The sequence below is a fragment of the Streptomyces thermospinosisporus genome (assembly GCF_039526425.1).
Lineage (GTDB): Bacteria > Actinomycetota > Actinomycetes > Streptomycetales > Streptomycetaceae > Streptomyces > Streptomyces thermocarboxydovorans.
In genome coordinates this window covers 1-55714 of record NZ_BAAAIZ010000003.1, presented here as the reverse complement: position 1 = coordinate 55714, position 55714 = coordinate 1, and the positions used below count along the sequence as shown (strand labels likewise).

At 72.0% G+C, this 55714-nt stretch carries 57 protein-coding genes; 20 read left to right on the top strand and 37 right to left on the bottom strand.

The window, feature by feature from the left end; all coding sequences use genetic code 11:
• Positions 1-54: 54 nt before the first annotated feature.
• Complete coding sequence (locus ABD207_RS01445; protein WP_344009336.1) at positions 55-831, bottom strand: ECF subfamily RNA polymerase sigma factor, BldN family; 777 nt, start codon at positions 829-831, stop codon at positions 55-57.
• Positions 832-1194: 363 nt separating this feature from the next.
• Between ABD207_RS01445 and ABD207_RS01440 the strand changes: the two genes are divergently transcribed.
• Positions 1195-1938, top strand: a complete 744-nt coding sequence (locus ABD207_RS01440) for a hypothetical protein (RefSeq protein WP_344009334.1) — start codon at positions 1195-1197, stop codon at positions 1936-1938.
• An 87-nt stretch (positions 1939-2025) separates the two neighbouring features.
• Here the strand turns inward: ABD207_RS01440 and ABD207_RS01435 are convergent, their stop codons facing one another.
• The 5 genes from ABD207_RS01435 to ABD207_RS01415 form a co-directional block, all read right to left on the bottom strand.
• The gene (locus tag ABD207_RS01435) at positions 2026-3735 is read right to left on the bottom strand and encodes a bifunctional uroporphyrinogen-III C-methyltransferase/uroporphyrinogen-III synthase (protein ID WP_344009332.1); all 1710 of its coding nucleotides are present in this window, start codon (positions 3733-3735) and stop codon (positions 2026-2028) included.
• Entirely contained in the window at positions 3732-4691 is a 960-nt protein-coding gene (gene hemC, locus ABD207_RS01430; protein ID WP_344009330.1) for a hydroxymethylbilane synthase, read from the bottom strand. Before hemC ends, ABD207_RS01435 begins: the two co-directional genes overlap by 4 nt.
• Positions 4688-6442, bottom strand: coding sequence for a glutamyl-tRNA reductase (locus ABD207_RS01425; protein ID WP_344009328.1), 1755 nt, complete (start codon positions 6440-6442; stop codon positions 4688-4690). Before ABD207_RS01425 ends, hemC begins: the two co-directional genes overlap by 4 nt.
• Positions 6439-7230: a redox-sensing transcriptional repressor Rex gene (locus tag ABD207_RS01420; protein ID WP_344009326.1), complete on the bottom strand. Its 792-nt coding sequence runs from the start codon at positions 7228-7230 to the stop codon at positions 6439-6441. The genes ABD207_RS01425 and ABD207_RS01420 overlap by 4 nt, the downstream gene beginning before the upstream one ends.
• Before the next feature lie 322 nt (positions 7231-7552).
• A complete protein-coding gene (locus ABD207_RS01415; protein ID WP_344009324.1) occupies positions 7553-7831 on the bottom strand; it encodes a glutaredoxin family protein in 279 nt (92 codons plus the stop codon).
• Positions 7832-7929: 98 nt separating this feature from the next.
• On the opposite strand from ABD207_RS01415, the gene ABD207_RS01410 reads away from it, so the two are divergent.
• The 3 genes from ABD207_RS01410 (at position 7930) to ABD207_RS01400 (ending at position 11418) form a co-directional block, all read left to right on the top strand.
• Positions 7930-8856, top strand: a complete 927-nt coding sequence (locus tag ABD207_RS01410; protein WP_344009322.1) for an HAD family hydrolase — start codon at positions 7930-7932, stop codon at positions 8854-8856.
• Between the two features lie 264 nt (positions 8857-9120).
• Positions 9121-10116: a porphobilinogen synthase gene (hemB, locus tag ABD207_RS01405; protein ID WP_344009320.1), complete on the top strand. Its 996-nt coding sequence runs from the start codon at positions 9121-9123 to the stop codon at positions 10114-10116.
• 105 nt (positions 10117-10221) lie between these two features.
• Positions 10222-11418: an aminotransferase-like domain-containing protein gene (locus tag ABD207_RS01400; protein WP_344009318.1), complete on the top strand. Its 1197-nt coding sequence runs from the start codon at positions 10222-10224 to the stop codon at positions 11416-11418.
• 8 nt (positions 11419-11426) lie between these two features.
• Here the strand turns inward: ABD207_RS01400 and ABD207_RS01395 are convergent, their stop codons facing one another.
• Together ABD207_RS01395 and ABD207_RS01390 are read right to left on the bottom strand one after the other, a co-directional pair.
• Positions 11427-12368 carry a helix-turn-helix domain-containing protein gene (locus ABD207_RS01395; RefSeq protein ID WP_344009316.1) on the bottom strand — a complete coding sequence of 314 codons (942 nt, stop codon included), beginning with the start codon at positions 12366-12368 and terminating at the stop codon, positions 11427-11429.
• Complete coding sequence (locus ABD207_RS01390) at positions 12365-13333, bottom strand: peptidoglycan-binding protein (protein WP_344009314.1); 969 nt, start codon at positions 13331-13333, stop codon at positions 12365-12367. The genes ABD207_RS01395 and ABD207_RS01390 overlap by 4 nt, the downstream gene beginning before the upstream one ends.
• Before the next feature lie 284 nt (positions 13334-13617).
• Between ABD207_RS01390 and ABD207_RS01385 the strand changes: the two genes are divergently transcribed.
• The gene (locus ABD207_RS01385; protein ID WP_344009312.1) at positions 13618-14079 is read left to right on the top strand and encodes a peptidoglycan-binding domain-containing protein; all 462 of its coding nucleotides are present in this window, start codon (positions 13618-13620) and stop codon (positions 14077-14079) included.
• A 170-nt stretch (positions 14080-14249) separates the two neighbouring features.
• Here the strand turns inward: ABD207_RS01385 and argS are convergent, their stop codons facing one another.
• A complete protein-coding gene (gene argS, locus ABD207_RS01380; protein WP_344009310.1) occupies positions 14250-16013 on the bottom strand; it encodes an arginine--tRNA ligase in 1764 nt (587 codons plus the stop codon).
• A 171-nt stretch (positions 16014-16184) separates the two neighbouring features.
• Here argS and lysS point away from each other — a divergent pair, with 171 nt between their 5' ends.
• The gene (gene lysS, locus ABD207_RS01375; protein ID WP_344009309.1) at positions 16185-17924 is read left to right on the top strand and encodes a lysine--tRNA ligase; all 1740 of its coding nucleotides are present in this window, start codon (positions 16185-16187) and stop codon (positions 17922-17924) included.
• Between the two features lie 182 nt (positions 17925-18106).
• Here lysS and ABD207_RS01370 read toward each other — a convergent pair whose 3' ends face one another.
• The 3 genes from ABD207_RS01370 to ABD207_RS01360 all read right to left on the bottom strand — a co-directional run bounded on the left by ABD207_RS01370 (position 18107) and on the right by ABD207_RS01360 (position 21427).
• Positions 18107-19423 (bottom strand): DUF2637 domain-containing protein, encoded by a 1317-nt coding sequence (locus tag ABD207_RS01370; RefSeq protein WP_344009307.1) that lies wholly within the window; start codon positions 19421-19423, stop codon positions 18107-18109.
• Positions 19424-19514: 91 nt separating this feature from the next.
• Positions 19515-20462, bottom strand: a complete 948-nt coding sequence (locus ABD207_RS01365; protein WP_344009305.1) for a DUF3558 family protein — start codon at positions 20460-20462, stop codon at positions 19515-19517.
• 119 nt (positions 20463-20581) lie between these two features.
• The gene (locus tag ABD207_RS01360) at positions 20582-21427 is read right to left on the bottom strand and encodes a DUF3558 domain-containing protein (RefSeq protein ID WP_344009303.1); all 846 of its coding nucleotides are present in this window, start codon (positions 21425-21427) and stop codon (positions 20582-20584) included.
• Positions 21428-21643: 216 nt separating this feature from the next.
• On the opposite strand from ABD207_RS01360, the gene ABD207_RS01355 reads away from it, so the two are divergent.
• Positions 21644-22837, top strand: a complete 1194-nt coding sequence (locus ABD207_RS01355; protein WP_344009301.1) for an RtcB family protein — start codon at positions 21644-21646, stop codon at positions 22835-22837.
• Positions 22838-22985: 148 nt separating this feature from the next.
• On the opposite strand, the gene ABD207_RS01350 is transcribed toward ABD207_RS01355, so the two are convergent.
• From ABD207_RS01350 to ABD207_RS01340, 3 genes are all read right to left on the bottom strand, one after another.
• Positions 22986-23126: a hypothetical protein gene (locus tag ABD207_RS01350; protein WP_167990872.1), complete on the bottom strand. Its 141-nt coding sequence runs from the start codon at positions 23124-23126 to the stop codon at positions 22986-22988.
• Positions 23123-23902 (bottom strand): SDR family NAD(P)-dependent oxidoreductase, encoded by a 780-nt coding sequence (locus tag ABD207_RS01345; protein ID WP_344009299.1) that lies wholly within the window; start codon positions 23900-23902, stop codon positions 23123-23125. Before ABD207_RS01345 ends, ABD207_RS01350 begins: the two co-directional genes overlap by 4 nt.
• A gap of 96 nt (positions 23903-23998) precedes the next feature.
• A complete protein-coding gene (locus ABD207_RS01340) occupies positions 23999-24334 on the bottom strand; it encodes a YnfA family protein (RefSeq protein ID WP_344009297.1) in 336 nt (111 codons plus the stop codon).
• A 145-nt stretch (positions 24335-24479) separates the two neighbouring features.
• Here ABD207_RS01340 and ABD207_RS01335 point away from each other — a divergent pair, with 145 nt between their 5' ends.
• Positions 24480-24956, top strand: a complete 477-nt coding sequence (locus ABD207_RS01335; RefSeq protein ID WP_344009295.1) for a MarR family winged helix-turn-helix transcriptional regulator — start codon at positions 24480-24482, stop codon at positions 24954-24956.
• A gap of 40 nt (positions 24957-24996) precedes the next feature.
• On the opposite strand, the gene ABD207_RS01330 is transcribed toward ABD207_RS01335, so the two are convergent.
• A complete protein-coding gene (locus ABD207_RS01330) occupies positions 24997-25398 on the bottom strand; it encodes a winged helix-turn-helix transcriptional regulator (RefSeq protein WP_344009293.1) in 402 nt (133 codons plus the stop codon).
• Between the two features lie 155 nt (positions 25399-25553).
• Here ABD207_RS01330 and ABD207_RS01325 point away from each other — a divergent pair, with 155 nt between their 5' ends.
• Complete coding sequence (locus ABD207_RS01325; protein ID WP_344009356.1) at positions 25554-26489, top strand: zinc-binding dehydrogenase; 936 nt, start codon at positions 25554-25556, stop codon at positions 26487-26489.
• Between the two features lie 84 nt (positions 26490-26573).
• Here the strand turns inward: ABD207_RS01325 and ABD207_RS01320 are convergent, their stop codons facing one another.
• From ABD207_RS01320 to ABD207_RS01305, 4 genes are read right to left on the bottom strand one after another with little or no spacing between them, the layout of a single operon-like run.
• Positions 26574-26954, bottom strand: coding sequence for a Pepco domain-containing protein (locus ABD207_RS01320; RefSeq protein ID WP_344009291.1), 381 nt, complete (start codon positions 26952-26954; stop codon positions 26574-26576).
• Complete coding sequence (locus ABD207_RS01315) at positions 26926-28170, bottom strand: CHAT domain-containing protein (RefSeq protein ID WP_344009289.1); 1245 nt, start codon at positions 28168-28170, stop codon at positions 26926-26928. The genes ABD207_RS01320 and ABD207_RS01315 overlap by 29 nt, the downstream gene beginning before the upstream one ends.
• 35 nt (positions 28171-28205) lie before the next feature.
• Positions 28206-28358, bottom strand: coding sequence for a hypothetical protein (locus ABD207_RS01310; RefSeq protein WP_344009287.1), 153 nt, complete (start codon positions 28356-28358; stop codon positions 28206-28208).
• Positions 28325-29614, bottom strand: a complete 1290-nt coding sequence (locus ABD207_RS01305; RefSeq protein ID WP_344009285.1) for a hypothetical protein — start codon at positions 29612-29614, stop codon at positions 28325-28327. Before ABD207_RS01305 ends, ABD207_RS01310 begins: the two co-directional genes overlap by 34 nt.
• A gap of 149 nt (positions 29615-29763) precedes the next feature.
• Between ABD207_RS01305 and ABD207_RS01300 the strand changes: the two genes are divergently transcribed.
• The 7 genes from ABD207_RS01300 (at position 29764) to ABD207_RS01270 (ending at position 37109) form a co-directional block, all read left to right on the top strand.
• Complete coding sequence (locus tag ABD207_RS01300) at positions 29764-29889, top strand: hypothetical protein (protein WP_344009283.1); 126 nt, start codon at positions 29764-29766, stop codon at positions 29887-29889.
• Positions 29890-30045: 156 nt separating this feature from the next.
• A complete protein-coding gene (locus ABD207_RS01295; RefSeq protein WP_344009281.1) occupies positions 30046-30783 on the top strand; it encodes a response regulator transcription factor in 738 nt (245 codons plus the stop codon).
• Position 30784: 1 nt separating this feature from the next.
• Positions 30785-32224, top strand: a complete 1440-nt coding sequence (locus tag ABD207_RS01290; protein WP_344009280.1) for a HAMP domain-containing sensor histidine kinase — start codon at positions 30785-30787, stop codon at positions 32222-32224.
• A 347-nt stretch (positions 32225-32571) separates the two neighbouring features.
• Positions 32572-33015 (top strand): SRPBCC family protein, encoded by a 444-nt coding sequence (locus ABD207_RS01285; protein ID WP_344009279.1) that lies wholly within the window; start codon positions 32572-32574, stop codon positions 33013-33015.
• A 261-nt stretch (positions 33016-33276) separates the two neighbouring features.
• Entirely contained in the window at positions 33277-35193 is a 1917-nt protein-coding gene (locus ABD207_RS01280; RefSeq protein ID WP_344009278.1) for a sigma-70 family RNA polymerase sigma factor, read from the top strand.
• A 57-nt stretch (positions 35194-35250) separates the two neighbouring features.
• Positions 35251-36066, top strand: a complete 816-nt coding sequence (locus ABD207_RS01275) for a hypothetical protein (RefSeq protein ID WP_344009276.1) — start codon at positions 35251-35253, stop codon at positions 36064-36066.
• 317 nt (positions 36067-36383) lie between these two features.
• Positions 36384-37109 carry a sigma-70 family RNA polymerase sigma factor gene (locus tag ABD207_RS01270; RefSeq protein WP_344009274.1) on the top strand — a complete coding sequence of 242 codons (726 nt, stop codon included), beginning with the start codon at positions 36384-36386 and terminating at the stop codon, positions 37107-37109.
• 459 nt (positions 37110-37568) lie between these two features.
• Here ABD207_RS01270 and ABD207_RS01265 read toward each other — a convergent pair whose 3' ends face one another.
• The 6 genes from ABD207_RS01265 to ABD207_RS01240 all read right to left on the bottom strand — a co-directional run bounded on the left by ABD207_RS01265 (position 37569) and on the right by ABD207_RS01240 (position 43433).
• Positions 37569-38351 carry a DUF305 domain-containing protein gene (locus ABD207_RS01265; RefSeq protein WP_344009272.1) on the bottom strand — a complete coding sequence of 261 codons (783 nt, stop codon included), beginning with the start codon at positions 38349-38351 and terminating at the stop codon, positions 37569-37571.
• A 117-nt stretch (positions 38352-38468) separates the two neighbouring features.
• Positions 38469-38876 carry a DUF6153 family protein gene (locus ABD207_RS01260; RefSeq protein WP_344009270.1) on the bottom strand — a complete coding sequence of 136 codons (408 nt, stop codon included), beginning with the start codon at positions 38874-38876 and terminating at the stop codon, positions 38469-38471.
• 90 nt (positions 38877-38966) lie between these two features.
• Entirely contained in the window at positions 38967-40370 is a 1404-nt protein-coding gene (locus ABD207_RS01255; RefSeq protein ID WP_344009268.1) for a hypothetical protein, read from the bottom strand.
• A gap of 73 nt (positions 40371-40443) precedes the next feature.
• Positions 40444-41052 carry an HdeD family acid-resistance protein gene (locus ABD207_RS01250; protein ID WP_344009266.1) on the bottom strand — a complete coding sequence of 203 codons (609 nt, stop codon included), beginning with the start codon at positions 41050-41052 and terminating at the stop codon, positions 40444-40446.
• A gap of 176 nt (positions 41053-41228) precedes the next feature.
• On the bottom strand, positions 41229-41780 hold the full coding sequence (locus ABD207_RS01245) for a hypothetical protein (RefSeq protein WP_344009264.1): 552 nt from the start codon (positions 41778-41780) through the stop codon (positions 41229-41231).
• An 18-nt stretch (positions 41781-41798) separates the two neighbouring features.
• Positions 41799-43433, bottom strand: coding sequence for an MFS transporter (locus tag ABD207_RS01240; RefSeq protein ID WP_344009262.1), 1635 nt, complete (start codon positions 43431-43433; stop codon positions 41799-41801).
• A 258-nt stretch (positions 43434-43691) separates the two neighbouring features.
• Here ABD207_RS01240 and ABD207_RS01235 point away from each other — a divergent pair, with 258 nt between their 5' ends.
• From ABD207_RS01235 to ABD207_RS01220, 4 genes are all read left to right on the top strand, one after another.
• Positions 43692-44621 carry an ABC transporter ATP-binding protein gene (locus ABD207_RS01235; protein ID WP_344009260.1) on the top strand — a complete coding sequence of 310 codons (930 nt, stop codon included), beginning with the start codon at positions 43692-43694 and terminating at the stop codon, positions 44619-44621.
• Between the two features lie 44 nt (positions 44622-44665).
• Positions 44666-45535, top strand: a complete 870-nt coding sequence (locus ABD207_RS01230) for an ABC transporter permease (RefSeq protein WP_344009258.1) — start codon at positions 44666-44668, stop codon at positions 45533-45535.
• Between the two features lie 25 nt (positions 45536-45560).
• Positions 45561-46820, top strand: a complete 1260-nt coding sequence (locus tag ABD207_RS01225; RefSeq protein WP_344009256.1) for a sensor histidine kinase — start codon at positions 45561-45563, stop codon at positions 46818-46820.
• 85 nt (positions 46821-46905) lie between these two features.
• Positions 46906-47589: a response regulator gene (locus ABD207_RS01220; RefSeq protein WP_344009354.1), complete on the top strand. Its 684-nt coding sequence runs from the start codon at positions 46906-46908 to the stop codon at positions 47587-47589.
• Here ABD207_RS01220 and ABD207_RS01215 read toward each other — a convergent pair.
• From ABD207_RS01215 to ABD207_RS01165, 11 genes are all read right to left on the bottom strand, one after another.
• Positions 47492-48802 carry a phage portal protein gene (locus ABD207_RS01215; RefSeq protein ID WP_344009254.1) on the bottom strand — a complete coding sequence of 437 codons (1311 nt, stop codon included), beginning with the start codon at positions 48800-48802 and terminating at the stop codon, positions 47492-47494. The genes ABD207_RS01220 and ABD207_RS01215 overlap by 98 nt on opposite strands.
• Positions 48802-49155, bottom strand: coding sequence for a hypothetical protein (locus ABD207_RS01210; RefSeq protein WP_344009252.1), 354 nt, complete (start codon positions 49153-49155; stop codon positions 48802-48804). Before ABD207_RS01210 ends, ABD207_RS01215 begins: the two co-directional genes overlap by 1 nt.
• A gap of 41 nt (positions 49156-49196) precedes the next feature.
• Complete coding sequence (locus ABD207_RS01205; RefSeq protein WP_344009250.1) at positions 49197-49712, bottom strand: hypothetical protein; 516 nt, start codon at positions 49710-49712, stop codon at positions 49197-49199.
• 102 nt (positions 49713-49814) lie between these two features.
• Positions 49815-50246 (bottom strand): NUDIX hydrolase, encoded by a 432-nt coding sequence (locus tag ABD207_RS01200; RefSeq protein WP_344009248.1) that lies wholly within the window; start codon positions 50244-50246, stop codon positions 49815-49817.
• 53 nt (positions 50247-50299) lie between these two features.
• Complete coding sequence (locus ABD207_RS01195; protein ID WP_344009246.1) at positions 50300-50911, bottom strand: AAA family ATPase; 612 nt, start codon at positions 50909-50911, stop codon at positions 50300-50302.
• Positions 50833-51693 carry a hypothetical protein gene (locus ABD207_RS01190; RefSeq protein WP_344009244.1) on the bottom strand — a complete coding sequence of 287 codons (861 nt, stop codon included), beginning with the start codon at positions 51691-51693 and terminating at the stop codon, positions 50833-50835. Before ABD207_RS01190 ends, ABD207_RS01195 begins: the two co-directional genes overlap by 79 nt.
• An 89-nt stretch (positions 51694-51782) precedes the next feature.
• Positions 51783-52577 carry a hypothetical protein gene (locus ABD207_RS01185; protein ID WP_344009242.1) on the bottom strand — a complete coding sequence of 265 codons (795 nt, stop codon included), beginning with the start codon at positions 52575-52577 and terminating at the stop codon, positions 51783-51785.
• Between the two features lies 1 nt (position 52578).
• Complete coding sequence (locus tag ABD207_RS01180) at positions 52579-53556, bottom strand: radical SAM protein (RefSeq protein ID WP_344009240.1); 978 nt, start codon at positions 53554-53556, stop codon at positions 52579-52581.
• Between the two features lie 194 nt (positions 53557-53750).
• Positions 53751-54455, bottom strand: coding sequence for a hypothetical protein (locus ABD207_RS01175; RefSeq protein ID WP_344009238.1), 705 nt, complete (start codon positions 54453-54455; stop codon positions 53751-53753).
• Positions 54452-54877, bottom strand: coding sequence for a DUF6415 family natural product biosynthesis protein (locus ABD207_RS01170; protein ID WP_344009236.1), 426 nt, complete (start codon positions 54875-54877; stop codon positions 54452-54454). The genes ABD207_RS01175 and ABD207_RS01170 overlap by 4 nt, the downstream gene beginning before the upstream one ends.
• Positions 54874-55221, bottom strand: a complete 348-nt coding sequence (locus tag ABD207_RS01165; RefSeq protein ID WP_344009234.1) for an ATP-binding protein — start codon at positions 55219-55221, stop codon at positions 54874-54876. The genes ABD207_RS01170 and ABD207_RS01165 overlap by 4 nt, the downstream gene beginning before the upstream one ends.
• Positions 55222-55714: the final 493 nt, after the last annotated feature.

Below are 55714 nucleotides of genomic sequence, written 5' to 3'. Positions count from 1 at the left end.
GAAGTCAACGCGGCCTCACGGAACGTGAGTTGCGGGTCGCCGAGCGTGCCCGGATCAGCGGGCGTCGTCCGGCAGGAGCCGGGCGAGGGTGCGCACCGCCCGGTACTGGAGCGTCTTGATCGCGCCCTCGTTCTTGCCCATCACCCGGGCGGTCTCGGCCACCGACAGACCCTGCAGGAAGCGCAGCGTGACGCACTCCTGCTGCTGGGGGTTGAGGCGGCGCACGGCGTCCAGCAGGGCGGCGTTGGACAGGGACTCGAGGACCGAGTCCTCCGGGGAGCGCTCGACCTCGTTGGCGTCGAGCATCTCGCCGGTGGTGACCTCCAGGCGGAAGCGGCTGGACTTGAAGTGGTCGGCGACCAGGTTGCGGGCGATGGTGACGAGCCAGGCGCCGAAGTCGCGCCCCTGCCAGGTGAAGGTGCCGATCCTGCGCAGGGCCCGCAGAAAGGTCTCGCTGGTGAGGTCCTCGGCGGTCGCCTTGCCTCCCACGCGGTAGTAGATGTACCGGTACACGGTGTCGCTGTACTGGTCGTAGAGGCGCCCGAAGGCGTCGGCCTCGCCGGCCTGGGCGCGCTCGACCAGGTCCATCATCCGGGCGCTGTCGCTGTCCGCGGCGGGCCGGCGTGCGGTGGCCGCGCCCGAGGAGCGCCCGCGTCTGCCGACCGCGGCACTGCCTTCGGCGAGGGCGTAGCAGGGGCCGACGGGTGCGGTGGCGAAGGCGGGGACGGCGTACGCGGTGGGGACGAAGCCGCGCAACATCTCTCGGGCCGTTGCGACCGTCGCGCGCAGCGTAGCCAGGCCCGAGGCGTCAACCCCGACGTGTGGGTACACGGGACTCCCAGAGGCAGAGCTTCCATCACATGCACTTCGGAACCTTTCACCCGTCGTAGCGACGGAGAGGTGCCGGTTTGCGTCTGAGGAGAATAACGCTTCGTACAGGCGCTGCTACACCGAGTTGCTCAAATCATCGATTACGTCGCTTCTGTAGTCGGTTGACGCCCTGCCAGGTGCCGGAGAGTGACCATTTATTGACCGGATTGCTTCGTTTTCCGGGTTCATGTAGGGCGAGTTGTGGCCGTGTGCAGCCAACAGGGCTGAACAGGCGGGTTGCGGGGTAAGACGCAGGGATTGGTCGCGTGGCGTACTGGACGACCTGCTCCGGTCGACCGGTCGGGCCGGTGGTGCAATGACGGCATGGGGCCGGGGCTTGGCGGGACGGAGGGAGTCGGGCGCGCCCTTCTGGCTGCCCTCACGGACGAGGTGGACCGGCGTCAGGCGGCCGGGCGGCTCTCCCCGTTGCGAGCCGCGCAGCTCTCCCCGTTGCGAGCCGCGCAGCTCCCGCACACCGCCGTCGCCGAAACCTCCAGACAGCGCAGCAGGCCGCACGGCAGGCCGTCCGTGCCGGTGCATGTGTTCATCGCGGAGCTGCTCTCCGGCACGGCGAGGCCGCACCCCGTCAACCCGTCCCTGCCTCCGCTCGACCCCGCGCTGCCCGAACCCCGGCGCGGTCCGGAGAAGGTGCGGCGGCGCAAGGCGGCGGAGCGCGCCCGGGCGCGGGAGAAGGCGTGGGCGAAGGAGCAGGAGCGGGCGGCGCTGCGGGAGCGGGAACAGGCGCGGGCGCGGGAGGAGTCGTACCAGCGGCTGCCGGCCCGGGCCGCCGAGGACGGACGGCGCCGGGAGCGGGCCGGGCAGCGGGCGCCCGAGCTGGTGGCGCGTGCGGGGCTGGATCCGGAGGCGAACACGGTCGAGATCGGCAGGCGGGTGCTGATGCGTGAGCGGGAGGTGACGCCGGAGCAGCTGCGGCGGGCGGTCCGGGTCTTCGAGGAGACGTACGAAGCGCGCGTCCGCGCCTTCAGTGACTCGGGCGGGCTGATGCCCTGGCCGAATCCGCGGACCCTGATCCCGGTGCTCTTCGGGCCACGCCCGGGCGACGAGTAGAGGCGGGATCGTCCGCCTGGCGGGAGCGACGAAGGCGGGGCGCCCCCGGAGTAGGGGCGCCCCGCCTTGTCGCCGGGCTCGGGCCGGTCAGGTCGTGGAGCGGCGGCGGCGGGAGCCCGGGCGGCGTTCGCTCGGGCGGGTCACCGGGTCGCCGGCCTCCAGGGCGGCCAGGCGGCGCCGGGCGCCGAAGTCGGCCAGCGCCTCCGCCAGCTTGTGGACGGACGGCTCGGGGGCCATCACGTCCACCCGCAGGCCGTGCTCCTCGGCCGTCTTCGCGGTGGCCGGGCCGATGCAGGCGATCACCGTCACGTTGTGCGGCTTGCCCGCGATGCCGACCAGGTTGCGGACCGTGGAGGAGGAGGTGAACAGGACCGCGTCGAAGCCGCCGCCCTTGATCGCCTCGCGGGTCTCCGCCGGGGGCGGCGAGGCGCGGACCGTGCGGTAGGCGGTGACGTCGTCGACCTCCCAGCCCAGCTCGATCAGGCCGGCCACCAGCGTCTCGGTGGCGATGTCGGCGCGGGGCAGGAAGACACGGTCGATCGGGTCGAACACCGGGTCGTAGGGCGGCCAGTCCTCCAGGAGGCCCGCGGCCGACTGCTCGCCGCTCGGCACCAGGTCCGGCTTGACGCCGAAGGCGACCAGCGCGGCCGCCGTCTGCTCGCCGACCGCGGCCACCTTGATGCCGGCGAAGGCGCGGGCGTCGAGGCCGTACTCCTCGAACTTCTCCCGGACCGCCTTGACCGCGTTGACCGAGGTGAAGGCGATCCACTCGTAGCGGCCCGTCACCAGGCCCTTGACCGCTCGCTCCATCTGCTGGGGCGTGCGCGGCGGCTCGACCGCGATGGTCGGGACCTCGTGCGGCACGGCACCGTAGGACCGCAGCTGGTCGGAGAGCGACGCCGCCTGCTCCTTGGTGCGCGGCACGAGCACCTTCCAGCCGAACAGCGGCTTGGACTCGAACCACGCCAGCTGGTCGCGCTGGGCGGCGGCAGAGCGCTCACCGACCACGGCTATCACGGGCCGCCCGCCCTCCGGCGACGGCAGCACCTTCGCCTGCTTCAGGGTCTGCGCGATCGTGCCGAGGGTGGCGGTCCAGGTGCGCTGCCGGGTCGTGGTGCCCGCCACGGTGACCGTCATGGGTGTGTCGGGCTTGCGACCGGCGGACACCAGTTCGCCCGCGGTGGCGGCCACGGTGTCCAGCGTGGCCGAGACGACCACCGTGCCGTCCGAGGCGCCGATCTCCGTCCAGCAGCGGTCCGAGGCCGTGCGCGCGTCCACGAACCGGACGTCCGTGCCGTGCGCGTCGCGCAGCGGCACACCGGCGTACGCGGGCACACCGACGGCGGCCGCGATGCCGGGGACCACCTCGAAGGGCACCCCGGCGGCGGCGCACGCCAGCATCTCCTCGGCGGCGGCGGAGTCCAGGCCGACATCGCCGGACACCGCACGCACGACCCGCCTGCCGCCCCGCGCGGCCTCCATGACAAGATGTGCGGCATCCCGCACAGCGGGGTCGCCGGCGGTTGTTGACGCGCCGTCAACAACCGTCAGCTGAGGCGTGCCTGTGCCCGTGGCGGAAGCAGCGGAGGAGTCCGCCGCGTCCGTCTGCACCTCGGCGACGCCCTGCCTGGCATGCCGGCGCACGACGTCGAGCACCTCGTGCTCGGCGACGAGGACGTCCGCGTTCGCCAGCGCCTCCACGGCGCGCAGGGTCAGCAGTCCCGGATCCCCGGGTCCGGCACCGAGGAAGGTGACGTGCCCTTGTTCCGGAGGGGCGGGAAGGGTGGTGGGGCTCAATGTGCTCGCTCCCCCATCAGACCGGCCGCGCCCTGCGCGAGCATCTCGGTGGCGAGTTCGCGACCGAGTGCCGTCGCCGCCTCGTGCGTATCGGGCACGGGACCGGTGGTGGACAGCTGCACCAGCGTGGCACCGTCGGTCGTGCCGACGACACCCCGCAGGCGCATTTCCTTGACAATCTGCCCGTCGGCCAGGAGGTCGGCCAAGGCCCCCACGGGGGCGCTGCAACCGGCCTCCAGGGCGGCGAGCAGTGACCGCTCGGCCGTCACGGCGGCCCGGGTGAACGGGTCGTCGAGCTCGGCGAGCGCGGCGATCAGGCCCGCGTCGTCCGCGGCGCACTCGACCGCCAGTGCCCCCTGGCCGGGAGCGGGCAGTACGGCGTCGACCGAGAGGAAGTCGGTCACCTCGTCGCCGCGACCGATCCGGTTCAGGCCGGCGGCGGCCAGGACGACGGCGTCCAGCTCCCCCTTGTGCACGTATCCGATCCGGGTGTCGACGTTCCCGCGGATCGGCACGGTCTCGAACTCCAGACCGTGGGCGCGGGCGTACGCGTTGAGCTGGGCCATGCGGCGCGGCGAACCGGTGCCGATGCGGGCCCCGCGCGGCAGGTCGGTCAGCTTCAGCGCGTCCCGGGCGACCATCACGTCCCGCGGGTCCTCGCGCGCCGGGATGGCGGCGAGCGCCAGCTCCTCGGGCTGTGCGGTCGGCAGGTCCTTCAGCGAGTGCACGGCGAAGTCGACCTCGCCGCGCATCAGCGCCTCCCGCAGCGCGGCGACGAACACGCCGGTGCCGCCTATCTGCGCCAGGTGCTCGCGGGAGACGTCGCCGTACGTGGTGATCTCCACCAGTTCCACGGGCCGTCCGGTGACCTGGCTGACCGCCTTCGCCACCTGCCCGGACTGGGCCATGGCGAGCTTGCTGCGCCGCGTCCCCAGCCGTAGTGCCTTGTCACTCATGCCGGCCCTCGGTCCTTCTCGGTGGTGCTGTCCCCGGCCCGCGAGACGGACGCGACCGTCTCCGGGTCGAGGTCGAACAGGGTCCGCAGCGCGTCCGCGTATCCGGCGCCGCCGGGCTCCGCGGCCAGCTGCTTGACCCGTACGGTCGGCGCGTGGAGCAGCTTGTCGACCACGCGCCGCACGGTCTGGGTGATCTCCGCGCGGTGCTTGTCGTCGAGGCCGGGCAGCCGCCCCTCCAGGCGGGCGATCTCGCCCGCCACCACGTCGGCGGCCATGGCGCGCAGCGCGACCACGGTCGGCGTGATGTGCGCGGCCCGCTGCGCCGCACCGAACGCGGCGACCTCGTCGGAGACGATACGCCGGACCTGGTCCACATCGGCAGCCATCGGAGCGTCCGCGGACGCCTCGGCGAGCGACTCGATGTCCACAAGCCGCACCCTGGCGAGGCGGTGCACGGCGGCGTCGATGTCCCGCGGCATGGCAAGGTCCAGCAGGAACAGCACCGGCTCCGGGCGCGGCGGCTCGGCCACCGGCGCGGGGCGGCGCCGCTCGGGGATGCGGCCCGCCTTCGCCGCGGTCGCGGCCAGCGCGCCGATCAGCTCGGCGTCGGCCTCCGGGCCGCTCCGGCGGGTGTCCTGCGCGGCGGCGCCTCCGGCGACCCAGGCGGCGTGCTGCTCCAGGGTGGCGGCGTCCATGCCGGCCACGGCCGCCTCGCCCGCCACGGAGAAGCCGGGCTGCACGGCGGACAGGTCCAGCGGGCAGTTCTCCTCGGTGCCGACGGAGGTCGGCGGCAGCGGGGCCTGCACGGTGGGGGCGGACGCGGGTGCGGCGGGCGCCGCGGTGTCCTCGCCCGCGCCCGCGCCCGCGCCCTCGTACTCGTCCTCGCCGAGGCCGGCCGGCTGCTCGCCGGTGCGGCCGGCGACGCCCGCGGCGACCTCGTCGGCGGTCAGCACCAGGCCGGTGGCGCCGGTGCAGGAGACGACGACGTCGGCACGTGTCAGCTCGAACGGCACCGAGTCCATCGGGACCGCACGGGCCAGGACGTCCGTGCCGTCGCCCTCGGTGAGGATCTCCGCCAGGCGCTCGGCGCGGTCCTGGGTGCGGTTGGCGATCACGATCTCCGCGACGCCCGCCCGCGCCAGGGTGGCCGCGGCCAGCGAGGACATCGAACCGGCGCCGACGACCAGGGCCTTCTTGCCTCGCGCCCAGCCGTCCACCGGGGCGCCCGCGGCCAGCTGCTCCAGGCCGAAGGTGACCAGGGACTGCCCGGCGCGGTCGATGGCGGTCTCCGAGTGGGCGCGCTTGCCGACCCTCAGCGCCTGCTGGAACAGGTCGTTCAGCAGGCGCCCGGCGGTGTGCAGCTCCTGCGCGCGGGCCAGGGAGTCCTTGATCTGGCCGAGGATCTGGCCCTCGCCGACCACCATCGAGTCCAGGCCGCAGGCCACCGAGAACAGGTGGTGCACGGCCCGGTCCTCGTAGTGCACATAGAGGTAAGGAGTGAGCTCCTCCAGGCCGACCCCGCTGTGCTGGGCGAGCAGCGTGGACAGCTCGGCGACACCGGCGTGGAACTTGTCCACGTCGGCGTAGAGCTCGATGCGGTTGCAGGTGGCCAGCACGGCGGCCTCGGCGGCCGGTTCGGCGGCGACGGTGTCCTGCAGCAGCTTGATCTGGGCGTCCCCGCTCAGCGAGGCCCGCTCCAGCACGCTGACCGGGGCGCTGCGGTGGCTCAGTCCGACGACGAGGAGACTCATGCCGGCATCACGGCGGGTACGTCCCCGTCGGGCCCCTGGTCGGTGGCGGAGGTCCGCTCGGCGCCGTCGGTGGCGTTGGTGGCGGCGGGGGCCGGCACGCCGGCGGCCGTCCTGGCGGCGGCCTCCTCGCCGGCCTTGCGCTGCTCGTGGAAGGCGAGGATCTGCAGCTCGATGGAGAGGTCGACCTTGCGCACGTCGACGCCGTCCGGGACGGACAGCACGGTCGGCGCGAAGTTGAGGATGGAGGTGACCCCGGCGGCCACCAGCCGGTCGCAGACCTCCTGGGCGGCGCCCGCGGGGGTCGCGATCACGCCGATGTGGACGCCGTTCTCCCGGATGATCGACTCCAGCTCGTCGGAGTGCTGCACGGGGATCCCGGCGACCGGCTTCCCGGCCATGGAGGGGTCGGCGTCGATCAGTGCGGCGACCCGGAAACCGCGGGAGGCGAAGCCGCCGTAGTTGGCGAGGGCGGCGCCGAGGTTACCGATTCCTACGATCACAACCGGCCAGTCCTGGGTCAGGCCGAGTTCGCGGGAGATCTGGTACACGAGATACTCGACGTCGTACCCGACGCCCCTGGTGCCGTAGGAACCCAGGTAGGAGAAGTCCTTGCGCAGCTTCGCGGAGTTGACCCCCGCGGCCGCCGCCAGCTCCTCCGAGGAGACCGTGGGCACGGAACGCTCCGAGAGCGCGGTCAGGGCGCGGAGGTACAGCGGAAGCCTGGCGACGGTGGCCTCGGGAATCCCTCGGCTACGGGTCGCCGGTCGGTGAGTTCGGCCAGTTGCCACGGTGCTCCTGCGGGTAGAGCGGGGCTTCAGGCGGTCATACGTCCCCGGACCGCCCCGTCGACAGCAGGCTATGTCTTTGTGAACGCGTGCACAAAGATGGTGTCCGATTTGCCCGGCCAACGTGACCCGAGTCACGCGGGCCTGCCGCCTCGGCGGGGAACCGGCGCGGCGCGCACACCGTTCCTTTTCTTCTGGGGGCAAAACAGCACACTCTCCTCTGTGAATCCCGCCCCCGAGACCAAGCCGCCATCGATCCTAAGCGACAATCCGGCCACTTTGTACTGGCCGGTCAGTCGTCGCAGGTCGGCCGATGCGAGCCGGCTCAGCCGGTGAGGGCCTTGCGGAGGCGGTCCTCGTTCACGCGCCAGAACGTGTGCTGGCGGCCGTCGACGAGCACCACGGGGATCTGCTCCCAGTACTGCGCGTGCAGATCCGGGTCCTGGGTGATGTCCTTCTGCTCCCAGCGCACGCCGAGGTCGCCGCACACCTTCTCGATCACGGCCTGCGCGTCGTCGCAGAGATGACATCCCGGTTTGCGGATGAGGGTCACGAGGTGGTCCCGCTGAGTCCTGGACCGGAAGAAGGGGCTCATGCCGGCCATTGTCGCGCGCCCGCCTTAACGACCCGGACGCGTAGAGTTCACGACGTTCAAACCTCTCGACTCGGGAAACACCGAACAGACTGGCTATGCTCACGGACATGGCCGCTCTCGGATGGCTCACTCCCCGTAGGCGCTCCGCCACGGCGCGGAGCGTGTTGGCAGGCGAGGCCTCGGCGGAGGCAGCACGCAAGTCCACCACCGACGTACTCGACCGCGAAGGTGCCGGACGCGAACCGGAGTTCCCGGTCCACGGCGACGAGCGGGCCGCGGCCTTCTTCGACCTGGACAACACGGTGATGCAGGGCGCGGCCCTGTTCCACTTCGGGCGCGGGCTGTACAAGCGCAAGTTCTTCGACACCCGTGAGCTGCTGCGGTTCGCCTGGCAGCAGACCTGGTTCCGGCTGGCCGGGGTCGAGGACCCCGAGCACATGCAGGAGGCGCGCGACTCCGCGCTGTCCATCGTCCAGGGGCACAAGGTCGCCGAACTGCAGGCCATCGGCGAGGAGATCTACGACGAGTACATGGCCGGGCGCATCTGGCCCGGCACCCGCGCCCTCGCCCAGGCCCACCTCGACGCCGGCCAGAAGGTGTGGCTGGTCACCGCCGCGCCGGTGGAGATCGCCCAGGTCATCGCGCGGCGCCTGGGCCTGACCGGGGCGCTCGGTACGGTTGCCGAGTCCATCGACGGCGTCTACACCGGCAAGCTCGTCGGCGAGCCCCTGCACGGCCCGGCCAAGGCCGAGGCGGTGCGCGCCCTGGCGGCCGCCGAGGGCCTGGACCTCGCGCGCTGCGCCGCCTACAGCGACTCCCACAACGACATCCCGATGCTGTCCCTGGTCGGCCACCCCTACGCGATCAACCCCGACAGCAAGCTCCGCAAACACGCCCGCGCCATGGACTGGCGCCTGCGCGACTACCGCACCGGCCGCAAGGCAGCGAAGGTCGGCATCCCCGCCGCCGCGGGCGTCGGCGCGGTCGCCGGCGGCACGGCCGCGGTCATCGCGGTGCACCGCCGCCGCCGCTGAACGGCGGGCTCCGCCGTCGCTGGGTGGCGGGCCGCGTTCTGCGCATCGCTGTCGTGGAGCGGCAGCCCTCGATCTGTGCGCCGCCACCGGTGGGCAGCTGGCATCGATCTGTGCGCCGCTGCCGCTGGGCAGGCGGCGTTGAGCAGTGCACCCCCGTTCTGTTCGGGCCCCCGGCGGCCAGGGCTGCGGGGGCGGGTCCGCGTCGGCTTCGCGCCGACTCCGCGTCGGCAAATGCGGGGTGCGGGCGGGCGTAGCGTAGGCGGTATGACGACGTACGGATCCTTTCCCGGCACGCGGCCGCGGCGGCTGCGGACCACCCCCGCGATGCGTCGGATGGTCGCCGAGACCCGGCTGCACCCCGCCGACCTCATCCTGCCCGCCTTCGTCCGTGAGGGCGTGAGCGAACCGGTGCCGATCGCCTCCATGCCCGGGGTGGTGCAGCACACGCGGGACAGCCTGAAGAAGGCCGCGGCCGAGGCCGTGGCGGCCGGGGTCTCCGGGATCATGCTGTTCGGGGTGCCCGAGGAGTCGAAGAAGGACGCCGTCGGCACGCCGGGCACCGACCCGGACGGCATCCTGCAGGTGGCCCTGCGGGACGTGCGCGCCGAGGTCGGCGACGACCTGCTCGTGATGTCCGACCTGTGCCTGGACGAGACGACCGACCACGGCCACTGCGGCGTCCTCGACGAGCAGGGCCGCGTCGACAACGACGCCACCCTCGAGCGGTACGCCGAGATGGCCCGGGTGCAGGCCGAGGCGGGCGCCCATGTGGTCGGGCCCAGCGGCATGATGGACGGCCAGATCGGCGTCATCCGCGAGGCCCTCGACCGGGCCGGCCACCAGGACGTGGCGATCCTCGCCTACACCGCCAAGTACGCCTCCGCCTTCTACGGCCCCTTCCGGGAGGCCGTCGCCTCCTCGCTCAAGGGCGACCGCAAGACCTACCAGCAGGACCCGGCCAACACCCGCGAGTCCCTGCGCGAGCTGGCGCTGGACCTCGAGGAGGGCGCCGACATGGTGATGGTCAAGCCGGCCGGCCCCTACCTCGACATCCTGGCCCGCGTCGCGGACGCGGTGGACGTGCCGGTCGCCGCGTACCAGATCTCCGGCGAGTACGCGATGATCGAGGCCGCCGCGGAGAAGGGCTGGATCGAGCGCGACCGGGCGATCATGGAGGCCCTCACCGGCATCAAGCGCGCCGGCGCCCGGAACATCCTCACCTACTGGGCGACGGAGGTCGCGCAGAAGCTGCGCGACTGACCGCCGGGGGTACGGGCGTCCGCATCGCGGAAATGAGTGCTTGTAGGGCGCAGGTATTCCTTAGGGTGCGGGGACTCACGTCGCCGCAGCCCCGGGAGCCTCGCCATGACCGTCACCGAGCCCGCGTCCGTCCCCCTCCTCGCCGCACGAGCCCGGAACACCGGCGGTTCGCCCGTGCGGGACATCCTGGCGGTGACCGCACGCCCCGAGGTGATCAACTTCGCGGGCGGGCTGCCCGCGCCCGAGCTGTTCGACACCGACGGGATCGCGGCGGCGTACCGGGCCGTGCTCGACGAGAGACCCGCGCAGGCGCTGCAGTACTCGACCACTGAGGGCGAGCCCGCGCTGCGGGCCGCCCTCGCCGCACGCACCGGGGCCCGCGGCCTGCCCACCACCGCCGACGACCTCCTCGTCACCACCGGCTCCCAGCAGGCCCTGTCCCTGCTCGCCACCGCACTGCTCGAACCCGGCGACACCGTGCTCGTCGAGAGCCCCTGCTACCTCGCCGCACTCCAGTCCTTCCGGCTCGCCGGGGCCCGTGTGCTGACCGTCCCCGGGGACGAGCACGGCCTCGGCCCCGAGGCACTGGACGCCCTCGTGGCCCGCGAGCAGCCCAAGCTGCTCTACCTGGTGCCGACCTTCCAGAACCCCACCGGCCGCACCCTGCCCCTGGACCGCCGGGCCGCCATCGCCGAGGTGGCCGCGCGGCGCGGACTGTGGATCGTCGAGGACGACCCCTACGGCGAGCTGCGCTACGAGGGCGAGCGCGTGCCCTGGATCGCCTCGCTGCCCGGCGCCGAGGACCGCAGCGTGCTGCTCGGCAGCTTCTCCAAGGTCATGGCGCCCGGCCTGCGCCTGGGCTGGCTGCGCGCCCCCGCCGTGCTGCGCCGCGCCTGCACGGTCGTCAAGCAGGCCGCCGATCTGCACACCCCCACCGTCAACCAGCTCGCCGCCGCCCGCTACCTCGCCGACCACGACCTGGACGCCCACGTCCGCCGCGTCGCCGGCGTGTACGGCGCCCGCCGGGACGCCATGCTCGCCGGGCTGCCCGCCGCCCTGCCCGAGGGCTCGGTGTGGACCCGGCCCGAGGGCGGCATGTTCCTGTGGGTGCGGCTGCCCGCCCCGTACGACACCACCGCGCTGCTTCCGCAGGTGGTCCGCCACGACGTCGCCTACGTCCCCGGCGCACCCTTCTACGCCGCCGACCCCGACCGCTCCACCCTGCGGCTCTGCTTCGTCACCCAGACCCCGGACGAGATCGCGGAGGGGCTGCGCAGGCTCCGGGCCGGTCTCACGACGTAGATCATCCATCATCCGGACGACGCGGTCCCGGGCGGGCGGACCGTGGCCTCGAAGCACTCGCGGGGTACCTTCGCAGCCGGCCGGAAGCAGGCGCGGACGAGCGTGCCCGGGGTCGTCGCCGTCATCGGTGTGTAGAGGTAGTTCCGTGCGTCGAGGGCGTCCACCACCTCGGTGGAGTGCGTGGGGCCCGCCCCGGTGACCTCCAGACGGTCGCCCACCTCGGTGGACCACATCCGGGCCCAGCTCGCCCCGCAGCGCGGACTGTGCCGCAGCTCCAGACGGGCACCGGTGGCGGTGCGGTGGGTGGCGAGGGTGTGGGTCGTCGAGCCGCACAGCATGTTCATCGGGTCCCGCGCCTCACAGGCGGCGGCACGGCAGCGGGGGTTGGGCGGTGCGGTGGTGGTGGCCGCAGCCGGGCTCGAGGTGCCGGACGCCTTGGGTGCGGGGGACCCGGACAGCAGCAGCAGTACCGCCGCGACCGTGCCCGCGAGGACGACGGCCAGCATGACCGCGCCCACCGCCACGACATGCCATGGACCGAGCTCGGTTCCCTGGGCGGACTCCGAACCTGCGGTCGGTGGGTCTGACGTCGGCGGCCCGGGTGCGGCCTCCGGTGACGCGACCGACGCCGGCCCCTCGACCGCCGGCTCAGGCGGTGACTGCAGTGTCGGCTCCGGTGCCGGCTCTGGTGCGGGCGGGGCCGCGCGGCCGCTGGTCTCCGACTCTGCCAGCTCCCACAGCGCCAGACAGTGGCCCTCCGGCTCGCCCGCCAGCCGGCACAGCTGACGCACCGCCTCGCGCGGCGGCAGGGTCTCGCCCTTGAGATAGCGGCCCCAGGAGGACCGGCTGAACGGGGTGCGCTCCTCCAGGCCGCTCAGGCTCAGGCCGGTACGCTGCTTCAACTCCTGCAGCACGGCGGTCAGTTCGGCGCGCTCCGGGGAAGCCGTCATCTGCGCAACGCCCCCCAGGTGTGCGGACCGACGATGCCGTCCACCACCAGGTCGTACTTCTTCTGCAGCCGTTTGACGGCCCGTTCGGTCAGCGGTCCGTAGATGCCGTCGATGTCACCCGGTGAGAAGCCCGCCCTGCGCAGCAGGCACTGCGCCTCGGCGACCTTCGGCCCGGAGTGGCCCCGCCACAGCAGCGCCTCCCGGGTCCGGCTGTGCCCCGCGTACCAGCGGCCGTCGGCCCGCTCGATACGGCAGGTGTACTTGGGTGCGGGACCCTGCGGGTTCTGCGCGGCGGCCGGGACGGAGGCGGAGGCGGAGGTCCGGGCGGTGGCACCCTGGTCGCCGGTGAGCCGGGTGACCAGCACGGCCGCGGAGGCGCCCGCCAGCACCAGCGCCACCACGGCGGCGACCAGCGCGACCTGGAGGGAACGGCCGCGCGGGCGGGCCGGTTCCACCGCCGTCAGCTCCGTCATCACCGGGTCCTGCGCCCGGTCGGCGCGGCTGGGCTCCATCGGACCGGGCTCCATCGGACCGGACTGCGCCGGACCGGGCTGTGCCGGACCGGGCTGTGCCGGACCGGACTCCGCCGGACCGGACTGCGCCGGACCGAGCTTCACCAGGCCGGGCTCCGGCTCCGGGGCCGTGATCACCGTCTGCGCGGGCGCCTCGGCGGTGGTCGTCCCGCCGCTCGCTCTGCTCCCCGTCCACGCCGCCGCCGCGACCTCGCGCAGGGCCAGCAGCCGGGTCGGATCCTCGCCGGTGACCGAGGCGATCGCCTCGACCGCCTCCCTCGGCGGCAGCGAGCGGCCCCCCAGATACCGCTCCCACGACGACGTGCTGTACCCCGTTTTCGCAGCGAGCTGACGCATGCTCAGTCCGCTGTGGTCCTTCAGCCGGCGTAAGCGCACCACCAGATGCCGCACACGCGGGTCGAGTTCGGCGGGCAGCCCTTTCCAACGCGACATGTTCCCCCCACTCGCGTTCGGTATCTCCCCGATCGGTTTCTGCAACAGCATCCACGACCGGCCCGGGCGGACGGTTCTCACACCCGCACCGAATCAGCCACAACTTCGTCCCGGCCGTCCCGTCACACCGTCCCGGAACAGTGCATCACCGCAGGTCAGCGGGTGGGTCGTCCCGCCTCGACGTCACTTCTGCGGCAATCGTGGCGACCGGCGCGCCGGGCGCGGCAGTCTCGGTGCCGAGCCGGCCGCTCCGGCCGGATCAGCCCGTTCGAAGGGGGAAAACCATGCGTGCCATGACCAAGGCTCTCGTCAGCGTGAGCGCCGCCGCCGCGATCGCAGCCGGAGGCCTGGTGACCACCGCCACCACCGCGGCCGCCGCCCCGGCCGAGCAGACCACCGTCAGCGCCGCCCAGCTCCAGCAGGCGCCGCTCGCCGTGAACAACCTGGGCCTGAGCACCACCGAGGGCCGCTGGGTGCAGTGCTGGCTGCAGGACTACTGGGGCTACAAGGGCGCCCTGGACGGCAAGCTCGGCACCAACAGCTGGAAGGCGATGCAGCGCAACCTGAAGAAGTACTGGGGCTACAAGGACAAGATCGACGGGATCGTCGGCCCCAACACCATCAAGGCCCTGCAGCGGTCCCTGAAGAAGCACCAGGGCTACACCGGCAAGATCGACGGCATCGCCGGGCCGAAGACCAAGGCGGCGTTCAAGCGGTTCGCGGCGGACTCCAAGCCGTACTGCTGAACCCGTACGGCTGAACCCGTACGGCTGAACCCGTACGGCTGAACCCGTAGGGCTGAGCCGCCCCAGCGGCCGGCAACGAACGGCGGCCCGTCCTCGCCTCGGGGGAGAGGACGGGCCGCACCCGTATGTCCGCAGGTCGCGCGCCCGGCGGCCGGCGGGCCGTCCGGCGGTCAGAGGCGCTCGGGCGTGCGGATGCCCAGCAGCGCCATGCCCTGGTGCAGCGTCGCCGCGGTCACGTCGCACAGGAACAGACGGTTGGCCACCTGCTCCGGCGTTTCCGCCTTCAACACCGGGCACTTGTCGTAGAACGCGGTGTACAGCGACGCCAGCTGGTACAGGTACGCCGCCAGCTTGTGCGGGGCGTACTCGCGCGCGGCCTCCGTCACCGTCTCCGCGAACGCGTCCAGATGCAGACCCAGGGCGCGCTCCGCCTCGTGCAGCGGCAGCTCCGGGTGCGCGGCCGGACGCACATCCTCCGGCGCCTTGCGCAGGATCGACCGGATCCGGGCGTAGGCGTACTGCAGATACACCGAGGTGTCGCCGTTCAGCGAGACCATCTGGTCCAGGTCGAACTTGTAGTCCCGGTTCGCCGACGTCGACAGGTCCGCGTACTTCACGGCGCCGATGCCCACCTGCTTGCCGCGCTCGGCGATCTCCTCCTCCGACAGGTCCTGCGCCTTCTCCCGCACGACCGCCGAGGCACGCTCGATCGCCTCGTCCAGCAGATCCACCAGCCGGACCGTCTCGCCCTCACGGGTCTTGAACGGCTTGCCGTCCTTGCCGAGGACCGTGCCGAACGCCAGCTGGTACGCCTTGACGTCGTCGTTCAGCCAGCCCGCCCGGCGGGCCGTCTCGAACACCATCTTGAAGTGCAGCGACTGGCGGGCGTCCACCACGTAGATCAGGCTGTTCGCCTTCAGGTTGAACACCCGGTCCCGGATCGCCGACAGGTCCGTCGCCGCGTAGCCGAAGCCGCCGTCCGACTTCTGCACGATCAGCGGCACCGGCTTGCCGTCCGGGCCCTTGATGTCGTCGAAGAAGACGCACAGCGCGCCCTCCGAGCGCACCGCGACACCCGACTCCTCCAGCAGCCGGCAGGTCTCCGCCAGCATGTCGTTGTAGCCGGACTCGCCGACGATGTCCTCGTCGCGGATCTCCATGTCCAGCTTCTCGAACACGGAGAAGAAGTAGATCTTCGACTCGTCGACGAACTTCTGCCACATCTCCAGGGTGTGCGGGTCGCCCGCCTGGAGGTCCACCACCCGGCGCCGGGCCCGCGTCCTGAAGTCCTCGTCGGAGTCGAACAGCTTGCGCGCGGCCTTGTAGAGGCGGTCCAGGTTCGACATCGCCTCCTCGCCGGTGACCTCGGCCTCCTTGTGGTCCAGTTCGTGCGGGTGCTCGTCCAGGTACTGGATGAGCATGCCGAACTGGGTGCCCCAGTCGCCGATGTGGTGGCGGCGGATCACGTTCTCGCCGGTGAACTCCAGCAGCTTCACCACCGCGTCACCGATCACCGCCGAACGCAGATGCCCGACGTGCATCTCCTTCGCCACGTTCGGCTGCGCGTAGTCGATCACCGTGGTGCCCGGCCGCTCCGCGTACGGCACGCCGAGACGGCCCGTCTCGTCCGCGTACCGCGCGGCCAGGTTCCGGATGATCGCCTCGTCCGCGATCGTGATGTTCAGGAAGCCCGGCCCGGACACCTCGATGTCCTTGATCACATCGCCGGTGGTCACCCGCGCCACGACCTCGGCCGCCAGCTCCCGCGGATTGGCCTTCGCCCTCTTCGCCAGCGCCAGGATGCCGTTGGCCTGGAAGTCCGCCCGGTCGCTTCGTCGCAGCAGCGGGTCCGCGGCCGCCTCCGGCCGCACGGCCGAGATCGCGGACGCGAGCTGCTGCTGGACGGTGTCGCTCAGGGACGTGACCGAGGCCATAAGTAGGGGTGCCGTTCTCCTCGTGGGGATGGATAGACCCCGCCAGTATCCCACGCGGGGTAAAGCCGTTTTCCCGGGCGCGTGCCGGTCTGGGAGAATGGCCGGGTCGGTACTCGTCAGTACCTTCCATCAGCACCAGATCCCGCTTCAGGAACTTCAGAAAAAGAGGACGTGCCGATCGTGGCTCAGAGCACCGAGACCACCGACTGGGTCTCCCGTTTCGCGGATGAGGTCATCGAGGAGTCGGAGCGCCGGGCCCCGGGCAAACCTGTCGTCGTCGCGTCCGGTCTCTCCCCCTCCGGCCCGATCCACCTCGGCAACCTGCGCGAGGTCATGACCCCGCACCTGGTCGCCGACGAGATCCGCCGCCGCGGGTACCAGGTCCGGCACCTGATCTCCTGGGACGACTACGACCGCTACCGGAAGGTGCCGGCCGGCGTCACCGGGATCGACGAGACCTGGGCCGAGCACATCGGCAAGCCCCTCACCTCCGTCCCCGCCCCCAAGGGCTCCCCCTACCCGAACTGGGCGGAGCACTTCAAGGCCGCGATGATCGAATCGCTGGGCGAGCTGGGCGTGGAGTTCGACGGGATCAGCCAGACCAAGCAGTACACCTCCGGCGCCTACCGCGAGCAGATCCTGCACGCCATGCGGCACCGCAACGAGATCGACGCGATCCTCGACCAGTACCGCACCAGGAAGGCCCCCGCGAAGAAGTCCCAGAAGCCCGTCGACGAGGCCGAGCTCGAGGCCGCCGAGGGCTCCGGCGCCGCCACCGAGGACGACGGCAGCTCCGGCTCCGCCGGCTACTTCCCGTACAAGCCGTACTGCGGCAACTGCGAGAAGGACTTCACCACCGTCACCTCCTACGACGACGACTCCACCGAGCTGACCTACGCCTGCACCGCCTGCGGCTTCTCCGAGACCGTCCGGCTCAACGAGTTCAACCGCGGCAAGCTGGTCTGGAAGGTCGACTGGCCCATGCGCTGGGCCTATGAAGGCGTGATCTTCGAGCCCAGCGGCGTCGACCATTCCTCGCCCGGCTCGTCCTACCAGGTCGGCGGGCAGATCGTCGGCATCTTCGGCGGCAAGCAGCCCATCGGCCCCATGTACGCCTTCGTCGGCATCAGCGGCATGGCCAAGATGTCCTCCTCACGCGGCGGAGTCCCCACCCCCGCCGACGCGCTGAAGATCATGGAGCCCCAGCTGCTGCGCTGGCTCTACGCCCGCCGCAAGCCCAACCAGTCCTTCAAGGTCGCCTTCGACCAGGAGATCCAGCGCCTCTACGACGAGTGGGACCGCCTCGAGGCCAAGGTCGCCGACGGCACCGCCCTGCCCGCCGACCGCGCCGCACACTCCCGCGCGGTGCGCACCGCCAGCGGCGAGCTGCCGGGCACGCCCCGCCCGCTGCCCTACCGCACCCTCGCCTCCGTCGCCGACATCACCGCCGGCCACGAGGACCAGGCCCTGCGCATCCTCAGCGAGCTCGACCCGTCCCGCCCGCTCACCAGCCTCGACGAGGTCCGCCCCCGCTACGACAAGGCCGAGGCGTGGATCAACACCCACGTCCCCGCCGACCAGCGCACCATCGTCCGCGAGGAACCCGACGCCGAACTGCTGAAGTCCCTCGACGAGCGCAGCCGCGAATCCATCCGGCTCCTCCTCGACGGCCTCGCCGAGCACTGGTCCCTCGACGGGCTCACCCACCTCGTCTACGGCGTCCCCAAGGTCCAGGCCGGCTACTCCGCCGACGCCACGCCCAAGGAGCTCCCGCCGGAGATCAAGACCGCCCAGCGGTCCTTCTTCGCCCTGCTCTACAAGCTCCTCGTCGGCCGCGACACCGGCCCCCGCCTGCCCACCCTGCTGCTCGCGGTGGGCCAGGAGAAGGTGCGGTACCTGCTCGGCGAGTGAGCCGGGAGCAGGCCACCACGGCACCGCACACGGACACACCAGGAGGGGGCGCCCGGAATCCACCGGGCGCCCCCTCCTCGTACTCCTGGTACTCCTGGTACTCCTGCTCGTACTCCCGCCGCCGGGCGACGCGCGCGCTCCCGCAGCCGCCCGGGCGCAGCCGGTCGGGGGTCCGCCGCGCGTCAGGCGATGTGCTCCTCCGTCAGCTCGGCGTTCAGCCGGTTCGAGAAGCGGTCCATCATGCGCTTGGCCTCCGGCCCGTCCAGCGTCACGCCGTAGACCGCCTCGACGTCCGCGGCGAAACCACGCGGCGTCGGCGTCCCGTTGCCGCCCTTCACCGACTCACGGAAGAGCCGGTAGAAGTCCTCCTCCGTCGGCCCGGCAGGCTCCGGCGCACCCCCGCCCTCGCCCAGCTCGCGGGTACGCCCGGGCGACACCGGGATGGGAAAACTGCCGGTCTCCTCCGGACCCGGATCCGGTGCCGGCGGCTCCTCCTGCTCCAGATACTCGTCGGCCTGCCGCTGCTCCTCCGCCCACTGGGCGTACTGCTCCGGGTCGTAGGTCGGGTCGTAGTCACCGTGATACTCCACACTGCGCGGATCGCGCGCATGCAGCCACGGATTCTGGTCCATCGCCGGGTCGTACGCCGCGTCCCCCTCGTACTGCGGACCAGCCTCGTACTGCTGCTGCGGACCGGCCGCCTGCCGCTCCAGCTCCAGACGCTGCTCACCCGCGGGCGCCGCCTGCTGCTGCGCCATCCCCATGGCGCCGGCCGCCTCCGGCTGCGGTGCCGGAGGTATCAGCACCGGCTCGATGCCCGCCGCCGCCAGACCTGCCGGCGCCGTCTCCGCCAGCGGCACCCCGTACTTCGCCAGCCGCAGCGGCATCAGCGCCTCCACCGGCGCCTTGCGGCGCCACGCCCGGCCGAACCGCGACCGCAGCCGCGCCTGGTAGACCAGACGCTCCTGCTCCAGCTTGATCACCTGCTCGTACGAGCGCAGCTCCCACAGCTTCATCCGGCGCCACAGCAGGAACGTCGGCACCGGCGACAGCAGCCACCGGGTCAGCCGCACGCCCTCCATGTGCCGGTCGGCCGTGATGTCCGCGATCCGCCCGATCGCATGCCGGGCCGCCTCCACCGCCACCACGAACAGCACCGGGATCACGCCGTGCATCCCGACACCGAGCGGATCCGGCCACGCCGCCGCACCGTTGAACGCGATCGTCGCCGCCGTCAGCAGCCACGCCGTCTGCCGCAGCAGCGGAAACGGGATCCGGATCCACGTCAGCAGCAGATCCAGCGCCAGCAGCACACAGATGCCCGCGTCGATACCGATGGGGAAGACATAACTGAAGTCGCCGAAGCCCTTCTTCAGGGCCAGCTCACGGACGGCCGCGTACGACCCGGCGAAGCCGATACCGGCGATGATCACGGCACCGGTCACGACCACGCCGATGAGAACCCGGTGCATCCGTGTCAGCTGCAGTGGCGCGGCCACCCGTACTCCCCTCCGCATGCCTGTTCTTGCGCGCAACAGAGTGGCACATGCGTGCGGGGAACGGGTGGCCGGTTCTCGTTCAGCGAGGCGATCAGCTCTTGCCGGACGACTCCGACGACGACTTCGACGACTTCGACGACTCCGACGACTCCGACGACTTGGACGACTTGGACGACGGCTTCGACGACGGCTCCGAGGACTTCCCCGCCCCCGACGACGACTTGGACGACGACGACGGCTTCGACGACGACGACGGCTTCGACGACGACTTCGACCCGGACGGGCCGTTCGCCTTCGTCACCGCGGCCACCGCCTCCTTCGCCGCCGCCTTCGCGTCCTTCATCAGCTCGTCGGCGTCCGGCGTCTTGTCACCCGCCAGACCGGCACCGTTGTAGTCGAGCGTGACCACCACGTTCTCGACCCGCGCCACCACCGTCTGCTGTTTGAAGGTGCCTTCCTTCTTCTTCAGCTCGTAGCGCACCGCCGTCGCCTCGTCGCCCGTCCCCGCGACCGGCTCCGACTTGACGTCCCTGGCACCCTTGGACGCCTCGGCGTCCCGCACCTGCTTGCCGTAGTACCGCTGCGCCAGCTTGTCACCCGAACCACGCGTGACATCCGACTCGAAACGCAGCAGCGACACATTCAGCCAGCGGAACTGCGAACCCTTCACACCGTTGTTGTCGAGGCTGCTCCAGGAGCAGTTGGCCCGCGACGACACATCGTCCGAGCTGCCCTCCTTGCCCGCCTTCGCCTTCGGCACGAGCTCCTCGAGCACCTTCTTCGACAGCACCTCGCACGGCTCAGGCAGCGTCTTGAACGCCGCCGCCTGCACCGTCGGCGACGCGCTCTTCGACGCCGAGACGGTCGCACCCGCGCCCACGCCCTTGTCCTTGCCCTCGCCGGAGCCGGAGTCCGAGGAGCAGCCGGCGACCAGCATCACGGGGACGGCGGCCGCGCAGACAAGAACCCGGTTCAGGCGCCTGGTCCGCTGATCACGCTGATCTCGCTGTGCTCGTCGCTGCATGGTTCCTTCACTCATGACGCTCGTGTTCCCTGCGGTCGGAACGGGGTCCGAGGGGTCACGGTACGCGTTACGCCACTCGTGTGGTCTTCCTTCGCGGGACTTGCGCGCGGCCGTGAAGAGCCCGTGGAGGGCCCTCAGCCGCTCAGCGAACCAGACAGCCCGGAAGCCAGTTTCCGCGCCCTGTCCTGCATTTCCTTGCTGTCCGGCACCACGCCGACCATCGCCGACTGCTCCGCGTACTCCACGGTCACAATCACATTGGACGTGCGGAACGCCACAGTCACCGTGCGCTGCTTCGCCGTCGAACCCGAGCTGCTCAGCTCGTCGTCCAGGTACGCCTCGTCACCCAGATCCTCAAGAACCCGCGACGGCAGACCGGAAGAGGACGACGAAGGAGACACCCCCGACGAACCGGACGAAGGGGACGACTTGGGTGACTTCGCCCCTTTGTCATTTTCGTTGTCCTCGTCGGCCTCGTCGGCCTCGTCACCGCCGCCGGTGCTCGCCGAACCCGACTCCCCGGCCTCCGGCTCCGCCAGATCCGCCTCCGCCAGCAGCTTCGCGAACAGCCGCTCCGCCTCGCTGTCGTCGCTCACCGCGCTGTCGTAGGAGACGACCCGCTCGAAATCCACCCGCAGATGATTCGTGGCCTGCGCCGACTCCACCTTCCAACGGCAGCCCGCCTTGCGGTCCGTGTCGAAGGTGACCGCCGGCTCACCCGCGTACGCCTTCTCCCGCTGCGCCTCGTCCGGCAACTGCGCGATACCCGACAGCAGTTCGTCCAGCAGCTTCTGATCCACCGCCCCGCAGGGCTCCGGCAGCGCCGCGTACTTGCCCGGCTCCGCCGCCTGCGTCGCCGTGCCCGGCTCGCCCGGGTTGGAGTTGTCCGTCGTGCCCCCGTCGGCGGAGCTGCCGGTGCAGCCCGCCAGCAGCGCCGCGAGGAGTGCGGCGACGCCGGCCGCGTACGCCTTCCGCTGCACGATCGGGCTCCTCTCGACGGTGGACGCGGGCCGGTGCCCGCCGGGACGGGCGGGGTCCCCGGCTGCTTAATCGCTTGCCGCGCGGGGGCGCCGCCTGCAGACAATGTGTATCGCACGCACTGCCGTGGACGCCGGTCCGTCATCCCTTTTCATCGGCCTTGGCGCCGGTTTTGCGTTTCAATCCTTTGTGAACGCTTTCGGGGGAATGAGGACGTCATGTCGTACGTGGAGATGCCGGGCGCGAAGGTGCCCATCCGCATGTGGACCGACCCGTCCACCGTCGAGGAGGGTGCACTCCAGCAGTTGCGCAACGTCGCCACCCTCCCGTGGATCAAGGGCCTGGCCGTCATGCCGGACGTCCACTACGGCAAGGGTGCGACGGTCGGCTCGGTCATCGCGATGCAGGGCGCGGTCTGCCCCGCCGCCGTGGGCGTGGACATCGGCTGCGGCATGTCGGCGGTGAAGACGTCCCTCACCGCGAACGACCTCCCCGGCGACCTCTCCCGCCTGCGCTCGAAGATCGAGCAGGCGATTCCGGTGGGGCGGGCCATGCACGACGACCCCGTCGACCCGGGCCGGCTGCACGGATTCCCGACCGGGGGGTGGGACGACTTCTGGCGCCGTTTCGACGGAGTCGCGGAGGCGGTGAAGTTCCGCGAGGAGCGCGCCGCGAAGCAGATCGGAACGCTCGGGTCCGGAAATCATATGATCGAACTTTGTCTCGATCAGTCAAACTCGGTCTGGCTCATGCTGCACTCCGGTTCCCGGAACATCGGGAAGGAGCTCGCCGAGTACCACATCGGCGTCGCACAGAAGCTCCCGCACAACCAGGGCCTGGTCGACCGTGATCTCGCGGTCTTCGTGGCGGACACCCCGCAGATGGCGGCGTACCGGAACGATCTGTACTGGGCGCAGGAGTATGCGCGGTACAACCGCGCGATCATGATGGGGCTCCTGAAGGATGTGATTCGCAGGGAGTTCAAGAAGGCGAAGCCGGTCTTCGAGCAGGAGATCTCCTGCCACCACAACTATGTGGCGGAGGAGCGCTACGACGGCATGGACCTGCTCATCACCCGCAAGGGAGCAATACGGGCGGGCTCCGGCGAGTACGGGATCATCCCTGGATCGATGGGCACGAGTTCCTACATCGTGAAGGGGCTCGGGAACGAGAAGGCCTTCAATTCGGCTTCCCACGGTGCCGGCCGACGAATGAGCCGGAATGCCGCGAAGCGGCGTTTCACCGTGCGGGACTTGGAGGAGCAGACGCGCGGGGTGGAGTGCCGTAAGGACTCCGGCGTGCTGGACGAGATTCCCGGTGCCTACAAGAACATCGATCAGGTGATGCAGCAGCAGCGCGATCTGGTCGAGGTTGTCGCGAAGCTGAAGCAGTTCGTGTGCGTCAAGGGGTGACGCAGGAGGCCCCCGGTGCCATCACCGGGGGCCTCCTCGGCAAGTCACTGTTCGCTAAGGGTCGTCCCGTGACCAGCAGTTACGGGACGACCCTTAGGTCGGCCGTTCAGCGGCCGTATGGGTGATCGACGATGTTCACCCCTGTGAGTTACTTGGCGTGCATCACCGCGTAGATCATGACGAAGGCGACCACGTGGATTCCGAAGAGGAAGTAGCCCAGGTAGATCCAGACGTAGCGCTCGCGCTTCTTCTCCAGCGCGAGGCGCTTCTGTTCGGCGTCGTCGGTCATGGCTGTTCCCTGTGGACCTTGGTGTTGGATGCCTGGGCGCGGGGGCGGACGACCAGGAGGTCGATGTTGACGTGGCTGGGCCGGGTGACGGCCCAGGTGATGGTGTCGGCGACGTCCTCGGCGGTGAGGGGTTCGGCGACGCCCTCGTAGACCTTGGCGGCCTTCTCCGTGTCGCCGCCGAAGCGGGTGAGGGCGAATTCCTCGGTCTTGACCATGCCGGGGGCGATCTCGATGACGCGGACCGGGCGGCCGACGATCTCCAGGCGGAGGGTCTCGGCGAGGACGTGCTCGGCGTGCTTGGCGGCGGCATAGCCGGCGCCGCCCTCGTAGGTGGCGTGGCCGGCGGTGGAGGAGACCACGACGACCGTGCCGTCGCCGCTGGCGTCCAGCTTGGGGAGCAGCGCCTGGGTGAGGTTGAGGGTGCCGATGACGTTGGTCTCGTACATCCGGCGCCAGTCGTCGGGGTCGCCGGTGGCGACGGGGTCGGCGCCGAGTGCGCCGCCGGCGTTGTTGACGAGGACGCCGAGGGTCTTGAAGGCGGTGGCGAACTCGTCGACCGCGGCGCGGTCGGTGACGTCGAGGGGGTAGGCGGTCGCGGAGTGCCCGGCGGCGTTGATCTCTTCGGCGATGGCCTCGATGCGGTCCTTGCGGCGGGCGGTGAGGACGACGCGGTAGCCGGCGGCGGCCAGTCCGCGGGCGGTGGCGGCGCCGATTCCGCTGCTCGCACCGGTGACGACGGCGATGCGGGAGGCTGCGGGCGGTGCGGCGCTGGCCATGGCTGCGGCTCCTCGGGCGGGTTCAGGCGGGTTCGGGCGGTGTGGGGGTGGTGCGGCCAGCATAGGCGCGCGCCGGGTGCCGCCTTTGCGCCGGTGTCATCCGTTCCTGGGCGCCCACATGATCACGGCCATGCCGGCGAGACAGATCAGCGCGCCGGTGATGTCCCAGCGGTCGGGGCGGTAGCCGTCGGCGATCACTCCCCAGAGGATGGACCCGGCGACGAAGATGCCGCCGTACGCGGCGAGCACGCGGCCGAAGTGGGCGTCGGGCTGGAAGGTGGCGACGAAGCCGTAGGCGCCGAGGGCGAGCACTCCGCCGGCGGCCCACATCCAGCCGCGGTGCTCGCGTACGCCCTGCCAGACCAGCCAGGCGCCGCCGATCTCGAAGAGGGCGGCGAGGACGAAGAGGGCGGCGGAGCGGAGGATCAGCATGCCGGCAGCTTCGCACGGGGCGCGGGGGCGGTCGGCGTCTCCTCGTTGTCACCCTTGCTTGTCACCTTGCCACCACCTCGCCGGCGCCTTGGTGTCACCTCGTTGGAGGGCGTCCGGGGGGTGCCGCGGCGGGGATACCTCCTGCATGTCGGGAAACGCACGGTCGCGGCTGCTGGCGGAGCTGTCCGTGGTCGCGCGCCGGTACATCGCCTCGTACGCCCTGTTCAATCAGGCGGTCGCCGATCATCTGGGACTGCATCCGACCGATCTGCAGTGCCTGAACCTGCTGACGCTGGAGGGCGGCCCGGTGACGACCGGCCGTATCGCGGAGCTGACGGGGCTGACGACGGGTGCGGCGACGCGTCTGGTCGACCGTCTGGAGCGGGCCGGTTATGTCGAGCGGCGCCGTGACGCGGAGGACCGCCGCCGGGTTCTGGTGGCTCCGGTGCCGGAGCGGGCGGCGGAGTTCGAGCGGGTGTGGGAGCGGCTGGGCGGCGGCTGGCTGGCTCTCTTCGACGACCTGGACGACGAGCAGCTCGCCCTGTTCATCGACCACATGCGCCGCACCACGGAGTTCAGCGCCCGCCAGACGGCCCGGCTCCGGGCGGGGGAGGTGCCATAACCCCGGGGAGCTCTAGGGGGCTTCCTAGCCCCGCGGTGCTCTAGGAGTTCTCGGCGTCGTAGCGTTCGCGGGCCCTGTGGACCTCCTCGATGTGGGTCTCGGCCCAGTCCTTCACGGCGGTCAGGAGGCGGGCGAGGCCCTCGCCGAGGGGGGTGAGGGTGTAGTCGACGCGGACGGGGACGGACGGGGTGACGGTGCGGCTGATCAGGCCGTCGCGTTCCAGGGTGCGCAGGGTCTGGGTGAGCATCTTCGGGCTGACGCCGGCGATCTTGCGGCCGAGTTCGCTGTAGCGCTTGGGGCCGGAGGAGAGCGCGGCGACGACCAGGGCGACCCACTTGTCGCTGATGCGGTCGAGGAGCTGGTTGGTGGGGCAGTCGCGCAGGAAGGCGTCGTACTCGATGCGGGCCTGTTCGCGGCGCTGGGCCGCTGTGGTGGTCGGCATGACTCACTCCTCGGGTACGTACGCACTCTGCGGTAACTACTTCCTTCTGGATAGTAGCTCTTCCTAGGGTTGCAGTCAGTCGCGGGCGACGGACGAACGAACGGGGCGGCTCGCGGCGGATGGACCGACGTGAAGGAGTTTTCGTGATGGGTGTCATGCGTGCAGCGGTGGTGACGTCGTTCGGCGGGCCGGAGAGCGTGCGGATCGTGCCGGCCGAGGTGCCGGAGCCGGGGGAGGGGGAGGTGCGGATCAAGGTCGCGGCGGCGGCGCTGAACCCGGTGGACGCGGCGGTGCGTGAGGGGGTCTTCGGCGGGGCCGGGCGGACGCTCGGGCTGGGCTGGGACGTCGCGGGGGTCGTGGACGCGGTGGGCCCGGAGGTCTCAGCGGGTCCCGCGGGTCCGGCGGATGCGGCGGGTGCTGCGGCCGGGTGGGGCGTCGGTGACGAGGTGGTGGCTCTGCAGTACGGGATGATCAAGCCGCTGGGCACTCACGCCGAGTACGTGGTGGTGCCCGCGGACGCGGTGGCGAGGGCGCCGCGCACGGCCCGCGCGGTGCGCGCGGCGACGCTTCCGCTGAACGCGCTGGCCGCGGCCCGGGCGCTGGATCTGCTGGACCCGGCTCCCGGCGCGTCGCTGCTGGTGACGGGTGCGGCCGGTGCGGTCGGCGGCTACGCCGTCCAGCTCGCCGCGCTGCGCGGGGTGAAGGTCACCGGGCTCGCCCGGCAGGGCGACGAGGAGTTCGTGCGGTCGCTGGGTGCCGCGGACTTCGTCAGCCGTGAGCCGACGGCCGGCGGCTTCGACGCCGTGCTGGACGCGGCGGTCCTCGGCGGGCGGGCGGTGTCCTGGGCCCGGGACGGCGGAGCGTACGCCGGCCTCATTCCGACGGCCGTGCCGGCCGCGGAGCGCGGGGTGCGGATGGCCGCGGTGGAGGTGGCCGCCGACGGGGCCCGGCTGGCGGAGCTGGTCCGGCTGGTGGACGAGGGGAGGCTGACGCTGCGGGTCGCGGGGACGTACGCCCTGGACGATGCGGTGAAGGCGCACGCCCGGCTGGCGGAGGGCGGGGTGCGGGGGCGGCTGGTGCTGGTTCCGTAGCCCGCAGGCCGTAGCCGTTTCTGGGGGGCGGCGCTGGGCCCGGTCGCGTTCTGTGCGGCTGGGCCTGCCTGTCCGTGAGTGGAGCTACGCGGCCGGACCTTCGGGTCTGCGGGTGAAGGTGAAGGTGATGCCCGCCTGGCCGGCGAGTTCGCCGCCGGAGCCCAGCAGGGACACCGTGCCCTTGGCGCTGATCTCGGCGCTGAAGCTCACTTCGTCGAGCTGGAACTCTCCGGCCTTCCGGGGCAGCGAGGCGAGTACGTCCCGCATCGTCGCGACGAAGTCGTGGAGGCGGGACTGCAGTTCGGCGGCGGGGATCTCCGTCCTTGCCGCCCGCCATTCGTCCAGGCGGCGCAGTGACAGCCGGTCGGTGCGGCCCTGGCCGGTGTCCTCCAGGCCGAGGACGCTGATGGTGCCGGTGGGTTCCCCGGCGGCGTTCTCAGGGGTGGTCTGGTCGGGCGGGGTCACAGGGCTGCTCCTCCATGGTCGGACGGACGTGCAGGTCGGGGTCGGCGTAGGCGGCGTAGCTCAGGCCGAGGGGGTTGCCCAGGGTGTGCAGGAGGTGCCGTCGGCTCTCCAGCAGGGCGCGGCCGAGGGGGATGCGCCGGATGAGGAATCTCTCGTAGAAGGCCTGGGAGAAGGCCGCGGCGACGTCGTCCGGGATCTCTGTCTCGGTGCCGATGAACCCGCGGTTGCCGTTCATGAGGAAGAGATACGGGAACGACGGTGCGTCCTGGGCGCGCATCCGGCCGGAGCCGCAGGCGTTCATGGTCACGAGCGGCAGCTCGAAGTCGCGTTCGTCGTGGCTGACGGCGAGGGCGACGAGGTCGGCGCCCAGGGTGCGCAGCGTGGTGCGGGAGTGGTGGCCGGCGCCGCTGAGTTCGATCTCCGCGGCGAGGGGGTCGTCGGAGCGGGTGTAGCAGTGGCAGGCGAAGTGCTGGAGCTGGTCGGGCAGGGCGCGCCGTGCGCCGTCGAGGAGGAGCCGGGGGTCGAAGATCTGCTCGGCGAGGGTGGGTTCGCCGTTCGCCTCGTGCGGGTAGGGGCCTTCGAGGTCGACGTGGGCGTGCGCGGCGCCGGTGAACCAGGCGAGTTCCGTCATGGCCCCGTCGAGGTCTTCGTAGTAGAGGAAGCGGGCGGGCAGCCGGCCCTGCGGTCCGGTGCTCAGGGCGGTGGCTCCGGTGCCGCCGCGGATCGGGGCGGGGAGCAGGGCGCGGCGCACGATGCAGGAGAAGCCGGCGAAGGTGCTGCACGCGGTGACGAATTCCGCGCGGTTGTCGATGCGAGGTCCGGGCGCTATGTCGGACAGCGGCAGGAATTCCAGGGGCAGAAAGCTGTCGCCGGGGCCGGCGCATTCGACGAGGGGCGGCGGCAGGGCGGGGTTCCGGGCGAAGGGTACGGCCTGCCGCCAGAAGGACTGAAGGCCTTTCAGCACCGTCGGCCTCGGGCCGAAGAGGGTGAACAGCAGGCTGCGGCCGAGGCTGTGCAGGCGCTGGAAGACCCGGTCGAGGTCCTTGTCGTCCTCCACGGCGAGGGACGGCAGATCGTCCTTGAGACGGGTCAGTTCCCGGTCCAGCTCGTGGCGGGCCCGGGTGAGGGCGTCGCTGCCGACGAGGGTGACCGACAGGGGCGGCACACCGGGCCGGCGTGCGGTGAAGTCGAGGGTGGTGGCCTCACGGGTCGTCATGACGCGGACGGAGACGTCGGGTCGGTGCGCCTGTCTCATGCGTCGGTCGCGTCCTCGCCCTCGGTGCCCGGTGTCCGGGACGTCTCGTCCAGTTCCCCGGCCGCCGGGATGTCCGGTGCGGCCTGCACCTCGATCTTCAGGGCGGCGACCTGGATCAGACGGCCCGCCTGGTAGAGCTGGAACCACACTTCGTGGATGCCCGGCTGTTCGGGCAGCCGGAAGCCGAAGGGTGTCTGCACCTCGTGCGCCACGCTGAGGCTCTTGCGCTGGGGCAGCGGGGTGAGGGTGGAGCTGTCCACGATGGCGTCGAACTGCACCGCCTGAGGGCTTCCGGCTCCCAGTCCGTCTCTCCCCCTTCCCAGTACCCGGGCTCGGGGTAGCCGCGTTCCCTGTCGCGGTAGCTGCGTTCGCTGTCGCGGTAGCTGCGTTCGCTGTCGCGGTAGCTGCGTTCGCTGTCGCCGAGGGGCTGAGCGGCACGGCGTACCGCGAGGACCAGACGGGCGACGTCCCTTTCGGGGAGCGCGGTGTCCATCCACTTCAGGAGGCCGGATTGGAGGACGAGCAGGAGTACGGCCGTTGCCGCGAGCGCGGTGACGCCCGCCAGTACGACGTGTGCGCCGCCCCAGGTACGGGACTCCCAGGCGGCCCAGCCGGTCGTGCCCAGCGGCACGATCAGCCCGGCGAGCTGCGCTCCGGGGGGACCGGTGTCCGCCGCGCGGCCCTGGAGTCCCCGGGCGGCGCCCGTCAAGGCGGCCAGCAGCGCCAGGGCCGTGATCACACCGACGACTGCCCGCGTGGGCACGGCGATGTCCCCCCGCACGAAGGCGTCGGTCACCGCGCCCAGGACCCCCGCCGCTGCGAGGGCGACGCCGAAGGGGAAGCAGTAGTCCTCTGCGGCCGGAGAGGTGGAGTAGTCGAGCAGCCAGAACAGTGCCGCCGACAGGAGCAGCAGCGAGCCCAGCAGCCAGGCCGTCCACAGCGGTCCGTGCGCGGCGGAGCGGACGGTGAGCCAGGATCCGCACAGCACGGTCACCGCGAAGGCCCAGAGATTGCGGTGGTCTTCGGAGGGGGTGGAGCCGGTGCCGTGGGCGGCGGAGATGGAGGTGACGCGCCAGGTCGCGGCGGCGGCCAGCGCCAGCATCAGACCGCCCGCCGTCGCCGTCACCGTCACGGACCCGGTGCGGGCGGCCCTCCCGGTGAGCAGCAGCAGCTCGGCGAACAGGGTGGCCGAGAGCAGCGCGTGGGTGCGCAGGTGCCGTGCTCGCGCCTTGCTCGGGCGGGGACCGGTGCGACTCGTCACGGCCGGCCCCGGGTGGGTTCCGGCCGCCCCGGGCCCGAGGCGCGCGACCGCGATCTCGGCGCCTCCCCAGGCCGATGCGGCCAGCGCCAGCCAGAGCATGAGCCTGGCCGCAGCCGGGAGGAAGTCGTGCACCGGCATCGTCACGGCGAGCAGCCCTCCCGCCGCTGCCGCGCCGCTCGCCACGGCAGCCGCGGCGGCGGTGCCGGTTCGCCCCCGCCTCGCATCCGATGCCATCGCACCCCCGCCGATGCCCACGCCGCCCGATTCCGGACTGCCCAGTATCGCCACTCACCGTGGCTGCCGCAGTACCTGTGGTGAATTTCGCGCGCGACCTCGCCGTGGCCATCACGCCGCACAACGTGACCAGCGGTCGCGGTTTCCCCTTCACCAGCGGTTTCCCCGGACGGCTGCCGGCGTGAGCCGTGAGAGGGCGATAAGACGTGAGCCGTGAGACGGCGGTAAGACGCGAGCCGTGAGAGGCCGGTAAGACGTGAGCCGGTGAGAGGCCGGTAAGAACGGACCCCGCTCTCGCCGGCGACCCGGCCCCGCAGGGCGACGCTTGGCACACTGGGCACGTGCCGCACACCGTTCTGCTCGCCGAAGACGACCGAGCCATCCGCAACGCCCTGGAACGCGCCCTGACCCTGGAGGGCTACCGGGTCACGGCCGTCGCCGACGGGGTGGAGGCGCTGGCGGAGGCCCACCGCAGCCGGCCCGATGTGCTGGTGCTGGACGTGATGATGCCCGGCATCGACGGGCTCCAGGTGTGCCGGGTGCTGCGCGCCGAGGGCGACCGCACCCCTGTGCTGATGCTGACCGCGCTGGTGGAGACCGCCGACCGGATCGCCGGTCTGGACGCGGGCGCGGACGACTACGTGGTCAAGCCGTTCGACGTGGAGGAGGTCTTCGCCCGGCTGCGTGCCCTGCTGCGCCGGGCCGCCCCCGCCCCGGAGCCGAACGGCACCGGCCCCGTTGCCGCACAGCCGCACGCGCCGAACGCCTCCGCGCCGGGCAGGCTGCTGGAGGCGGCCGGGCTGTGCATGGACCCGCAGGCCCGCCGCGCCTGGCGGGGCGAACGCGAACTGGAGCTGACCCGCACCGAGTTCGAACTGCTCGAACTGCTGCTGCGCAACGCGGGAGTCGTCCTGGACCACGCCACCATCTACGACCGCATCTGGGGCTACGACTTCGGCCCCGGCTCCAAGAACCTCGCCGTCTACGTCGGATACCTGCGCCGCAAGCTCGACCAGCCCGGCGCGCCGCAGCTGATCCACACGGTGCGCGGGGTCGGTTACGTGCTGCGGGAGGACTGAGGTGCAGGCGCCGGGCAGCGCGCGCCCCGCACGCGGGCGCCGCCGGCTGCGGCTGCTGTCGCTGGGCACCACCTTCGCGGTGGCGTTCGCCTCGGTGACCGCCGTCGTCACCGTGCTGGTCGGCCTGCTCTCCTACAGCGCCGCCGCCCGGCTGGTGCGGGTGGACCAGCAGTCCGTCTTCGACGAGGTGGTGCAGGACCTGCGCCAGGAGGTGCGGGCGAACCGGATGACGCCGGTCGACTTCTCCTCCACCTCCCCCGGCCACGACCTGGTGCGGCCCGCGCGGACCGACGTCCAGGTGCTCGGGCCGGACGGCGGCGTGTTCGACCCGGGCAGCCCCGGCCTGCCGGTGACCGGCGCCGACCGCGAGGTCGCCGCCGCGCGCACCGCCGGGCAGGTGGTGACGCACGCGGAGGTCGACGTCGGCGACGACGTCTACCGGGTCGCGACGGTCGCACTCGGCGGCAGCCGGGGCGCGGTGCAGGTCGCCCAGGAGTCCAGCGACACCGAGGACCTGCTGCGCGCGCTGCAACGGCGCACGCTGGTGCTGATGGTGGCGGTGGTCGTCGGCGCCGGGCTGTTCGGCTGGTGGCTGGCCCGGCGGATCACCCGCCGGCTGGTCGTCCTCACCGACGCCGCGGAGATCGTCGCCCGCACCCGGCGGCTCGGCATCCAGGTGCCGGTCGCCGGGCAGGACGAGGTGGGCCGGCTGGGCCGCGCCTTCGACCGGATGCTGGGCCGGCTCGCCCAGTCCGAGGAGGACCAGCGCCGTTTGGTCCAGGACGCCGGCCATGAACTGCGCACCCCGCTCACCTCGTTGCGCACCAACATCTCGCTGCTGCGCCGCATCGACGAACTCCCGCCCGGCACCCGGGAGGAACTGGTCGACGACCTCACCCAGGAGGCCCGCGAACTGACCGACCTGGTCAACGAGTTGGTCGACCTCGCGGCCGGCCAGTCGGACAGCGAGCCGCCGCAGCAGCTCGACCTCGCCGAGATCGCCGAGGACGTCGCCGGTCTGGCCCGCCGCCGCAGCGGGCGGGAGATCCTGGTCCGGGCGAGCGGCGACACCACCACCGAGGGACGGCCCGGCATGCTGACGCGGGCGCTGTCCAACCTGGTGGAGAACGCGGTCAAGTTCGACCGGGACGGCAACCAGCCGGTGGAGATCGCCGTCGCCGGCCCCGCCCGGCCGGGGACGGTACGGGTGGAAGTACGGGACCGGGGGCCCGGCATCGCCGAGGACGACCTGATCCGCGTCTTCGACCGCTTCTACCGCGCCCCCGCCGCCCGCTCCCTCCCCGGCTCCGGCCTCGGCCTGTCCATCGTCCGCGAGGTGGCCCTCGCCCACGGCGGAGCCCCCTACGCCTTCCAGCGGGAGGGCGGCGGCACCGTGATCGGCTTCACGGTGGCGGGAGCCGGGGCACGCGAGGAGGACTGAGCCGGCCGAAGGCTGCTCGCCGCGTACCCCGCCTCTGCCGCCGCCCGCGCCCCGCGTCCCGGTACCCCCCACGGGTCCCGCCCCTGCCGCCGCCCGGATCCCGTTCCGCGCCGAGGCCGGCGACCACGGCACGCGCCGCACCAGCTGGCAGGACCTGGACCTGGCAGACCACTGGCGCCGCTACCTCACCGACCCGCAGGCCTACCTCCGGCACGTCCCGTCCTCGGCTGAGGCCGCCCGGCCGTCGCGGCTTTCCCGCGGCCGACCGATGACTTCCGGCCCGCGCGGGTGTCTGAACGTACGTACTCACCCACCGCAGCCCAAGCCCGTACGACGGAGACGCGATCATGAGCAGCACCGAGCAGACCACCCCGGCCAACGGCTTCCCCTACACCCTCACCCGCACCCTGGACGCCCCCGCGGCCACCGTGTGGCAGGCCTGGACCATCCCCGACCAGTACGCCCAGTGGGCCTACTGCGCTCCCGGCTCGGTCGAGATGGACGTCCGCCCGGGCGGCAGCTGGAAGGCCACCGTGGTCACGCCGGACGGCGGCGAGTTCCCGCTGACCGGCAGCTACCTGGAGGTGGCCGAGAACCACCGCCTGGTCATCGGCATGAACGCCCCCGGAAAGCCCGAGCCGGAGACGATGAGCGTGGAACTCACCCCGCAGGACGCCGGCCGCACCCGCATCGTCGTCCACCAGACCTGCGAGACCACCGAGGAACGCGACCTCGCGGAGCAGGGCAGCACCATGCTGCTCAACAGCCTGACGACCTACCTGGCGGGCTGACCACCGGCCACGCCCGGGCCAACCCCGGGCCAACCCCGGGCCACCCCCTGGCCGCAGGCGTCGCCGGAAGCACGGGAAACGCCGGAACGCACCGGAAACACCCGAAGCGCCGGAAACACCGGAGACCGCATCCGAACAATCGGGTGCGGTTTTCCGTATGTCCTGGACGGGCCGGAGGCTTTTCGTTATCCCGTCCCGGGCAGTGGCTCTCCTCTTGTGCAGGGCGGGACAGCCCCGGACCGAGAAGGAGAGTGGACGAGCATGGCAGCGAGCGGGGACATAGGCGCGGCGGTCGTCGAGGCGGCACGCAGCGGTGACCAGCGGGCGCAGGACGAGCTCGTCGCCGGCTGCCTGCCGCTGGTCTACAACATCGTGGGCCGGGCGCTGAACGGTCACCCGGACGTCGACGACGTGGTGCAGGAGACCATGCTGCGCGCCCTGCGCTCGCTCGGCTCGCTTGCGGAACCCGCCAAGTTCCGGTCCTGGCTGGTGGCCATCACCATGAACCAGATACGCCACCACTGGCGCGACGGCCGTTCCGAACCGGCCAGCCGGGGACTGCGCGACGCGTACGACGTCGCCGACCCCGGCGCCGACTTCGTGGACCTGACCATCATCCGGCTCGGACTGGAGGGCCAGCGGCGCGAGGTCGCGGAGGCCACCCGCTGGCTGGACCCCGACGACCAGGCGCTGCTGTCGCTGTGGTGGCTGGAGGCGGCGGGCGAGCTGACCCGCGCGGAGGTGGCCGCGGCGCTGGAGCTGTCGCCGCAGCACACGGCGGTCCGTGTGCAGCGCATGAAGGCCCAGCTGGAGACGGCCCGGCTGGTGGTACGGGCGCTGGCGGCGCAGCCCCGCTGCGTCCTGCTGGACGACGTCGTCGCCATCTGGGACGGCACCCCGTCCGCCCTGTGGCGCAAGCGCATCGCCCGCCACGCCCGCGACTGCACCCGCTGCGCCGGTTTCCAGTCCGGCCTGGCCCCGGCGGAGGGCCTGCTGGTCGGTTTGGGGCTGGTGCCGATCGCCGGTCTGCTCGGCGGAGCCCTGGCCGGCTTCGCCGGCGGCGTGGCGGACGCGGCGCCGGTCGCGTTCGCGGCGGACGCCGGGGCTACCCAGCCGACGTTTACGCCGGACGCCGGGGCGACTCAGCCGGCGTTCCCTAAGGACGCTGGGGCGACTCAGCCGGCGTTCGCTACGGACGCAGGGGCGACCCAGCCGATACCGGCGGTCGGCGGGGGGCCGGCGTACGGCGACTACGGCAGTTCTGGCGGCCCCGGCGATCTCGACGCACCCGGCGATCTCGACGCACCCAGCGATCTCGACGCACCCACGACGGCCGTCTCGCACGCGGACCGGGCGCCCAAGCTCGACGCGCCGCCCACCGCCGAGATCACCGCCGGCAGTGGACCGCGCACCAGCCGCCGGGCGCAGACCCGGCAGCGCAGGCGGCGGAAACGGAACGTGGCCGCCGCCGTCGCCCTGCTCGTCACCGGCGGGACCGTCGGCGGCATCGCCATCCTCACCCCGGAGGACAAGGACGGCACCACCGTGCAGTCGGCGCCCGAGGGCGTCGAGCCGTCCGCCTCCTCCGGCACCGATACGGGGACGCCCTCGGCCTCCGCCTCGCCCTCGGCCAGCCCGTCCCGCAAGGCCTCGCCGTCGGCCCCGGCGTCCCCGAAGCCCAGCAAGTCCCCCAAGAAGACGGCGGTCGCCCGCGCCACCCAGCCCGAACGCACCCAGCCCGAACGCACCCAGACCGCACAGCAGCAGCCGCAGAAGAAACCGTCGACCGCCCCGCAGGCCGCCCCCGCCGGCTCGCCCGCCGCGCAGGTCCTGGCGCTCACCAACGCCGAGCGCAGCAAGGCCGGTTGCGGACGGGTGACCGCCGACAGCCGCCTGGCCGAGGCGGCCCAGCTGCACAGCGAGGACATGTCGGCCAACAACTACTTCAGCCACACCAGCCAGGACGGCCGCTCCTTCGCCGACCGCGCCAAGGCCCAGGGCTACCCGAGCCCCGGCGCCGAGAACATCGCCAAGGGCCAGAGTTCCGCCGCGGCGGTCATGGACGCCTGGATGAACTCCCCCGGCCACCGCGCGAACATCCTCAACTGCGACCTCAAGACCATGGGCGTCGGCGTCACCACCGACGACTGGACCTGGACCCAGGTCTTCGGCTTCTGAACCGCCGGTGACAGGGCCGGAAAGGGCGGGAAGCCGGAAATGCGAGGATGAGCCGCGATGAGTCCTGGGTGGGGATGGCACACGACGCGGGCGGCGGTGTTCGCGGCCGTCTGCGTACTGCTCGCCACCCTGGGTCACGTCCTGATGTCCGACACCGCCCTCCCGTGGTGGGCGCTGGGCGCGGCGGTCCTCGTCACCGGCGCCGCGGCCTGGTGCCTCGCTGCCCGGGAACGGGGGCTGCTGCTCGTCTCCAGCGCCGTTGTGACCGTTCAGGCGGTCCTGCACCTGTGGTTCTCGTACGCGCAGGAGCTGTCGGCGACGGCAGCGGCGCTCTCCGCGGCGGGCGAAGCCTGGTCACATTCCGTTCTGTATACCGCTATTGCCGGTGAATCAGCGGCGGGCCATGCGCATCACGCGGCTCACGTCGGCCACGGCCATGCTTCGCTCCACCCCCTGACCGGCAGCGGCTCCGTCGCGGAGTCCCTGGCCGGCGGCGGCTCCGTCGCGGAGTCCCTGGCCGGCGGCGGCTCCGTCGCGGAGTCCCTGGCGGGCGGCGGCGGTCCGGAGCACACCATGGCCGGGATGTCCTCCACGGGCATGCTCGCCGCCCACCTGCTGGCCGCGCTGCTCTGCGGCCTCTGGCTCGCCCACGGCGAACGCGCGGCCTTCCGCATCCTGCGCGCCGTCGCCGCCCGTCTGGCCGCCCCGCTGCGGCTGCTGCTCGCCCTGCCCGCACCGCCGCACCGGCCGCGCATCCGGCTCCCCCGCGTCCGCGCCGCCCGCAATCCGCGCCGGCTCCTCCTCGTCCATACCCTCACTTCTCGGGGCCCGCCCGCAGGGCCTGCTGTCCTCGGAGCCCTTCGACCTCTCTGAGCCGTCCCGGCATCAGGGTCGTTCGTCCGAGGTCCCTCCGGGACAGCCGGTTCCCCGGCCGCATGGTCGCCGCGCCCCCCGCGCGGCGGCGGACGCGGCTCGGGCAACGGGCGTACGCCGCCGCCTGCGCGCACGCCCGCCCCCCACGTCAACACCGGATCGCCGCCGCGCCGTGCGCGGCCCGTCCGGCATGCGTGATACCCGTCATCCGTCCCTCTGCGGACGGCCGCCGCATGCCCGGACGTCCGGACTCCCGAGAAGGACACCAGGTGATCACTCCTGCCCTGTCTTCCATGCCCAGGAGCACGCAGTCTCCCGTGCCCAGGAGCACACACGACGACACGCACGACGACACGCACGACGACACGCACGACGACACGCACGACGACACGCACGACGACACGAACGACGAGAACGCGACGGCCCACGACGAGACGACTGCCGACAACCGCACGGTTGTCGACGAGCGCGCGGCCGCGGACGAGGCGGCGACGGCGCTCGCTCTCGCCGCCCGCGCGGGGGACCCGCAGGCCGTCGAGCAGTTCGTGCGCGCGCTGCAGCGCGACGTCCGCCGCTACGTCACGTATCTCAGCGCCGACCCGCAGGCCGCCGACGACCTGGCCCAGGACACGTTCCTGCGGGCGCTGTGCAGCCTGCACCGCTTCGAGGGCCGTTCCTCGGCCCGTACCTGGCTGCTGGCCATAGCCCGCCGCACAGTGATCGACAGCCGCCGGCGCAGCACCGCCCGGCCGCGCCCGGCTGACACCGAGGACTGGCAGACCGCCGCCGAGCGCACCCAGCCGCGCGGCCTGCCCGGCTTCGAGGACGGCATCGCCCTCGCCGAACTGCTGGAGGCGCTGCCCGGCGAGCGCCGGGAAGCGTTCGTGCTGACCCAACTGGTCGGACTGCCCTACGCGGAGGCGGCCGCGCTCAGCGACTGCCCGGTCGGCACGGTCCGTTCCCGCGTCGCCCGCGCCCGCTCGGCCTTGATCAAATCCCTGTACGAGGCGGAGCGGGCGGAACCCCTGGGCGTCGTGGCCTGACCGGGACGGCGTGCCCGAACGTGACCACGACTCGGAGTCGTCCACCCCCTCCTGAGCGGGCCGGGCCCGAACCGCCCGGCCCGCACGGCCCGCCCCCGTCCTCTCCTTCCGCGCCCCGGACCCCAGCTCGCACCCGCATTGCCGGTGCGGCGGCCCGGGGGCGCCGGCGCGGCACGGTCCCGGCGGCCCAGGTCCCTCGGTGCGAACAGGAACACTCACGCGCGAAGGCCGCCGGGCGGCACCCGGGAACGAATCCGCCACCACCCCGCGACCTGCCGCCACTCCCACCCACCCACCGGTCCCGGACCACCGGACAGCAGCCGACGGAGGGACGGACGGCACCGGAGGCGGCGAAGGGCGACCGAGGAGGATGGAGAACGTAAGTCGCGGGGTGTGCAGGGGTGCCGGACCCGAGCGGGTCGGCTGGGACCTGAGCGCGTCAGCCGGAACCCGAGCGGGTCAGCTCTCGCCGAGCAGCTTCTTCATCCGCTTGATCTCCGCGCTCTGCGAGGTGATGATCTCGCCGGCCATCTTCTTGGCCGGGGCGTGGGCGCCGTTGGCCTGTTCGGTCCTGGCCATCTCGACCGCGCCCTCGTGATGCTTGATCATCAGCTCCATGAAGGCGGTGTCGAAGGCCTTGCCCGAGGCGGCCTCGAGCCGCTTCATCTCCTCGGCGGTCATCATGCCGGCCATACCGTGCGAGCCGCCCCTGCCGCCCCCGCCGTGCATCGAGTGGTCCTGGGCGCCCGCGGGGGGCACCTGCTCACCCCACGACGTCAGCCAGCCGGAGAGCGTCTTGATCTCCGGGTCCTGCGCCTTCTTGATGCCGGCCGCGAGCTTCTTCACCTCGGCGGACTGCGCCCGCCCCGGCGCGAGCTCGGCCATCTCCAACGCCTGGCGGTGATGGGGGATCATCCCCTGCGCGAAGGCGACGTCGGCGGCGTTGTGCCGCTTCTGCGACGCCGACGCCGACGCCGACGCCGACGCCGACGCCGACTCCGATGCCGATGCCGACGCCGACGCCGGGGCGGACGGGGAGGCGTTGTGGCCGCCGTGCCCGGCCGAGCCGCCGCCGTCGCCGCTGCTCCCGCAGGCGGCCAGCACGAGGGCGGCCGCACCCGTGGCGGCCACGACGGCGGTACGACGGACGATGCCGGAACGGCGGACGCTGTCGGTACGACGGACGATGCCGGAACGGCGGACGCTGTCGGTACGGCGGACAAGGGAACGCTTGTGGAACATGGTGCAACTCCTCGGCGCGCGCCGTTCACGACGCGCGGTGTGAAGGGATGTCAGGGCGTGCGGAGGCACGGCACACCTCGCCGCAGGCACGGCGCGGAGGGTGCCGAGCGGGCCGCTCTATATCCGCAGGAGTTGCAGTTCGGACAGCTCGGGCGGAGCCCGGCCGTCGTGCGGCGTTCCGGGGTGCAGCGCGGCGGGCGCAGCGGCGGTAGGTGCGTCGAGCAGGGCTCCGGCCGGTGCGGGCGGGGTGTACCCCGTACCGACACCGGCGGCCGCGCACGCCGCGTCCGCGTGATCGATATGGCCCGATCCCGACCCCTCACCCGGGTGGGCGCAGGCCCCGTCCGCGTGCGGCGCGTCGTGCGCCGCGGCTCGCGTCATCTGGTGCCCGGAGCCCGCGTGGCCCGCCGGTGCCGCCCCGGGGGCGAGACCGTGCATGCCGAGCACTCCGGCCAGCACCGCCAGCACCAGCAGCACGAAGAGCCGCCCGGCCGGGCGGCTGACTGATCGCGTGCTCCTGGTCACGCGCTCATGCTACGGACCGCCCGCCGCCCCCGCGCGAGACGGGCCGGACTCGTCCGGCCCCACCCGCTCACGCCGCCGTCGGCCGTTGTCCTACGGAGCCGGACCGTCCGCCGGACCCTCCGCTGTACTCCCGGTCACCTGATCCGCCGACACCCGGTCGGTCGTTCCGGCGGTCGCCGCCAGGACGGCCAGGATGATGACGACGGCCACCGCGATGCCGAGCACGAGGGCCACCGCCCCGACCGTCGGGTGGTTCCAGAGGACGAGCGTCAGGGCTGCCGCCGCGATGACGGCACCGGTGGTCCAGGCGCGATGGTCCGTCAGCCAGCGGCCCGCGGAGCCGGTGTCGACGCCGGCGCGGCGCAGCCCGCGGCCGGCGGCCCTCGTGCTGCGGTCCGCGGCCTTGCGGACGGCGAGGGCGGGGCGCCCGGGACCGTACAGGTAGGCGAGCAGTGCCGTGATCACCGACACGACCAGCAGCGTGCGCGTGCTGTCGCGCAGGAAGCGGACGAAGGTGTCGTAGATGGCCGCGGCCGCGTCGGCGGGCAGTTCGGACGGCGGGACCGAGTCGAGGTAGACCCTTCTGACGACGGCCAGAGCGACGAGCAGCAGGACCATCATCACGCCCGCACCCGTCGCGGTGATCATCAGCATCACCCGGTGGGCCGGGTTGGTCCAGACGGCGAGCGCGGCGAGTACGACGGTCAGGACCGGCAGCCAGGTGCCGAGGATGTCCAGCAGCCGCATCGCGTCCTGTGCCTTGCCCAGCTCCTCGCTGTGGAACAGGGTGATCGTCCGGTCGGTGTCGGGGATGGCGGATGCCTTGTCGAAGCCGGCGTCGACGAGCCGCTCCCGCACCTGGTCGACGACCTCGCCCAGGTCCAGCTGGACGGTGTCGCCCTCGGCGCGCAGGGCTCCTTCGCGCTGGCCGGTGAGCATGCCGACCACCGCGGCCTGCGCACGCCGGTTGGCGCCCTCCCACGCCTGCTGGAAGACGTCGCTGGTGATGACGCGGGTGACGGTGCGGTCGACGACGGTCCGGACCGCGTTGCGCAGCGGACCCTCGAGGGACTCGGCGCCCTGCACGACGCGCGGGGGCGCCCCGGCGTCCTGGAGGGCCTTGGTGAGCGAGTCCGTCACCGCCTTGACGTCCACGTTGGCGACCACGCGGTCGGTGATCCGGTTGATCACCACGTCCTGCACGGCCGGATCCTTCGCCAGGGGGGCGACGGTCTGGACGTACCGGCCGGTGTCGGTGACCGTGTCCTGGATCCAGGCCGCTGCCACGGCGAGGGGTGCGAGCAGCAGGGCCAGTACGAGGAGGACGGAGGAGCCGGCCTGGCGCAGCCGCCGGTGGCGTATCGCCGCGTGCCGGCGCAGTCGCTCGAACTCCGCCCGTTCCTCGGCGGTGATGAGGTGGGGCTGGTCGTTCCGGTCGTGCCGGTCGGCGGATCCGCCGGAGCCCGGCGGGTCCGGGGGCGTTGCCGGGTTCATGGGGGCTTCTTTCCGAGTCCGAGTGCCTCGCGGGTGCGGCGGCCGCCGTTCATGCGGGTGCGGTGGGGGCCGTTCATGCGGGTGCGGTGGGCGCGGCGCCCGGACCCGTGGGGTGGGTTCTGCGCAGTGCGGCCCGCCAGGCGAGGGCGACCGCCGCCTCGGTCAGGCCGAGCAGCACCAGCCACAGGCCGAGCAGCCGGGTCAGGGCGTGGGCCGACTCGGCGGGCAGGGCGAGCACCACGATCCCGGCGACGATGCCGAGCACGCCGGCGGCCGCGAGGACGCCACGGTGCGGCAGATCCCTCAGGGCCAGCGCCGTGTAGAGGGTGAGGACGCCGGACACCAGCCACACCGCCCCGACGATCAGTGACAGCGCGGCGATCGTCTGCAACGGGTTCCTCAGGCACAGCACCCCGGCCAGGACGAACAGCACGGCCACGAGCAGTCCCGGCAGCCGTTCGTGTCCCTCCCGCGCGAAGACCGCCACGAACCGGAACGCCCCGGTCGCCAGCAGGTACAGGCCGATCAGCACGGCCAGGACGTGCAGGGTCGCGTCCGGCCAGACCAGCATCAGCACGCCCGGCACCAGCGTCGCCACGGCCGGTCCCAGGAGCCAGGTCCACGAACGGCCGAGGCGCGCGAGGACGTCTGCGGAGTCCTCCGGACCACGCGGCATGGTCATGGCTCCTCCTCGCGTGATCGGTGGCCGCCTCCCGACTCAGGCGGGGCGGTGTGCGAACAGGTGACCTCAGACTCCCGCCGGCCGCGCGCTGCCCGGCTCACCCCCTGCGGGTGACCCGCGTCGACGCGGCCGGGGCGGGCCCGGCAGAGGCCCACCGGCACACCGGCGCACGGGGATCAGTGCTTCAGGACGATCTTGAAGGTGATGATCAGCAGCCCGAGCAGCAGGTTGACCGACGCGGTGGCGGCCATCAGCCGCGGTGAGGCACCGGCGCGGCGGGCCGCGGCCACGGACCAGCCCACCTGGCCGGCCACGGCCACACAGAGCGCGAGCCAGAGGGCACCCCGCACGTCCAGCCCCAGCAGCGGGCTGACGGCCACCGCGACGGCCGGCGGCACGGCGGCCTTGACGATCGGCCACTCGTCGCGGCACACCTGCAGCATCACCCGCCCGTCCAGGGCCTGTTGCGCCAGCCGCGCCCCGAACAGCTGGGCATGCACATGCGCGACCCAGAACACCACCCCGGTCAGCAACAGCAGCAGCACCAGCTCGGTGCGGGGGAACTGGCCGAGCGAGCCCGCGCCGATCACCACGGAGGCGGCGAGCATGGACCCGTAGACCCCGCCGGTGTAGTCGGCGCGGGCCCGGCGGTCGGCACGGCGCGACCTGCGGGTCCGGGTCCCGGCGGGGCCGGCCGCGGCACTGGAGCCGGAACGGGAACGGGACACGCGACGCTCCTCCCGCACTCAGCGCGCCGACCCGGTCGGCCCGGCTGCCGGAGCCCGCGCCACCGGCTGCCGCGGACCGTCCTTCCGGGCAGCGGCGGGCAGGTGCGGCGTGACCAGGAAACTGGCGAGGGCGATGCCGCCGGTGGCCAGGACCGCCGCCTTCAGGCCGTTCAGCTGAGCGGAGGCGTAGGAGTCGGCCACGGCGTCGACCTCGGACGGCGGCAGCCCGGCACGCTCGGCCGCCGAGCGCACCTGATCGGTGGGGACGAAGGTGATACCGGCCTCGAGGGCGATGCCGACCTGCTCCCGGGTCTGCTCGGACAGCCGCGGGTCGTTCTCCACCTGGGCGGTGAAGGCGTGGGCCAGCGCGCCGATGAGGATGGACCCGATGAGCGCGGTGCCCAGCGCCGAGCCCAGGTTCTGCGCCGTGAACTGCAGGCCCCCGGCCTCGCTGCGTTCCTCCTCGCCCACGCCGGACTGGACGACGTTGCCGAGCTGCGAGGCGAGCAGGCCGACGCCCACGCCCAGCAGCGCCATGGCCCCGGCGAACTGGGCGTCGTCGATGGCCGGGTCGATGGTGGCCAGCAGCCACACGATGGCCGCCGTCAAGGTCACCAGGGCGAGCCGGACCACCCGGCGCGGTCCCATGATCCGCCCCAGCGACGACGCCGACAGGGAGGTGACGAACATGGTCACGGACACCGGGAGCAGCCGAAGCCCCGTCTCGAAGGCGTCGAAGCCCTGAACCACCTGCAAGTACAGCGGAATGCTGAAGAACAGGCCCAGCAGGATGAGGTTCTGGCTCGCCAGTGTCATCAGCCCGGACCGCAGCACCGGCCTGCCCAGCAGGGACAGATGCACCAGCGGGTCCGCTCCCTGGTGCTCCCGCCGCTTCTCCCAGTGCCGGAACAGGGCCAGGAGGGCCACCCCGGCCCCTACGACGAACAGCGTCGGGGCGAAGCCGAGGACGGTGAAGGGAGGATTGCGGGGCTGCACCCATCCCCAGCTGCTGCTCTGCAGCACCCCGAGCACGCCGAGCCCCAGACCGGCCGCGGACAGCACCGCACCGACGACGTCCAGCCGGGGACGCGGGCCGGCCGCGGCGGGCGCCGCGATCACCCGGCGGCACAGCAGGACGGCCACGACGACCACGACCTCGCCGGCGAACACCAGCCGCCAGGTGAGGTACGTCGTCACCCAGCCGCCCAGCAGCGGCCCGACCGCGATCCCCGCTCCGGCGAGCCCGCCGACGACCGCGTAGGCGACGGCCCGGTCCTTCCCGCTGTACGACTCGGCGACCAGGGCCGCCATGGCCGGCAGCACCATGGCGGCCCCCAGGCCCTCGATCACCGACCAGCCCAGCGTGAGCATCCACAGCGTGGGCGCCACCGCGGTCAGGGCGGACCCGACGGCATAGACGACCAGCCCCAGCAGGAACATGCGGCGGCGTCCCAGGATGTCCCCGAACCTGCCGCCGATGATCATGAAGGCGGCCATGACCAGCGCATAGAGGGTGATCACGGCCTGGATGGCGGTGACCTCGGTGCCGAAGTCCTCGACCAACTGGCTGATGGACACGTTCATCACCGAGGTGTCCAGGACCATCAGGAACTGGGCGGTGCCGAGGACGATCAGAGCCCGCCAGTGCTTCACACCGTCCACCTCGCAGAGTCGTCCGGCTCGGGCAGGCCGCCGGAGCCGACCGTGGGCGGTGAGCCGGCGCTCGCCTCGCTCCCATCGCAGCCCAGGGACGGGCCCGGTACCTCACCCGCCACGGGGGAACGGGGGCGCGCCGCCCCTGACCCGGCAACGCCCCGGCGAGGTCGTACCGCGGCATCGGCCGATCGGATGATGCCGCTTCGAGCGTGATGGCCGATGCCGGGCACCCGGCCCGTCGGCGACGCTCGTCGCATGACCACGGCGAGCACCAGGACGACCGCCTCTGGGCCGGTCGTCGAAGTCAGCGGCCTGCGCAAGTCCTACGGCGGGCGGACCGTCGTCGACGGCGTCTCCTTCGCGGTCGAGGAGGGCGAGATCTTCGGGATCCTCGGCCCGAACGGTGCCGGCAAGACCACCACCGTCGAGTGCGTCGAGGGCCTGCGCCTCCCCGACGCGGGCCGCATCCGTGTCGCCGGGCTCGACCCGGTCGCCGACCACGAGGCGGTGACGCGGGTCCTCGGCGCCCAGCTGCAGGAGAGCGAGCTCCAGCCCAAGCTCACCGTGCGCGAAGCGCTTCAGCTGTACGCCGCCCTGTACCCGAGCCCCGCCGACTGGCGTCCGCTCGCCGAACGCCTCGGCCTCACCGGGCAGCTCGCCACCCGGTTCGCCCAGCTCAGCGGCGGCCAGAAGCAGCGCCTGTTCATCGCGCTCGCGCTGGTCGGCAACCCGAGGATCGTGGTGCTCGACGAGCTGACCACCGGGCTCGACCCGCGCGCCCGCCGCGACACCTGGCAGCTCATCGAGGACGTCCGCGCCCGCGGCGTCACCGTCCTCCTCGTCACGCACTTCATGGAGGAGGCGCAGCGCCTGTGCGACCGGATCGCCCTGATCGACAACGGGCGGATCGCCGCGCTCGACACACCCCGCGGGCTGATCGGCCGCGCGGCGGGCTGCACCGTCATCTCGTTCACACCGTCGGAACCCCTCGACGACGAGGAGGTGGCCGCGCTGCCCGCGCTCGCCTCCGTCGAGCACAAGGACGGCCGGATCACGCTCGGCGGCACCGACGAGACCGTCAACGCGGTCATCTCGCTCCTCGCCCGGCGCCGGATCACCGCGCACCAGCTCCGCGTCACCGACGCCACGCTCGACGACGCCTTCCTCGACCTGACGACGACCTGATGCCCGAGACGCCGCTCACGGGACACCCGGACGGGAGCCGGACCATGACCGCCACTCAGACCCCCGATCAGACCCCCGATCAGACCCCCGACCAGACGCCCGATCAGACCCCCGACCAGACGCCCGATCAGACCGCCGATCAGACGTCCGACCGGACCACCGCCCGCCGGGGCGCCTCCCCCCGCAACGCCGTGCTGCGAGCCGAGGCCCGGCTCTTCGGCCGTGAACCCGGCAACCTCTTCTGGATCCTGGTGTTCCCGCCCCTGCTGCTGGCGATCCTCGGCTGCATCCCGCCGTTCCTGAAGGTCAGCGACGATCTCGGCGGCATCCGGCTCATCGACACCTATGTGCCCGTGGCCGTGCTGGTCGCCCTGATCGCGGCCGGAGTGCAGGCGATGCCGCCCGTCGTCACCGGCTACCGGGAGCGCGGCATCCTGCGCCGCATGTCGGCGACCCCGGTCCGCCCGTCCGCCCTGCTGTCCGCGCAGATGGCCCTGCACGGCGCCGCGGCCCTGGCGTCTGCGCTGCTGTCGCTCGCGGTGGGCCGGCTCGCCTTCGGCGTACAACTGCCGCAGCAGCCGTTCGGATACGTCCTCGCCCTGCTGCCGGCGGTCGCCGCCGCGCTGGCCATGGGTGCCCTGGTGGCGGCGCGTGCCCGCACCGCGAAGATCGCGGCCGCGGTCGGCTCCGCGGTGTTCTTCCCGAGCATGTTCTGCGCGGGCGTCTGGGTGCCCGTGGCCGCCATGCCGGACGTGCTCGCCCGCGTGGTCGGGTTCACCCCGTTCGGCGCGGCGGCCCGCGCCCTCGACCAGGCGGCCGCGGGCGACTGGCCGTCGCTGTCCCACCTGGGTGTGCTCGCCGCCTGGGCGGTGCTGCTGACGGCCGCGGCGAGCCGCTGGTTCCGGTGGGAGTAGGACGGCGCCCGTGCAGACTGGGGGGATGACGGCGGCGGACACGGACATCGAGCGGCGCTGGGAGCTGTTCCGCAGGTGGGGGCCGTACGGACTGCTCGGCGGCGCGACGATCCTGTCGGCGGCCACCGCCGAGCTGATGCCGAGCACGGCCGAACGGTACGCGGCCGCGGTGCTGGTGCTCGCGGCGTTCGCGCTGCAGCTGTACTGGGGTCGGGCCGGCCGGTCCCGCCCCGGGCCGACGCCCGCCGGGGCGGTGTACTACACCCTGCGCTGGGCGCTCGGCTTCGCGCTCACCTGGCTGAACCCCTTCTTCGCGTTCTACGCCGTCACCGGCTACTTCGACGCCGACAAGCTGCTTCCCGGAGGGAAACGGTGGCAGCGGGCCGGGCCGTTCGCCTGCTCGGTGGCGGTGGCCGGTTCGCAGGCCGGCGGGATGCCGTTCCGCAGCGGGGCCCAGTGGGCCCTGTTCGCCGGGCTGCTGGTGGTCAACAACGTGCTGCTGACGGTGATCAGCGACCTCTCCGCACAGGAGGAGGAACGCTCCCGCGTCCGAGCCGCCACCATCGCCGAACTCGAACGCACCAACGCCGCCCTCCAGCAGGCCCTCGACGAGAACGCCGCCCTGCACGCCCAACTCCTGCTGCAGGCAAGGGAAGCGGGCATCGCCGACGAGCGCAGGCGGCTGGCCGCGGAGATCCACGACACCATCGCGCAGGGCCTGACCGGCATCATCGCCCAGCTCCAGGTCGTCGCGAGCACACCCGACCCGGCGGCCGCCCACGAGCATGTGCGGCGCGCCGCCGACCTCGCCCGCCACAGCCTCGGCGAGGCCCGCCGCGCGGTGCAGAACCTCGCACCCGTGGCCCTGACCCACGACGGACTGCCCCAGGCCCTGGAGAAACTGGTCGCCCGGTGGTCCGAACAGAACGGCGTACGGGCCGACTTCACGCTCACCGGCACGGAGGAGCACCTGCACGCCGAGGTGTCGGCGACGCTGCTGCGCATCACCCAGGAGGCCCTGGCCAACGCCGCCCGGCACGCGTCCGCCTCGCGCGTCGGCGTCACGCTCAGCTTCATGGGCGACGAGGTCACCCTCGACGTGCGCGACGACGGCCGGGGCTTCGACCCGCTGACGCTGCCCGAGCGCACCGGAACCGGCGGCTTCGGCCTCGACGGCATGCGCGCCCGCGCCGAACGCATCGCCGGCTCGCTGACCGTCGAGTCCGAACCGGGGTACGGCACGGCGGTGTCGGCCCGCGTACCGTTGGTGCGCCATGACCGATGACGTGACCGATGACGAGAGCGTCGCCGTGCCCGAGGACGCCGTGCCCGGGGACGCCGTGCCCGAGGACGCCGTGCCCGGGGACGCCGTGCCCGGGGACGCCGCGATCTCCCTGCTCGTCGTCGACGACCATCCCGTGGTGAGGGACGGGCTGCGGGGCATGTTCGAGTCCGCGCCCGGCTTCACCGTGCTCGGCGAGGCGGCGAACGGTGTGGAGGCGGTCGCGCTGGTCGCCGAACTCGACCCGGACGTGGTCCTGATGGACCTGCGCATGCCGGGCGGCGGCGGGGTCGACGCCATCGCCGAACTGACCCGCCGCGGCGCCCGCGCCAAGGTCCTGGTCCTGACCACGTACGACACGGACTCCGACACCATCCCCGCGATCGAGGCGGGCGCGACGGGCTATCTGCTGAAGGACGCCCCGCGCGAGGAGCTGTTCGCCGCGGTGCGCGCGGCGGCGGAGGGCCGCACGGTGCTGTCCCCGGCGGTGGCCTCCCGCCTGGTCTCCGCGGTCCGCGCCCCCGCCCCCGCCAACGAGCCCCTCTCACCCCGCGAACGCGAGGTCCTCGCCCTGGTCGCCAAGGGCACCTCCAACCGCGAGATCGCCCGCGAGCTGTTCATCAGCGAGGCCACGGTGAAGACCCATCTCACCCACCTCTACGCCAAGCTGGGCGTCAACGACCGTGCGGCAGCGGTGGCGACGGCGTACGAACGGGGCATCCTGGGCGCCGGGCCGGCCGCCCTGCGATCTCCCGGTACTCGTCGATCGTGATGAGCCCGGCTTCCCACTCCTTGCGGGCTTCCTCGCGGGCCTGTCGGCGGGGGAACTCGAGCGCCTGCACGCTGGAGGTGTCGAAGCGGACGATCCACTCGTCATCGAGGTCCGGGTCGAAGCCGGAGGCGATCAGGTTGAGGTGCGGCAGCTCCGTGTGGTCCCAGAACTGGTACTCCTCGCGGTCGGCGTTCGCGTAGGTCCGCTCGGAGGCGTTGCCGACGATGCTTTCGGGCACGCCGAAGGCGGCCAGGATCTCGCCCTTGGCCGTGCTGGACAGCGTTTCGTAGGCCATCTCGCGGGGCCGGGCGGAGGTGTCGACGTAGGTGACGCCGCCGGGGCCGGTGCCGACGAGGGTGAGCTGTCCGGCGTTGTGCGCGCCGGGGGCCAGCCGCTTCTGTCCGGCGTTGTGCGCGCCGGGGGCCAGCCGCTTCTGGATGCGTTCGACTTCCCGCGGGTCGACGCCGTCCAGGTCGATACCGATGATGCCGCCGGGGCGGCCGTCGTTGTCGATGAAGCTGATGTTGTACGTGCGGGCCTTGACGTCCAGGTCGACGGACAGGCCCGCAGCCTCGAGCGGGGTTACCCCACAGTAAGGATCTGTTGGGTGAGGGTCCCGGATCCAGATGACGTGCCTGGGCAGCAGCTCCCGGACGTGGCCGCTGTAGTCCGTGAACTCGAAGTGCTTCACGTAGTCGGCGTTGCGGTCGTCGGGGATGATCTGGACGCGGTCGGGGGGAAGGAGGTCCAGGCGGACGAGGGTGCCGCCGCGTGAGTAGGTCTTCTCGATGAACACGCCCTTCTTGGACAGAAGGAGTTGCGCGCTCAGCCGCTTCTTGAAGACGTCGCCGGTTTCCAGCGGATTCGCCTGCTTGTTGAGGAGCTTCAACAGCGGGTGGCTGTCGAGCGTCTCCTCGAAGCGTCGTTCGTCGCCGCCGCGGCCGATCTGGATGGGGAGGGTGCTGGCGTGCTTGCTGATCGCTTCGACGGACTTGAAGGTCCAGATGGACCGTTCGTAGCCCTCGACAATGACGCGCTCCATGTCCCAGCCGTCCGCGCGGCCGGGTGTGCCCCATACGTTGGTGACGCCGGCGTACGTCATCGACACGTAGGCGTTGCCCGCGAGGAGGTCCTTCGTCTCGGTGGGTGGTGCGGCCGCGGCGGTGCGGGGGACGAGGAGTCCGCGGAGTGTGGGGAGGAACTGGCGGGCCATCAGGCGGCCCCCTCGTTCTCGTGCTCACGGGTGGTGAGCCACAGGCCGACGAGTACGACCGCCAGGGAGACGCCGATCCAGCCCAGCGGGGCGCAGAGGGCGAACGCGCAGCCGGTGAGGCCGCCGTATCCGAGGAGGCAGACGGCGGCGCGGGCGATGTGCGCCCAGCGTGCGGCGGTCGGCTTCGGGCGTATGAGGATGCCCGTGGTCAGGAGGCCGGCCATCGCTGCGGAGAGTCCGGCGGCCCAGTGGAGTGCGCCCAACGCGCCGAGGACGCCGAGCAGGCCGAACGCGGTGAGGAACAGGCCGGCGGCTTCACGCGCGAGCGCCCAGGAGGTTCGCTGAGTAGTCACGCCGCGCAGGTTGGGCAGTGGGCGGCGTTAGTGTCGCGCGGTCAGCGTGGGGGCCGGGACACTCCTCCGACGTAGGCTTCGATGCCGCGGCGCTGGATACGGCCGCCGGGGACGACGCGGGCGTTTCGGGGCGGGACGGGGATCTTCCGCTTCGCGCGGGTGCTCTGGTCTCCACCGATCAGGTGCCGGTTGTCGATCTTGGCCGCGCAGTCCTGCCCGGTGACTTCGTCGTACGGGCGCCTGCACCCCTTGCAGTAGACCTCGAGCGCGTCGATGCGCAGGCCCTCGGTCGCCTTGAAGCTGCCGCGGTAGTCGGCCACCTTCGCGACCTTCGGCGCGACCTCGATCTCCGCGGCGACGACCCAGACGTGCGACAGGTCGGGCTTCGCCTCGTCCGCAGGGGCCTCGGCCGGGCTGTCGGGTTCGGGCGTGGGCTCCTCCACGGTCTTGGTCTCGGGTGCGGGCGGCGCGTCCTCCGGGGCGAGCCAGGAGCACAGGGACTCTTGCAGGTGTGCCCTGCCGGTCTTGGACGAGAGGGGAGCTATCGCGGTAGTCACCGTTCCTCCGGGTCGCTGCGGGGTGACGTAAAGCGTCAACCCCCTTCACAGCCCAAACGTCAACGACGGTGATCTGTTACACGTCGTGCTCTGCTCTGTCCTCTACCAGCCGTGCACGGAGAACGGTTCGCCCTTGCGCCAGTGGGAGATGCCCAGCGCGTTGTAGGGAACGGTGTTGTCCGGCAGGTGGTCAGCGTCGTGCCAGGAAAGGCCGGCGCACTTGTGGGGCTCCATGTTGCGGGGTTCGCCTTCCCAGTGCCGGGCGGCGAAGAACCAGCCGACTCGGGGTTCGCCTTCGGGGTTCCGGAAGTGCATGACGTGCACGATCCGTAGGGCGTCTCGCTCGATGGTGACGCCGACCTCTTCAAGGGCCTCTCGCCGTACGGCGTCGAACACGTCCTCATCGTCGTCGAGCTTGCCGGAGGGGAGGTTCAGCATCCCGTCGGCGTAGCCGGTGCCTCGGCGTTCAGCGAGGCACACGGCGCCGTTGCGCTCCAGAATGAGCATCACGTCGTTCACGGGCTGCTGGGGCACTTGCTTCGTCCTCCGACCGGTGGGCGCTTCCCGGGAGGGGACTCTAGCGGGGATCAGACCGCGACCAGCCCCATCTCCTCAACTCGCTTCATCGTCCACTGGACACGCTCGCTGACCGTCAGTCCCACGGGCATTTCCAGCATCGGCACGCCCATGGTCCGGCACGCCTCGTAGATGGCCGTGTCTGCGTCGTCCTGGAGGTCCAGGACCTTCTCCCGCATGCGGTCGCCGCCGGCCTTCTGGTCGTAGCGGTCACGGCAGTACACGACGGCGTCGTAGGCGATTGGCATCCAGGCCCGGCACAGGGCTTCCGCGGCGGCCAGGACGGCGCCGGTGCCCGGTTCGGTGGGGTCGAGGACCAGGCCCGCGAGGGCGAGCACGTTCGCGGGGGTCTTGTCGGTGATGAGGACCTGGTGGTGACGAGCGGCGCGCAGGGGCACGGTGAAGTGCTGGGCGAGCAGGTCCAGCTCTGCGACGAGGTCGAAGTTCCCTTCTCCGTGGAGCACGATGCTCTCCATGAGGGGGCTGGTGCGGGCCGGTTCGCCGGTGCACGTGACGTTCACGCCCTGCTCTCGTAGGTGGGCGGTCAGCGCGTGGACGTACGTCGTCTTGCCCGCGGCTTGGGTGCCTTCGACGGCGATAACGCGGCACTCGCGGATGGGCACGGTTCCTCCAGGAGGGCGGTGAAGGTGGGCGTTTCGAGCCAGGACCAGGCGCCCTTGGCGCCTTCGGCGAGGACCTGGTTGACGTTCAGGCTGGTGTCCGGCCGTTGAGCGAGACCGGCGGTGAGGGCGGCAACGTAGGCGGTGGACACGGAGTGCCGGAGGTTCAGCACGCTGACCCGTTCCCGGCCCTCGGCGTCGCCGTCCTCGACCCAGGACCGGTGCCAGGCCGGCATGGACTTCTTGAGCAGTTCGGGCTGGGTGACGTCGAGGCCGAGTTCGGTGCACACGTCGACCAGGCGGCGGGAGGTCCCGGTGAGGAGGTGTCCCGCGTCGTACCGGGTGTCCACGTAGTGGCTGCTCTCGGGGTCGGCGTCGCGCCGCTGCCGCCACTGCTCCCGGGCCGCTTCAAGGATCGGGACAGCGTCCGTGGGGGCGTTGGCCTGGAGGACGGACAGGTCTGAACAGAACTGGTGGCCGGTGATGATGGTGGCCGTCTCCGCGGCTGAGGCCACGCACGCCGCAGCGTGCCGGATCAGGGCGTCCATCTCGCCGGGCTCGTCGACGTAGACGCTGGTCCACTCGAACGGTGTCGTCGACAGGTCGGGGGTCCGGTCTGCGGGCAGGTCGAGCCACGCCACGCTGTAGCAGAAGGGCCGTTGCCCGTTCTTGATCTTGTAGTTCTTCGTCCATTCGACGTCGATGGACGCGACCCGGATCGTTCCGGTGCGTGGGGTAGGCGGCTCCAACGCGCGAGCGGTGGGCATGCTGCTCGTGATGATCATGTGGTGTCTTCCTGGTGTCCGGTCGGGCCTTGCCAACGGGGCCCGACCGGACCGTACTAGGCGGCTTCCCTGCCCGAAGCCGAGTCGGGTCAGGCGGGGGTGTGCTGGGTTGAGAGCACGCCTCCCAGGAGGGAGGGAGCGGCCTCCCACGCCACCTGTCGAAGCATGTCCTCGACGTTCAGCTTGTCCTCCCAGTGCAGGCGGCGGGCGTGCTTGCCGCCGAGGAGAGCGGTGGTGACGGCGGACGAGAGGACGCTGCAGGCGAGGCCGTCGTGCGAGACCTTCTCGCGCCGTTGCCCGGCCAGGGCCTCGCACGCTTCCTGCGCCCGCGCCTGCTGGTGGGCGCCGGCGAACTGTCCGAGCGGGACCAGGTCGTGTGCCAGGGCGGTGTCGCTGACGAGTCCGGCCGGCCCGAGGTCGTGACTGGTGTCCACGCAGCGGGCGGTGGCCGGGTCGCGGCGGGCACGGTTCTTCCAGGCGTCCGCGAGGGCGGTCACGCCCGGATACCGTGGCTCGCCCTCGGCGCGGGGGAGCTGCTGCAGGACGTGCAGGTCGTCAGCACCGCTGTGCCAGGCGACGATCTGAGCCTTCCGCCGGGCCTGCACGAGCACGACGTCGAGTTGCCGTGCGATGGCCGTCGTCTCCTCCGGAGACTCCGGAAGCAGGACCCGGTAGCCGAAGTTCGCGAGGGGCGCGGAGACCTCGAGGGAACGGGTGCGGTGGACCTTCATGAACACCGCGGCGGAGCCCATGAGGACTATGTCCCCATCGGCTTCCCCCCAGATCAGAGAGAGCCCGGTCAGCCAGGTGGCCGGCTTCTGCACGGGCCGGGTCACCGAGCCGAACGGCGTCTCGGGCCAGGCCAAGTTCGTCCGTTCCAGCACGTCACACCCCCTGGGCCACGGCGTGGATCGAGCGGCCGACGTACTTCGAGACGTGGTTCTCCTTGAAGCGGTACCGCTTCCAGATTTCGCTGATGGGCTCCTCCAGGACGTTGCCCAGGTTCTCCCAGAGGTCCGGCGCGTCGTAGACCGGCCAGGCGCGCGCCGTTCCGTTCGGCTCGATGACGATCATGTGGCCCTCGTTCTCCGGGGTCCATGCCGTCAGCCGCAGGGCCGGGGACCACTGCATCTCGGCCCGCTGCTCCTTGAGCCGCGCGAAGGTGGTCTCTGCCTCCTCGGTGGTGATGAACTCGTGGTCGGCGAGGTTCAGGGCGTTGCCCTTGCGTAGCGGCAGGATCAGCTTCACCTTCGTCGCGCCGAGGACGTCGGCGATCTGCACGGTGTACGGCAGCACGGACAGGGTGGAGCGGTAGACGACGGCCGACAGGGCGAGGGGGATACCGGCCTCCTGCAGCGCGCGAACGCCGGCCATGGTCTTGTCGTAGTCGCCGCGCACGCGCTTGAAGGTGGCGCGTGGGCCCTCGAACCCGACGTTGGCGTACGCGATCTTCCCGGCGATGTTGCGCGCGTGGTCCAGGGCGTGCGTGGCGTTCGTGGGGACGGCAACGATGTGGTGGCCGGTGAAGATGTCGACGACTTCCCCGAAGTCTTTCCGCATCAGCGGCTCGCCGCCGGACAGGAAGACCCGGGCGACGCCGGCGAGGTGCTGGCGGATCTGGTCGAGCTGTTCGAGGGTCGGATCGGGCATCCGCAGGGTCTCGGAGCAGAACGAGCAGTCGTAGTCACAGAACTTCGTGACCTGCATGATCACCGAGAGCGGCGCCTGGAGCGTGGCCGCGATCGTGGCCACGTCGGCGTCTTTCGGGGCGTCGAAGTGCTGACCGTTGAACGCATACCCGACGCCGCCGCCGAGGTCCCTGTGCCTCTGCGGCGGCACGGTGAGCATCCCGAGGTCGGTCATGGTGTTCCTCCGTTGTCGATCCGAGGGGAGCGGCTGTTGCGCGCGCCCCGAGGGCCCGGCGCTGGGGCCTACGAGGGGGACGTTGGCCCCAGCGCCGTTCTCCGCCCGTGCCGACTGCCGTTGTCATGCGGGCGGAGCTTGCTGCCTGCCCGATGGCCGCAGAGCGAGTGTCATGAGGCCACCGGGCAGGGGATCTATGCGGCCGCGGCCAGGCCCTCGAGCAGCTCGTCGAGGCGGACGACCGTGAAAGAGCGGAGGCGCCGCACGAGTTGCGAGGCGAGGAAGGTTCCGAGGTTCCGGTGGCCGTAGGGCAGAGGGGCGTCAGGCTGTGCGACGACCCTCACCCCGTGTCCGTCCAGGCCGTACAGGGTTCCGGTGACCCCGTAGAGGGGCGCGCTCTTGACCAGGAAGACCAGGGGGTCGCCTTCGAGGTGCGGGCAGAGTCGTGCGGCGGCGCGCGCGTGCTTGCGGCACACGGGCGGCTGGTTGGTGATGATGCTCGGCTGGTCCAGGTCCTCGTCGCGGGGGCCGGCCAGGAAGATGAAGCCCAGCGGAGTACGCGCTGGCTGCGCGCAGACCTGGCAAACCATCGTCTGCATGCAGGCCATCTGCCGGTGGGGGTGCATCAGCTTCCACTGGGGCTCGCCGGTGATGCGGCCTTCGCCGTCGACGGGGTTCCACCCGCAGCGGGCCCAGAGCACGCCGCGCGGGTCGCGGTCTCGCGGGTCTTCGTCGGCGTAGTACAGCCGTGGGCCGGAACGGTGCCGGGTGATGATCAGGTTGTCCGGTGCTGCGTCTTCCCCTGCCCGCTGCGTGATGTAGGGGACCAGGGGGAGGGCTCTGTCGTTCGTCTGCACGGCCCGCGGGTTGTACGTCAGGCGGAGGGACGGGAAGGTCACGGCTCCTCCGTAAGGCACTGGTTGGTCACCAGGAGTTCGAGGAGTTCGTTGAGCGTCCACGCCATCTGTCGGACGTGTCTGACGGCCCGGCGGTGATCGCTGGGGGTCTCCTCGCTGCGGATCTCGCGGCCCCGAGCGACGAGGTCCGCGACGCGCTCGTCTCGCTCGTCGATCCGGGAGGTGATGGCGAGGTTCACCAGCCGCATCAGGTGGCCTCGGAGCCGCTGGGCGTGTTCGTCGACCTCGTCCTCGGTGGGCGAGTAGTCGTCGAGCACGGCCGCGTCGTCGTCGAGTAAGGAGCCGTCGACGTACGGCGCCCAGCGCTGCACCTTTTCGAGGACCCTCCGTAAGCCGTCCTCGGTGAAGGGCGGCACGGCCGCGCGAACGGGATGGGCCCAGCCCGGGGAGAGGACGGTCGTCATGCCTCAGTCGCCTCCGGCATGGCGAGCAGGCACCAGGTCTCGGCGCCGGTGGCGTCGGTCCCCCAGTCACCGCCCCGGCCCTTGGTGAGGGCGTCGACCAGCAGCAGGCCACGCCCCGATTCCTCGGTGTCCTTGGGGTGCTGGGCGGTGCACGCGCCGGGCATGCCGTCTCGCACCCTCACGCACAGGAACCCGTCCTCTTCCACGGTGATACTCAGGCTGATCTCCGTGGTGCCGCTGTGCTGGATGGCGTTGGTCAGCAGTTCCGAGACCACGAGCATCACGTCGTCCAGCATCGAGTCGAGTCCGCAGTAGCGGAGTCGCGCGGCCGCGATGCGGCGCATGATCCCGACCCGGCATGCGTCCTCACGGCGGGGTGGTAAGCCTCCGCCAGGGGCGGAGACCTTGAAGCGTTCGCTCATCACGTCTCTGCCGCGGCGGCATGGGACCGCGCGAGGCGCCCGTACGGCTGTCGTCGTCATCACGTCCTCTTGGGGGTCGGTCCGCCGGCGCCACAGGAGTCACGTTCCTGTATGCGTCTGGACACTCTCAGCGAGGGTGGTGATCAGCGTGGTACTGCACGCGGTGTCATCGCCATGTCGTGGAACTGCCGTCTCGGCGCCATTGAGGGTGGCGGACTGTCACCTGACTGCAAGCCAACTGCCATCTGGGCAAGTTGTGTTGCACTGGTCTGAGACGGCGGTATCCCCTTCGTGCAAAGGGAATGATCCGTAGGTGGGCCGCCATCAGGCCGAGGCGTGATATCTGGGGGCGAAGTGAGAAGCTGTTGTCTTTCCGGACGTGAGGACTGCGTTTGCGCTGGTGGGGCATAGGGTC

Bases quoted from the DNA above. Each gene is read 5' to 3' on its own strand.
- ABD207_RS01440 (WP_344009334.1), top strand. From the start codon at position 1,195: ATGGGGCCGGGGCTTGGCGGGACGGAGGGAGTCGGGCGCGCCCTTCTG.
- hemC (WP_344009330.1), bottom strand. From the start codon at position 4,691: ATGAGTGACAAGGCACTACGGCTGGGGACGCGGCGCAGCAAGCTCGCC.
- ABD207_RS01425 (WP_344009328.1), bottom strand. From the start codon at position 6,442: ATGAGTCTCCTCGTCGTCGGACTGAGCCACCGCAGCGCCCCGGTCAGC.
- ABD207_RS01415 (WP_344009324.1), bottom strand. From the start codon at position 7,831: ATGGCCGGCATGAGCCCCTTCTTCCGGTCCAGGACTCAGCGGGACCAC.
- ABD207_RS01410 (WP_344009322.1), top strand. From the start codon at position 7,930: ATGGCCGCTCTCGGATGGCTCACTCCCCGTAGGCGCTCCGCCACGGCG.
- hemB (WP_344009320.1), top strand. From the start codon at position 9,121: ATGACGACGTACGGATCCTTTCCCGGCACGCGGCCGCGGCGGCTGCGG.
- ABD207_RS01400 (WP_344009318.1), top strand. From the start codon at position 10,222: ATGACCGTCACCGAGCCCGCGTCCGTCCCCCTCCTCGCCGCACGAGCC.
- ABD207_RS01395 (WP_344009316.1), bottom strand. From the start codon at position 12,368: ATGACGGCTTCCCCGGAGCGCGCCGAACTGACCGCCGTGCTGCAGGAG.
- ABD207_RS01390 (WP_344009314.1), bottom strand. From the start codon at position 13,333: ATGTCGCGTTGGAAAGGGCTGCCCGCCGAACTCGACCCGCGTGTGCGG.
- ABD207_RS01385 (WP_344009312.1), top strand. From the start codon at position 13,618: ATGCGTGCCATGACCAAGGCTCTCGTCAGCGTGAGCGCCGCCGCCGCG.
- argS (WP_344009310.1), bottom strand. From the start codon at position 16,013: ATGGCCTCGGTCACGTCCCTGAGCGACACCGTCCAGCAGCAGCTCGCG.
- ABD207_RS01365 (WP_344009305.1), bottom strand. From the start codon at position 20,462: ATGAGTGAAGGAACCATGCAGCGACGAGCACAGCGAGATCAGCGTGAT.
- ABD207_RS01355 (WP_344009301.1), top strand. From the start codon at position 21,644: ATGTCGTACGTGGAGATGCCGGGCGCGAAGGTGCCCATCCGCATGTGG.
- ABD207_RS01350 (WP_167990872.1), bottom strand. From the start codon at position 23,126: ATGACCGACGACGCCGAACAGAAGCGCCTCGCGCTGGAGAAGAAGCGC.
- ABD207_RS01345 (WP_344009299.1), bottom strand. From the start codon at position 23,902: ATGGCCAGCGCCGCACCGCCCGCAGCCTCCCGCATCGCCGTCGTCACC.
- ABD207_RS01340 (WP_344009297.1), bottom strand. From the start codon at position 24,334: ATGCTGATCCTCCGCTCCGCCGCCCTCTTCGTCCTCGCCGCCCTCTTC.
- ABD207_RS01335 (WP_344009295.1), top strand. From the start codon at position 24,480: ATGTCGGGAAACGCACGGTCGCGGCTGCTGGCGGAGCTGTCCGTGGTC.
- ABD207_RS01330 (WP_344009293.1), bottom strand. From the start codon at position 25,398: ATGCCGACCACCACAGCGGCCCAGCGCCGCGAACAGGCCCGCATCGAG.
- ABD207_RS01325 (WP_344009356.1), top strand. From the start codon at position 25,554: ATGCGTGCAGCGGTGGTGACGTCGTTCGGCGGGCCGGAGAGCGTGCGG.
- ABD207_RS01315 (WP_344009289.1), bottom strand. From the start codon at position 28,170: ATGACGACCCGTGAGGCCACCACCCTCGACTTCACCGCACGCCGGCCC.
- ABD207_RS01285 (WP_344009279.1), top strand. From the start codon at position 32,572: ATGAGCAGCACCGAGCAGACCACCCCGGCCAACGGCTTCCCCTACACC.
- ABD207_RS01280 (WP_344009278.1), top strand. From the start codon at position 33,277: ATGGCAGCGAGCGGGGACATAGGCGCGGCGGTCGTCGAGGCGGCACGC.
- ABD207_RS01275 (WP_344009276.1), top strand. From the start codon at position 35,251: ATGAGTCCTGGGTGGGGATGGCACACGACGCGGGCGGCGGTGTTCGCG.
- ABD207_RS01265 (WP_344009272.1), bottom strand. From the start codon at position 38,351: ATGTTCCACAAGCGTTCCCTTGTCCGCCGTACCGACAGCGTCCGCCGT.
- ABD207_RS01255 (WP_344009268.1), bottom strand. From the start codon at position 40,370: ATGAACCCGGCAACGCCCCCGGACCCGCCGGGCTCCGGCGGATCCGCC.
- ABD207_RS01250 (WP_344009266.1), bottom strand. From the start codon at position 41,052: ATGACCATGCCGCGTGGTCCGGAGGACTCCGCAGACGTCCTCGCGCGC.
- ABD207_RS01235 (WP_344009260.1), top strand. From the start codon at position 43,692: ATGACCACGGCGAGCACCAGGACGACCGCCTCTGGGCCGGTCGTCGAA.
- ABD207_RS01230 (WP_344009258.1), top strand. From the start codon at position 44,666: ATGACCGCCACTCAGACCCCCGATCAGACCCCCGATCAGACCCCCGAC.
- ABD207_RS01225 (WP_344009256.1), top strand. From the start codon at position 45,561: ATGACGGCGGCGGACACGGACATCGAGCGGCGCTGGGAGCTGTTCCGC.
- ABD207_RS01215 (WP_344009254.1), bottom strand. From the start codon at position 48,802: ATGGCCCGCCAGTTCCTCCCCACACTCCGCGGACTCCTCGTCCCCCGC.
- ABD207_RS01190 (WP_344009244.1), bottom strand. From the start codon at position 51,693: ATGATCATCACGAGCAGCATGCCCACCGCTCGCGCGTTGGAGCCGCCT.
- ABD207_RS01180 (WP_344009240.1), bottom strand. From the start codon at position 53,556: ATGACCGACCTCGGGATGCTCACCGTGCCGCCGCAGAGGCACAGGGAC.
- ABD207_RS01170 (WP_344009236.1), bottom strand. From the start codon at position 54,877: ATGACGACCGTCCTCTCCCCGGGCTGGGCCCATCCCGTTCGCGCGGCC.
- ABD207_RS01165 (WP_344009234.1), bottom strand. From the start codon at position 55,221: ATGCGCCGCATCGCGGCCGCGCGACTCCGCTACTGCGGACTCGACTCG.